The following is a 57,671-nucleotide window of genomic DNA, read 5'->3' as shown; positions in this document are numbered from 1 at the left end:
AAATCCCTCGCTCGAAAGGGCGTGCCGGTTCAAGTCCGGCCCCGGGCACCATTTATTAAAAGTCTTTATCCTTAAATTCGTTGGGCTTATCAACCAAGTTGACTAAATGAGTATAGCGATGGATTTCTTGCCCACCGCTATGTGAAGAGCATGAGTCAGAAAGTGACCCAAGACGCAAAACTCTAGAAAGTAAATTTAGTATGTCCTAAGCATTTCAGATTTTGGCTAACAGCTCTTTCCCATAACGACGAGATGAGCTTCATGTATGAACTACAGAGTGACTGGTTTCATAAACTCCAGTCACATATGATCTAAGCCGTGACCTGACGACTGAGTATATTTAATAAGTCCGTGTCGAACCATACACCAGTCAGGGCGCTCTCTTCGCATATTTTCTTAAAAACGCCAGTTATGAAAAGTGCTTTATAGCCTTCTAGAGCAGACTTAAATATAACTTTACCAGCCACGTCATTTTCATCAAACACTAAGCTTTTAAGTCCATTTGGAAAGCCTTCTTCGTATTTAATCAAACTCAGTCCAGGGACTTCAGTGCTTGACTGTGTGCAGTTAAACAAGATTACTGAATGGCCTTCAACGTCAATCGGCAAAAACTCGCCATCGTTTTTGATATGAGGTGCAAGTGCCTCGAAGGCTCTAGGGTTGAGTGCCAGAAAATTACTCCAAAAAGTAATATCTGGTGCTGCCACATCCTTAAAAGATGGGTGTGCTGAACAACTTGGCTTTACCCATCGATCTGATATTGGCATACAACTGTTAAAAATACGCTTAGTAAAACGTAAATCGGTGTCATCAAGCAGTTTTGCCAATTCAATTATTCTAAGCTGTACGAGCTCATGGATATTTTCTTGTCGTTTTAAACGATAAATCATGCAGTACTCTCTGTTTTACTAGTCCCTTCCTGCGCGATATAGTTGGGATGTTCGCATTTTTTAAGTTTAATTTTTGTAGCGCTTAATCGATTGAAAAATATTTCCTCTGGCAGATCATCATTCCTGCACTGACCTGAAATCGCTCTTGAGCGTTGCACTCTCACCTTAATCGAATATATTAAGCAACTGGCTGTCTAACCTAATGCCGGTCAAATTACGTTTTTCAATTAACAGCTTGAAGCGCTCTGTTGCATACAGAATCGTACAACCTTGCATCTTCGATCTAAATACGTATCTACTGTTATTCGCCAAATCAGCTTCATCAAAGACCAGTGATACAACACCATCAGGCTCACCATCTAAATATTTTCGTTCTGTTAGTGAGATATCTTCTTGCCCAAATACCTGGCAGTTGAAGAGGTACGCAGGTTCACCGTCTACCTTAATCGACAAGAACTCTCCGTCACTTTTTAGTGCGTCACCTAACGCGTCGTAGGCTTTGCTAGAAAGATATAAACCCTGGCTATCCCACAGAGAGATATCCGGTATCTTGTTTCCACTTTTAGACAAACTTTGCAGTGATGTTTCTACACATTTCCATTTACTTGCCAACGACTCACCAGTTAACGGTGCGTTCATCAATGTCGTTATCAAGCTGAAATCGCCTAACTGCTCCGTTATTGTCATAACGTCAAGCTGCAATGCTTTATAATTTTTCGGATCGTGCTTAAGTTGGTATACCATTTTATTCACCTGCCCACTGAGCATCTCTCTTTTCTACAATCTGCGATGGATATCCACCATAAGTGAGCAGATGTTTTATATCTCTTAAACTGTTTCGCACAGAACTCTCCGGCAGCAGACACTGCCGCTACTATTAAAGACAACTGAAACCTGAGCGCCAAGTAATAGTCACTTCGCCGGGCAATATCACGAATATCAGGGCCAGGGACCATTGCCGTTCTGGCAAACCACTTCGACAGAATTGCCATTGCATAAACACCCACCCTGATACCTATTCCGTCCCATTCAGGTCGACCAGCACCTCTGCGATCTAGCTTGTTGTCTATGTAATTTACTGAATATCTAATAAAAAGCACCGCAGGTAACAGCCAATTGATAACACATACACCAAAGGACCGCGTTGCAATATTAAGCATCTGGGACAAAATAAAAACTAAGTGCGCAGATAAAAAAGAGCCAAGCGGAAATATTGTAAAACAATGCTAAATACCCATCTTTACGCCTGGCAACCTGCCTTATAGCTTCACCTGGTATCAAAGGTGACTTAGCGAACCAACTGGAAATTAAAGCAAACGAGTACAAGTTAAGTCGTATACCAATACCATCCCAGAGTGGAGGCGCAATACCCTGTTTGGCCAAAGCGCTATCTAGATATTTAAGCGAAATTCTGCCGAATAATAAGGTGGCCAAACCCCAACTGACGAGAAATAAGGCAGTTAGAATAGCCAGAGCATCTTTCAGATCCAAACTAACCACAGCCTACTTAGGCCGGGATAAGCAGGTATAACAACACAGCAGACACTACCGCTGTTATTAAAGACAGCTGAAACCATAGTGCCCGGTAATAATCACTGCGCCGGGCAATATCCCGGACCTCAGCACCTGGAATCATTGGCGTCCTGGCAAACCACGTTGAAAGAATCGCCAACGCATAAATACCAACCCTAATACCAATTCCGTCCCATTCAGGTCGACCAGCACCTCTACGATCTAGCTCGTTGTCTATGTAATTTACTGAATATCTAATAAAAAACACAGCAGATAACAGCCAATTAATAACACATACACCAAAAGACAATGTTGCAATATCAAGCATTTTCTCAGGCATTAATGTGACCCCTTGGCAGAATTAATGTGCCATAAATAATCTGCCAGCTGTTTACCACCAGCATCAAACAATTTTGCTGCAGCTATACCCGCTATAACTCCACCAACAATTGCTATGGCCCAGCCATAGGGTGTCGCAATTAATGCGATAGTCAGCGCTGCTGCAATCTCACCACCGATAATAGAACCTGCGATTACTCCGAGCCCAAGCCCTGCCATTTCTCTTGCTAACTCTTTCTGCCAGTCACCTTCATTTTGTTTTACACCATACACATGCAAAATGCGCGTACCGGCATCAAGCGCAATCAAATTCTTGCCAACAACATTGGCAACGCGCTGGAACTGCTGTACCCGTTTAAAATTGTGGCTACTTTGTAACTTTATCGCCGCATCTGTTTTCCTGCCACGCGCCAAGCCCATGGCGCGTTCCGGGTTACTCCATACTGTACCCCGACCTCTGCTTTTGGCAGTATTCGTTGCCAGTATGCGTTTAATTTCGCCTTGAAAATAGCGATTAACATTGGCTTGTGCTTTGCCAACCTGTTTTGCCAATGCTTTACGCTGTGCAGCCGGTGCTTTGGTTAAATATGCAGCCCGATATTGCTCTAATGCCAGCTGATAACTAGCTATTTTGGCAGAGAAACCTTGTAAGCGCTTCTCAAGTACTGTGGCCATAGCGCCAATAGCCCCTGGCGTCTCTTTTAGCAACAATTTGCCGCTTGGTGTGTTCAAAAAACGGTTTGCTGTCAGTAGCGCAGGTTTTAACTGCAGCTGATAAAAATCAGCCAGTGCATCGACGACACCAGTGCCAAAATCTTTGTTTAAACGCGCAATATTTCTGCGTTCAGATGGCGACACTTGTTTTAACATTTCAAATAAACGCAGGGCGTCAGCATCATCACCCACGCTTTTATCCGTCCTGGTAATGTACGGCGTTCCAGCGGGAAGGGTGGCTTTTTCAGTTATAGATGTTTCATCTAACAGGCTACCAGCGGGGCATGGGATCCACTCTTTTGAAACGGGGTCGGTTGTGATACAAATTTCAATTGCCATCATTCGTCCTTGAAATAAATTGTTAAATTTGAGTGAATGTTAGTTGGCTGTAGCCCTGTTTGCAACACCAATTATCGGTGATGAAGGCGAGATAGAATTTTTAGGAATGTTGAGGATAAAATTGTCACTAGCCCCATCAATCAAGCAGCATCAGTTCAAACAACAGCTTTTGCAGGTTCTGCCGGCTGTCCATTAGCAGAAATAACTCGCCACGCGTTTTTGCGTTATCAATGCGGTAAAACAGGGGAACACTGAGGGTCAGATCCAAATCTTGGCCGAAAATAACGTTTTGCTCCAATTTTGGCTTTAATCAGGGGGGAACAACGCTTGCGGCTGCCGCCTTGGGTGTTGAATTTCAGCCAACAAAAAAGGCTAGCGCGATGGCGTAGCCTTTTTGGTGGTTAACCTAAACGCAGCACAGCTGCTGTTTCAGGTTATGTAATGCAAGATTACATTACTGAGATTTGTGACGCTTGCGGGCCTTTTTGACCGGCGCTAACAGTAAACTGTACGCGTTGGCCTTCCTGCAGCGTTTTAAAACCTGTGCTGGCGATTTCGCTGAAATGAGCAAAAACGTCAGGGCCTGAAGCTTGTTCAATGAAACCAAAACCTTTAGCTTCGTTAAACCATTTTACTGTGCCGGTAGTTGTATTAGACATGGTATATACCTGTATTAAATAGATTAAATGTGCCTGATAGCAGGCGAGTGTGCTGCAAGAGATGTTTTAACTTATGAATACAGGAGGAGGTACTAAACGGCAGTAACATTCGAGGCGTTGCATAAATATTGAACAAGCTAATTAAGCCTGGCCAGTGTATAGGCTTTCACTGCAGTGTCAAACAATATTTCATAGAGCTATAAAAAATAAAAAATTTATTCTAAAAATAACTTACAAGCGCTTCCTCCCTCAACACTCTGCGGTGCGGCTGCCATAATTTGCTGCTGGCTATCAAGCAGGTTGCTGTCCTCTGGCGACAGTTGCAGTGCTTGGTTAATCAGGTGGCTGGCTTGCTCGTGGCAAGTCAGGCGGCTTAACAACAACGCATAGTTATTTAAATACGCTATCTGATGCTGAGCGGCAGGCAAACCTTTTTCAAACCAGTTAGCCGCCACTGTGGGCTGGGCAGTAAAATAATGATTCGCCAGTAAAAAATATGCTAGCCAGTAATCCGGCCACCGCTGTGTCGCGCTTTCAAGCGCTGTCAGGCCTGCACCTGTCTGGCCTTTGCTTAGTAAATCCTGACTGGCTTTGGTATATAAAAACGGCTCTAACTGCGCGCTACTTTTATCCGGCGGTAACATGGCCAGCATCCAGTAGTTACCGCGGCGCCAGGTGCGCTCGAAGGTGGAAAAATTAAGCCGGTGACTGGGCGTAACACCGGTGTGGAGTATTACTTCTGCCCTGTCCAGATCGTAGCCGATCACCACCGCATAATGCCACTGTGGTAGCCAGGCGATGCTGTTGTTTTGCAGTACAATTAGCGGAATATTCTCTGCAACCAGGCTTAGCAGCTGTGCCATAGTGGCACGCGGCTGCACATAAGCCAGCATACCCAGTTGCCGGGTGGCAGCGGCCATTTCAATTTGTAAGGTGCCCTGGCGGCCGGGAATAAAGGTATTAGGGGCTATCGCCTCAGGGCTGGTGTTTAGGCCATAAAAACCGGCTACTTCGGCCAGGGTTGTCGGGCCGCAAAAGTAGTCCTGTTGCGGATAAAACGGCACCTGCGCAATAAGATGCTGACGGGCGATATCGGGCGGGCTGCTCTGCAACTGCCGGGTTTGTGGTGGCGTTTGGCAAGCCGTTAACAGCACCAGCAAAAATAGCAAACCAGCCCGCAGGCTGGTCTGTTGCAGTAAGACTAACACCTATTAAGAGTTTATCGGACGGATAAACGGATACACATCAGTAATGCCCAGTACATCCAGTACCGCTATTACCACCAGTACTGTAACAATAGTGCCAACAATACCGCCGGCTGGCATCTCGTTCAGTTGGTTATTCAGTGCGTCAAGCTCCGCGGTGGTCATGGCGGCAATACGCTGCTTGGCATCATCGGCATTAACACCCAATTCAATAAGCTTTTGCTGTACTTCAGCATTATCCACCAAGGCCAGCACTTGCTGCTGACTGTACTGGTGTTGCTGCTGGGTAACGACTTCATCAGAGCCATAAAGGCCTGCTGACACCTGACAGCATGTAAATAACAGTGCGGCACAGGTACTAACAACAACGGAAGTTTTTTTCATTTAGGCCTACCTCAGGTTGGTATTTGGGCGATATAACGCTCTAAAGCCTAGTTGAAACAACAACCTATTGCAACATACCAGCAAACCTGGCCAATATTACAGGCCATACACAGGTTATGGCCGTGCACGGTATGTCACTTACAGCGCTAAGGTAAGAATTTGCCTTGCTTTGGCTAAATCAATATCGCCGTGTTCACCCAGTGCTGTCATGCCATTACGCTCGAGGTTAGCCACCAGCTTATCAATGTCAGCAGCCGTCAGGTTGTAATCCGATAAACGGGTTTTTACGCCCATATGCTCGAAAAAGTCCTGCGTGGCTTTAATAGTTTTATCAATAAGTTCATCTTCATTGCCACTGTTGATGTCGAACACGCGGCGACCAAACTGCAGCAGTTTCTGTCGTTTTTGCTCGCGCTGCACGTACATTAAGGTGGGCAACACAATCGCCAGTGTTTGCGCGTGATCTAAGCCAAACAAGGCGGTAAGTTCATGGCCAATCATATGGGTAGCCCAGTCTTGCGGCACGCCTTTACCAATTAAGCCGTTAAGCGCCATCGTCGCCGACCACATCACATTGGCGCGTACGTCATAATCTTCTGGTGTCGCCAGTGCTTTGGGCCCTTCGCTAATCAGGGTTTGTAAAATGCCCTCGGCAAAGCGGTCTTGCAGCGGCGCATTTACCGGGTAGGTCAGGTACTGCTCGATAACATGCACAAAGGCATCTACCACGCCATTACCCACTTGCTTCGCTGGCAATGAATAGGTGTATACCGGGTCGAGTACGGCAAATACCGGCTGCACTAAATCTGAGCCAAAAGCACGTTTTTGCGAAGTAGCTTTATTAGTCACCACCGAATTGCCGTTACTTTCAGAGCCGGTGGCAGGCAAGGTTAACACCGCACCAATCGGCAGCGCCGAACTAAAGGCCGCGCCTTTGGCCAGAATATCCCACGGCTCGCCGTCAAAGTTTGCGGCAGCGGCGATAAACTTAGCACCGTCAATAACGCTACCGCCACCGACCGCCAGAATAAAATTTAGCTGTTTACTGCGTACCAGCTCCACCGCCTGCATCAGAGTTTCCAGCGTTGGGTTGGGCTCTACGCCGGCAAATTCCTCAAACTGCACACCGTCAAGCAGGTTAAGCACATCTGTGTACACGCCGTTGCGCTTGATGGAGCCGCCGCCATATAAAAACAGCACTTTGGCATCTTGTGGCAAGCGGCTTTTCGCCTCTTTGATTTGGCCTTTACCAAATAAGATTTCAGTTTGATTTTTAAAGTTAAAATTTAACATCGATACTCCTGCTGTGTCGCTTAATGCGCCGCTTGCTCAAGTTGTTTTAACATGGCTGCGGCCAGGGCTTTATCTGAAAACGGGTTTTGTCCGGTGATCAATTCACGGTCTACCACTACATTCGGTGTCCAGGCTTCACTGTATTGCATGTTGCCACCGGCTTGCTGCATCGCCTTGCCCGGGTAATACTGCAGCGTGTCGCCGTTTAACGAGGCTTCAAATACCGTCTCTTCTGCATCAGAGAAAATTGTCATCTTGTAACCGGCATAAATCCAATTATTAGCACTTGCCGGTTGTTGCTGCACCAGTGCTTGCTGAAAGGCTTGCGGGTTTTGCTGTGCTGATAACAACGCTATCGGGCCATGACAAATGGCGGCTGTGGGTTTTGCGGCTGCATTAAAATGCGCCAAAATCGTGCCTACTTCAGGGTTATTGGCCAGGTCAATCAGCGGTGCATGCCCGCCCGGAATAAACACCCCCTCGTATTGCTCTAAGCCGTCAGCAATCACCTCCTGTAACGATAGGGTGTCATCAATGCCCTCAATTGAAGCAATAACCTTTTGAATACGCTGCATTTCAGCCTCACTACCACCGAAATACTGTACGGTAACCGACTTTTCATCGACTACCGGTGCGTTGCCTTTTGGTGTGGCGAGCACCAGCTCGTAGCCAGCCTGTATAAAAGCATCGGCCGGTACGCCAAACTCATTCAGGTAATAGCCGGTACTCAGCGTTTTACCATCCTGTAACGCCATCTGACTTTCACTGGATAACAACACCAAAATTTGACCTTTACTGTCTTGTGCCAACACCGCCTGCGTCAGGCTGCCGCTTAACACTATCGCGAAAAGGGTTTGTTTAAACATCATTAGCCTCATTTGTGTTTCTGTAAGCCCTTTAGGGCAGGGTGTGACGCTAAGTGTAGAAGAATTAGCTTGCAGGTAGAATTCAGCGCTTTTATGATCAGCCATCATATATCTGATGGCTGATGCGATGTCTTACTTTGTGCAGTTACGCACCTTTGTCGAGGTTTACCGCTGCGGCACTATTACCCGGGCGGCCGCTAATCTGGGTTTGTCGCAACCGGCCGCAACCGCGCATATTCAAAGCATTGAGTCATTAGTGGGCTTTGCCTTATTTGAACGCAAAGCCCGAGGTGTAGAGCCGACGGCGGCGGCACATGATTTGGCACTGCAGGTATCAGCCCATTTAGATGCGGTAGAACAAAAGCTGGCGTCGGTGCGTAATCGCAATAATGCAGTCTATGGTACGCTGAACATTGCTGGGCCAGCGGAATATATCAGCCAGATCGCCGGTGCACAGTTTGCTAACCTGTTGCAGGCGGGCGAAGTTAATTTAGTCGTGCATTTAGGCAATAAAGAGCGTATTTATCAGCTACTGGCCGAAGGTACAGCGGAACTGGCCATTACCGCGTCCGCGCCCGATCCGGCGCTGTATGATTATCAGATTATTGATAGCGAACGGCTAATGCTGGTAGCCAACCGCTTTACGGGTTCACATTTGCTGCAACAAAGCGTGGATGCTGAGCGGCTGAGGTTGTATCCGGTGATCAGTTACGACCCGACACTGCCGTTAATCCGGCATTATTTTAATGCTGTGTTTAATGCGCCCTGTCAGTCGCCAATAGCCGCTATTTGCCCGGATATCCGCGCTATTGCCGGCATTGTTAAAGCAGGCGTTGGTTACAGCGTACTGCCGGATTATCTGTGCCGTGATGCAGTCAAACAGGGCCAGCTGGTGTACCTTGGTGAGCCCGGGCCGGAAAATTTTATTTATCTGGTATGGCGCAAAGGGGCGTTAAAGCACCCCAGAGTAAGTTATGCCAAAGACATCTTGCTGGCGTTTGCCAATATTAACAAATACGCCTCTGCCACCTCAGCCTGAGGTGCAGCAAAATATTGCTAGCGGATCAGATGCCACTGCGTTTGCCGGCCAGCCAGGTAAATCACCTGTTTGCCGTCAAAATAGGCGCTTTGCTCCAGCTTGATTTGCACCAGCTGCTGTTGCCACTCTGGCACGGCCTGTTTGATATTGCCTTCAATAGCGTAAGCGGTGTTGGCGTATAGCGGCCAGTCGCCCTGCACCGGCGTCGGCCCCTGATTATCCCACATACCTATGGTTGGCCCCGGCGCGTGGCCAACAAAGCCCAGTGCATGGGTGTAAGTGCTGTGGTTAATTTTGGCTTTAGCCGCCGCTTTATGCGTTGCCGCTAAAATCTCATTGCCACTGCGGCCGGTTTTAAACTCGCCGGTTAATAAGTCCTGCCAGCGACTACCGGTAGCCAGTGCCGCTTTTAAGCCGGCAGGCGCTTCAGTTTCGCCGTTTTGCAGCACATAGGCCATTTCCTGGGTATCGGTGCACAGCTTCAGATAACAAATACCGACATCGGTATGCAGCACATCGCCACGTTGAATAATACCGCTGGTACCACAAAACGGGTTATCCGCCTCGCAGGCAACACCCGGCCGCTGCAGGTTAACATAAGGCATAAACCAAACCGGTAAATCCAGCTGCGCAAAACGCTCGCGAATATACCAGGCCACGTCGTCAGTCGTCGTTACGCCGGGGGTAATCACTTTATTGCTAAAGGCTTCGGCAATGACGCTGCGGGCTAAACTCACCACTTGCGGGTACAGCTCAAGCTCTGCTGCGGTGCGCTGCTCTAACCAGCGCACCACTAATTTTTCGGCCGGTACCAGGCGGTTGTGATACTCCGTAGGCAACACCTTTAACAGCTGCTGATGCAAGCCTGAGGTTAAACCATCGGCCACCGGCCAGTGCTCAGACACATTAATGCCAATTTGCTCGGGGGTACGTTTAATAATTTCCGCCGCCAGCGCTTGCCATTGCTGCTCCAGATTGCCACCGGCCCAGGCGGACTCATAAGGCGCACCCAGCGGATAGCGATTAACCGACAACTTTTCAATGCTGCCGTCCGCTTTGCGATTAAACAGCAGCATAGTAGTACGCCTTGCAGCAAAAGTAGGCTGCGGCACTAAGGTAAAATACACCGGGTCTTCAGCGTATTCGCGGTTGATCACCAGCCACATATCAAGTTCTGTCTCGGCCATCAGCTGCGGTAACAGGTTTTGCAGCCGCTCGGTTAAAATGCGATTTTCCGGTGCAATACGCGCGCGAGGCGACAACACCTGATAGTCGTCAGCCGTAACCAGCTGCCGGCCCTGACTGACGTTATCGGTTTTTGCGGCCAAAGGGCTCGTTAAGCTGGCGGCCAGCGCCAGTGCAGATAGAACTAATTTCATGTGATCTCCCTGTTGTTATCTTGCTGTTGTAAGCCAGTTTTTCACCAGCTGCAACAGTTTAAGCCGGTTAGCGCCGCGTTTTCCCGACGAAAAGCGCGAAAACTGCGGTACACTTATCTGTGACTGAGTAAAGGAGCCGCTATGCCACGTTATTCTGCAGAATTTATCAAAGAAATGCCCAAATCCGACTTACACCTGCATCTGGACGGCAGCCTGCGCCTTAGCAGTCTGATTGAGATGGCCAAGCGCACCGGCACTAAACTGCCATCAGATACGGTAGAAGGCTTAAAACAACTTGTGTTTAAAGAAAAGTACAACAACTTAGCCGAGTATCTGCACTGCTTTCAGTACACCTGTGCGGTGCTGCGCGATATGGAAAATTTAGAACGTGCCGCTTATGAACTGGCCATTGATAACCAGCTCGAAGGGGTTAACTATATTGAAGTACGTTTTGCGCCGCAGCTGTTGATAGATTTACCCAATGGCATCGATTTTGACCGCGTCATGCATGCGGTAAACAACGGCTTAAAACGTGCCATGAGCGAATACAACCGCTCTGAGCCAGTGTTAAGCGGGCAGAAGCCGCCTTTTGCCTATGGCATTATCAACTGTGCAATGCGCATGTTTGGCGATAAAGGCTTTTCGCCCTATTACACCAACCTGTTTCAGCTGATGCGTGACTTTGCGCCGATGGACGTTATCAAGCTGGCAGCGATGGAGCTGGTGCGCGCCAGTGTGCGGCTGCGCGATGAAGAGGGCGTGCCGATTGTTGGGCTGGATCTGGCCGGGCAGGAAAGTGGTTACCCGGCCAGCAAGTTTAAAGAGGTGTACGAGTATGCCCATCAGCATTTTTTATTAAAAACCCTGCACGCCGGTGAAGCCTATGGCGCAGAAAGCGTATTTGAAGCCATTACCGAGTGCTACGCCGACCGTATTGGCCATGGTTATTCGATGTTTATCCCGGACATGATTAGCGATACCAACATTAGCGACAAAGCCGCCTATATCCGTAACCTTGCCTCCTACATAGCCGACAAGCGCATTGCCATTGAAGTGTGCTTAACCAGCAACCTGCAAACCAATCCGGCCATTAGCGATATTAAGCAGCACAAGTTTAAAGACATGCTGAATAACCGTATGGCTACCGTTATTTGTACCGATAACCGCCTGGTGTCTAATACCACCGTCAGCCGTGAATATCAGCTGGCGCTGGATAACTTTGATATACCGCTAAAGCGTCTGAAAGACATGGTCGCCTACGGCTTTAAAAAGAGCTTTTTCCCCGGTAGCTATGTCGAAAAACGCGAATACGCCAAGCAGTGCTTGCAGTATTTTGACCGCGTTGCCCAGCGCTATGGATTTATCTAAATAAATTCAAATAGTTAAATAGTTTGTCGCAAAAAGCATACACTCTAAGTCATTGAATTTAAACATAACGACATTTAAAGCCGTTTAACTGTAGCCAAATGGCGACAGTTAAACCGGCCTGTCACTTCCCCCCTGATAGCAATAACAAATAAGCTGTTGTTTTTATTTAATATAAAATTATTTTCACAGCTTGGCACACCTCTTGTATTAGTTAGGCCACGCGACGTTACAGGAGAATGTCGCAAGTGCAAGTTACAGCAAACTGCCTTTGCCACATTCTCCCTCAAACCGTGTTTTCGCAGCCAAATGACGTAACGGCTGCACCTAACGGAGGTGGTTATGGATTTATTCTTATTAGGTACCGTACTGTTTTTGCTGGCTAATGTGGCCGTCGTTATTACGATGCTACGCCGGGTAAACCTGCACAACGACAGCGTGCTGGCGTGGGAGCAGGCACAACTGGCAACAACACAACCGGCACTGCTACAACCGCAAGCCGCTTACCCCACGCCTTATCTGGCAGAGGCGGCTTAGGCCGTCACGATCCCATGAGTTCAGCCGCAAGGCTGAATTTTTGTCAGGCCAGCACCCCACTGGCCTTTTTTTTGTGCCGCCAATGGCTTTTTTTTTTGCCACTAAAATAAGGTATGCTTACAGGCCTTAGCATTAAGACATCATACTATGCGCTTTTCACTGCAAACTGCGTCTCTACGCCAACTGGTATTACTGAGCTTTTTCCTCGCCCTTATTCCGGTGGCGGTATTGCTATGGCAAAGCCACAAGGCACTAAGCGGGGTGAGTCAAAATGCGGTGGCCGAAGCAGAAACCTCTGTCGCCAGTGTGCGCCGCGCTGAAAATATGCAAAACCTGGTCGTCGATATAGAGCGTGCCGTGCGCCAGCATGCCGTAGTTAAAACGGCTGCTCTGGCCCGGGTGGCGCGCAGTCATCTCGACAACTACCATACCTTACTACAGCAGGTGTGCGACAACGTTGGCCAGCCGCAGCTGTGCCAGCAACAACAGTATCAGCTAACCTTGTTACTGGATAACTTCAGCGCCTTAAGCAGCACTGAATTGGAACCGGTAATGCAACAGTTCAGACTACAGCAACAGCAGTTAACCCAGCAGATCTGGTTATTGCTGGAGCAAAACCTGCAGCAACAACAGCGCTTTGTCGTCGCCAGCCAACAACAACTGGCCTGGCAAACTGTCGCCCTGGTGCTGTTAACCTTACTGTTGGTGCTATGGGCCTCGGGCCGCATAACCGCGCCGGTACGCAAACTGGATAAGATGATCCGCGCCATTGGTCAGCAGCATCAGTTTCCGGATGAAAAGCTCACCGGCCCACGCGAGTTAACAGAGCTGGGCGAGCAGCTGCGCTGGCTCAGCTCACGCTTACAGCAACTGGAAGCACTGCGGCTTATTTTACTGCGCCATGCCTCACATGAGTTAAAAACCCCGCTGTCCAGCATTCGCGAAGGCTGTTCATTGTTAAGCGAGCAACTGGTTGGCCCGCTTAATGCTCAGCAACTGGAAGTGGTAGGCCTGCTCAATGGCAGTGCCGACCGTTTAAGTGTACTAACCGAGCAGTTACTGGATTACAACCGCCTGCTACAGCAAGCCAAGCCAGAACCCGACTGGCATTCACCACAGCAATTATTTAACGACTGTTTTAACGACCATGCCCTGTCACTGCAACAGCGCGGCCAAAACATAGAATTAAGCTGCCAGCTCAGTGCTATTTATACCGACGCCACGCTATTCCGGCGTATACTGGATAACCTTATTAACAATGCCCAGGCCTATGGCAGCCAGAACAGCCCGGTATGGGTAAAGTTGTATCAACAGGAGCATCAACTGGTGCTAGATGTTGCCAATAACGGTAACCCTATTCCGACCGCACTGCGCGAGAAACTGTTTGAACCCTTTCAGCGCGGTACTACACCGCGGTTTGACGCGGTGCAAGGCTCGGGGCTGGGGTTGTCGATCGTCGCCGACTGCGCCCGCTTGCTGGGCGGCCATGCCGATATAGTAGATGTGATTTATGCCGACGTCTGTATTCGGGTGCGGCTACCACTGTTAGAGGAAAAACCCGCATGAAAACCCGTCTGATCCTTGCCAGCCTGCTACTGTTAACCGGCTGCCAGTTGCTGCCTGCCCCCGCGCCAACACAGCCGGCGCCGGTTCAACCGCTAGAGGCTGAACCGGAAGCCGTGGCATTGTCCGAGCCTGAGCCGGTGGCCACACCGCTGGCGATCCGCGACGATGCCGCAACGTTGCAAGCCTGGGTAAATTACCGCGCCGGCATGCTAAACCGCATTAACGAAGAGCGCGAGCTGCTCAATGCCGACACGGCACAGGACGACGTCTGGCAGCTAAAGCGCACCATACTGCAGTTACACCCGGACACACCTTACCTTAGCCGCTTGCGCGTGCAGATGCAGTTAGCTGAGCAGCTGGCTACGCTGCCAGCGCCGTTAGCGGCACTGCTCAGCTGGGATTTGGCGTTTAACCAAAAACTGCTGGAAGCCGAATCGGCCGTTAGTGCGCTGACCCGGCTTAATGCCCAGCAGCATGACAATATTGACCGGCTGCAAAAAACCAACAAAGAGCTGCAAAAGAAAATTGATGCGCTCACCCAGATAGAAGCCCAGTTAAACCAACCTGCCGTGGTGCAAGAGGATAACAATGGCCAACCCTAAACCGCGTTTATTGCTGGTAGACGATGATCCCAGCTTGCTGCGTTTATTAACCTTACGGCTGGAAGGCGAAGGCTATCAGGTGATCAGTGCCGACAGTGCAGAGGCCGCTTTACCGCTGTTAGCCAAGCACAGTATCGATGTCGTTCTCAGCGATTTACGCATGCCGGGGCTGGATGGCATGAGTTTGTTTGATGAAATTGCCAAACGCTACCCCGGCTTGCCGGTGGTGCTGATGACAGCACATGGCTCTATTCCTGAAGCGGTTGCCGCCACTCAGCGTGGTGTGTTCGGCTTTTTAACCAAACCGCTGAATACTGCAGAGCTGCGCGATATTTTGCAAAATGCAGTGCATCAGTCGGTACCGGAGCAAGCCGAATGGCGTGAGGACATTATTACCCGCTCGCCGCTGATGGCAGAGCTACTGGAACAAAGTTATCGTGTGGCGCAGCGCGATGTCAGCGTGCTAATCACCGGCGCCAGCGGCACCGGTAAAGAGCTGCTGGCCAAAGCCATCCATAACGCCAGCCCGCGTGCCGGCAAACCCTTTGTTGCTATTAATTGCGGCGCCCTGCCCGAGCATTTGCTGGAATCTGAGCTGTTTGGCCATACCAAGGGCGCCTTTACCGGCGCCGTCACCGAGCATGGCGGCCTGTTTCGCGAAGCGGACGGCGGCACGCTGTTTTTAGACGAAATTGGTGATATGCCGGTAGCCTTGCAGGTAAAGCTGCTACGCGCGCTGCAAGAGCGGCAAATCCGCCCGGTCGGCAGCAGTAAAACTATCCCGATCAATGTGCGGGTGTTATCGGCTACCCACCGCGACTTACAACAAGCCATGCAGGACGGCAGCTTCCGTGAAGACTTATACTACCGGCTGAATGTGGTCAACCTGCAACTGCCCACGCTGGAGCAGCGGCCGGAAGATATTCCACTGCTGGCGCGCCATGTGCTGCAGCAAAGCGTAGAGCGCCATCAGGTAGACGTAACCCGTTTTTCAGATGATGCCATGCAGCTGCTGGCCACCGCTAAATGGCCGGGCAATGTGCGCCAACTGGTGAACGTGGTAGAGCAATGTGTGGCGCTGACACACAGCCCGGTTATTGGTGCCGCCCAGGTAGAACAGGCGCTGTCGCAGGACAGCAGCTACTGGCCCAGCTTAACCGAAGCCCGCGATCAGTTTGAGCGCCAGTACTTAATTCGCGTGTTGCAAATGACCGAAGGCAACGTAACCCGCGCCGCCGAACTGGCCGGGCGCAACCGTACCGACTTTTATAAACTCCTTAAAAAACACGAGCTAAGCGCGGCACAAGTAGCCGAGCAACACGACGAGGCCGAATAAGCATGACTGCCATTACTCCACCGGACGCCCATTTAATTGATGATGAGCACAACCCCGAGCTGATTAAAGCGAAAATTATCAGCGAAACCGCCCGTATTAACTGGCTGGAACTGCAAAAGTTCTACGCTGCCGGCAGTGTTATCAGCGTCGCGCCAGAGCTGGATCTGGTCGAGGTGGCTTTTGCCTTTAGCCGTGATGATAAAGCCCGGGTAGCCGACTGGCTGGCCAGCGGCAGCGTGGGGCGCACCAGCGAGCAGCAGGCGCAGCAGTGGTATCAGCAAAAAGCCGAACTGTGGGCCGTGGTGATTTCACCCTGGATCCTGGTGCAGGACAAACCACTGACGCAACAGCTGAATTAAGCTGCTACACTGGCACAAACAGCTCAAGCCCAAACCTAAGCCCGACAGCCCATGACAGAATTGTATAAAAAAAGCAGCAGCTCGCGTGTCACCTTGTCGCAGCTGATGTTGCCATCACATTCTAACTTCAGCGGTAAAATCCACGGTGGCTATTTACTGTCGCTGATGGACCAAATCGCTTTTGCCAGTGGCTCTAAATTCAGCGGTCAATACTGCGTTACCGCCTCGGTCGACCGGGTTGATTTTCTCAACCCGATTGAAGTCGGTGAGCTGGTGACGTTAAAAGCGTCAGTTATTTTTGTTGGCAACAGCTCGATGGTGGTCGGCATTCGGGTGGAAGCGCAAAACATTCAAACCGGTAAAGTAAAGCACTGTAATTCCTCGTACTTTACCATGATTGCCAAAGACGCAGCAGGCAATAACGCCCGGGTACCACGGCTTATTTTAACCAGCAAAGAAGAAGTGCTGCGCTTTGTTAAAACCACTCAGCGGCTAAAACTGCGCCACAGCTACGCTGAACTGTGCGCCGACTTTGACGGTGATATGCAGCAGGCGATTACGCAAATTACCGCCAATTATCAGGTACAGGTGCAGCTGAGCTAAACCGTAACGTCCATTCCAGCCTTCACTATCTCAGCGCCTTACCGGCGCCCCAAACATCTATTTACTTTTTATTAATAGCATCGTTTAATTTGCAACTTTTATAATCCTGCTGCAACTTTTTATACCGCTATAAGCTGTCGGGCTGAATTTTCTCAGGGATAGACACTATGTTACTAAGGCTTTTAGTTGTGTTACTCATAACGGCAACTGGCTTAGCCGCTTCAGCCGCGTTTGCACAAGGGCAGTGCCCTGATGGCAGTACTTTTTTAGAAGCGGATGGCAAGCATTACTGTGCAACTGCTGCCAATACTGAAGTAGGCTATGTCGTTGGTTATAGAGGAACAAGCTCTGGTGTACATGCGTCCATAGAGGCAGCAGCTACCGAATATGCCAATCTTATATCCCGTTCGTTAACTTATAGGGGGTGCCGAACTACCAGAACATATTCTTATGCCTCCCACAATGAATATGGCTCTGTTGGCTTGGCATACTCGATGCCATGGTCTGTAAATATTATCAATCAGGGTTGCCATTTTATGGGGGTGTCCACCGGCATTGAAGTGGCAATGTGGCGAAAGATAGATGAGCCATGCCCGCCCAGAGACAGGCCTGACGACGGATTCACCCTGCCCTATGATATTGGCTCAACGAAAGTTTGCCTGAAGCAAATTCCTAAACCAGATCCACAAGTTTGTATCGGCAACCCGGTATCTGTTGGCAGTGGCATTAAATTACATTCCGAAACGCTGTATACCGGGCAGGGTCAACACCCGCTGACATTAGAACTGCATTATTCCAGCGAATACAAAGGATGGGGCGGCAGATATCATCAGTTTTTTGATACTGAAGCCAAGGCACTCAGAAAGCGAAACGGATTTTTTACTCCATACCAGTATGCCGGCGTTGTTTATCTGCATGGTGAGATGCGTGACATCTGGAAACCAAACGATGACTCTCAAGATATTCTCATTCAAGAGGCGCATGGCTACTGGCAGTTACAGCGGGCAAGTGGCCAATTTGAAATTTATAATGAGCGAGGTTTCCTGGTACAAGTATCATTTGGTGACAAGCCAACGATAATTCAACACGCAGAAAACGGTGTTGAATTAATCGCTTCGGGTATTACACACTCGTTACACTATAGCGGTAACAAAGTCATAAAAGAAATGCATTCTAATGGTGATACCCTTTCCTACCAGTGGGTAGGTGACTTTATCATTAATGCTATTGATAAAGCGGGTAATGTTTATAATTTCCGTAGAGACATGCATGGCAATCTGGCCACAGTAACCTGGCCTGACTTGCAAACTAAGACATTTCATTATGAAGACAGCAGTAATGCTGGTGCCCTAACCGGTATTTCGTTAAAAGGCGTGCGCTATGCCTGGTACAGCTATAACGAACAGGGCCGGGCGATAGAAAGCCGCCACTTTGAAGGAACCGATAAACACAGCTTTGCGTACTCGGCCGCCCAAACCACAGTAACTAACCCGCTGGACAAACTGACTACCTATCACTACACCGATTTGCAAAGCGACAAACTGGCGCGGATTGAACGGCAACAAAGCAGTTACTGCAGTGGCGGCGCACAACACTACACTTATGACAGCAAAGGGCGTAAACAAACTGTCACTGATTGGAATGGCAACACCACCCGTTACGAGTACTACGACGATGACAAAATTAAAAGCATTACTGAAGCCGATGGCACTAGTTTAGCGCGCCAGACCAAGTACGAATGGCAGCCAGAGGGCAATAAGCTTATCGCTATAGAACGTGATGACATGCGCCAAAGTTTTAGTTATGACACCAGAGGTAACCTTACCGCGGAAACCCTAACCAGCAATGGCTTAAGCCGCACCACCCGCTATAGCTATGAATATTACGATAACCATATTGTCCGGGCTCTGACAGTTACCGATGCCAATAATCATAGTACTGAGTACAGTTTCGATACTCAGGGCAACCTGCTAACCCAAACCAGTGCAACCGGCGAGTTAACAACTTATGCTGAGTATGATGCACTGGGCAAGGCGGGCAAAATCAATTACGCCGATGGCAGGGTACTGCTGCTTACTTATGATAAGCGCGGTAAAGTACTAACCGAGCAATACTACACTGCTGAGATGACAGACACGCCTTATCAAAGTAATCAATACAGCTATAACCGCTTCGGTGAGATTAATACGCTGATAACAACCCCCGGCAACACCACACACTACTTTTATGATCTTAATGGCCGCTTAGCGGCAGAACGCAGTTTAATTAGCGGCACCAATACTGCGCTGGCTGCCATAATCTATCAACGCGACAAGCTGGGCAATATAGTGCAGCAAAGCCAGTATCAGAATATTCAGCTCGGCTCCGGCTCCTGTTCAGAACGCACTAACCCAACAAGTTTACTGGTAACCACAGAGCCATTAACCGGTACTGGCCATGTGCGCTGCGCAACAATAAGCGGCATATCTGAACACTTCCGCCAGCACTATGCTTATACCGAAATGGGTAAACTGCGTGAAATCAGTGATGCTGACGGCAATGTTACCGCCAGCTACAGCTACGACGCCAATGGCAATATGACAGCCATGACCGACGCCTTAGGCAATACTACCAACTATCAATACGATGCACTTAACCGGCTGATTAGCGAGCAAGCACCGGATGCAAGCATTACCGAATACAACTGGCAGGGTGATGCGTTAAATAAAGTCACCGACAGCCGCGACAACGCAACCGAGTACCAGCTGTCGGTTTTGCAGGATGTGGATACGCAAATTAGCCCGGACAGCGGCACTACCGGCTATGAATACGATATGGCGGGTAATGTTATTGCCGCTACAGATGCGCGTGGTATTCGTACCAGCTTTAGTTGGGATGGCGAGGGCCGTTTGCTAAGCAAAGCCAACAGCAGCGTGCATAACTGGCAGTATAACAACGCTACCGGCCAGTTAACCGGCATTAGCGATGATAGCGGCAGCACCAGCTGGCAGTACAATAGCGCCGGCCAGCTTAGCAGCCAGACGGCGATTATTAATGGCAACAGCTACACGCTGAATTGGGCCTATGACAGTTACCAGCGGCCCGGCAGCTTAACCTACCCTGGCGGTAATCAGGTAAGCTACGAGTACAACACAGCCAATCAGCTAAGCGCAGTAATAGTAACTATTGATGGCCAACAGCTAAACCTGCTGAGCAATATCAGCACCCTGCCCTATGGCCCAATTGCCGGCTGGCAGTATGGTAATGGCTTAAACCGTAGCTACAGTTACGACTTAAACTACCGCCTTACCGGCATTAGCACGCCGGGTGTGCAGCAACTGGCTTACAGCTACGCTAATAGCCAAATCAGCGGCATTAGTAACCTGTTAAATACTGCGCAAAACCAAAGCTTTAGTTACGACAGTCTAAGCCGCTTAACCTCAGCCAGTAGCACAGCCAACGGCCAGGATAATTACAGCTACGACAACTTAGGCAACCGCCTAAGCCGCAGCGGCAATGTAAGCGAAACGTATGATATCGACCCGTTATCTAACCGCTTGTTAAGCGTAAACCGGGGCGAACAGCAGCGCAGCTTTAGCTATGACGCTATTGGTAATGTACTTAGCGACACCCGTTTTGACGGTAGCGTGGTTAACTACGTGTATAACAACGATAACCGTATGGTGCAGGCTGGCAACAGTACCTACCAATACAATGCCTTAGGCCAACGGGTCGCCAAAACGGTGAACGGCGTAAGCACACACTTTATCTTCAGCCCTGATGGCCAGCTGTTGGCCGAAGGCACAATGAAGCAATATATCTATGTGTATGGCCAACTGGTGGGCTATATCCACAACAACCAGCTGTACTATGTACACAACGACCACCTAGGCCGGCCGGAAGTAATTACCGACCAAAGCCAGGCGGTAGTCTGGCAAGCGAAGTTAGAGGCGTTTGACCGTTCAGTCCTGAGCACCTCAATCGGCGATTTCAATATCGGCTTCCCCGGCCAATATTGGGACGAAGAAAAACAAAGCTGGTATAACTATTTCAGAGATTATGATGCCACCACTGGACGGTACTTGCAGAGTGACCCGCTGGGGTTATTTGATGGCCCGAATACTTATGGTTATGTATACGGCAACCCGGTGAACTATGTTGACCCGACAGGTGAATTTGCTTGGGGAATACTATTGGGAGCAGGCAATCTCGCCTGGCAACTGTACCAAAATGGTGGAGACATCCGCTGTGTCAAATGGAAAAACGTTGCCATGTGGGGGTTAAGAGGCTTGGGTGCTGGTCTTGGTGCAAAAATTGGCTGGCAAGCAGGTGGGAAGTATGTAAAAGGTTCTGGAATGAACTTCAGCCATATGATTCCTGCAAGAGCAGGTAATAGCCGACTGTTTAACAATAAGTTTGGTAAGTGGTTTTTACAAACTGGTAATAAATGGAATGGTAGATATGTAACCAGAGAGCGACATTACAAACACGATTCATATTATTATGGAAACATGCGTGGAGATAGGCAAAGACGGTTAAATGAGTGGGGGCAGCGATACCCTCAGTCTTTACATGCGCTTGACCGCGTTCCTTATCAGTATCCTGGCGCGCTGGTTGGCGGAGGTACAGGTATCGGAGCCGGTAGTCTTGTACCGAATACTTCTTCTGGAGATTGTGGATGTCAATAGCATCAGAAATGTTAAGAGCGTTGAAGCGACTGATATATTCAGACTGCGAGTGGCTTAGATCTTATGAAATCGAGGCCCTGACAGCATTCTATCTTCACCTAGAAAAGGCTGACAGAAGTAAACTTATCCGCCAATTTGAACATCTTGACATGATTCAACGCTCTCCCAATGGAAAGCTTTTACAGTTTTTCGATGGGTTAGACTCTCTTCGAAAGAACTGGGCCCATGATATAAAAATAATGCCGGATCAATCTGTAATTGGATTCCAGTTCTCGGTGAAAAAAGAACATAGTCTTTATTTGCGCTTTGTTATTTTTCTCGGAAAAGGTGGTTTTGGAGAAATACAATTCATTAGAAAACCGGAGCTCTATCAACCACGGGCACGGAAAACGAAAGAAGTGGCAGATTTATTGAAAGCAGCGTCCGTAGTTGATGGCTTACACACAGTGATATTTGAGAAAATTATTTCCGAAAATGAAGAGTACGACCTTGAGCGAGAACTGGACCTAAAGCCCTAAGTGGCGGGTCACGCACTCCAAGGGTCAGCTCCAAGGGTCAGGTCAGCTCCAAGGGTCAATGCATACGGGGTCACAATGCATACGGGGTCAGGCCTTGAATTTTCAACATACGGGGTCAGTCAACATACGGGGTCAGGCCTTGAATTTTGACTTCGCAGAACGCATACGGGGTCAGGCCTTGAATTTTGACTTCGCAGCGAGAATGGCTATGTTCAGTTATCAGCGCAAAAAATTGCAAGGCGAAGAGCATGGCCAGACCGTTACGGCTGCAATGCATACGGGGTCAGGAACGCATACGGGGTCAGGCCTTGAATTTTGACTTCGCAGCGAGAATGGCTATGTTCAGTTATCAGCGCAAAAAATTGTAAGGTGAAAAGCATGGCCAGACCGTTACGGCTGGAATTCGATGGCGCGTTTTATCACGTTACCGCGCGGGGTAATAGCAGACAGAATATTTACTTCGAACAGGCTGACTATCAGCGGTTTTTAGATACCCTGGAACAAGTATGTCAGCGGCATAATTGGCGTATTCATACGTACTGCCTAATGACTAACCATTACCATCTGTTAGTGGAAACACCAGAAGGCAACCTGTCGGCGGGCATGCAACAGTTAAATGGTGTTTATACCCAATACGTGAATCGACACTATCATCGTTGCGGGCATGTGTTTCAAGGCAGGTTTAAAAGCATTCTGGTTGATACTGATGTTTACTACAAAACACTGGTGCGATACGTGTTACAAAATCCGCTACGCGCTAGCATGGTTACGCAGCTTGTTGAATATGGCTGGTCAAGCTACCGCGCAACAACAGGCAACTGTACTGCTCCGGATTGGCTGGTTGTTGATGACGTATTAGCGTACTTTGATGCTGACAGAGCCAAAGCCGTTGTAGCTTTCGAAGCGTTTTGTGACCACATCGAAGAAACCGGTATTTGGGATAACCTGACTAATCAGATATTTCTGGGTGATGAGACGTTTACCAAAGCTCAGCTGTCGAAATTGACAAGTACTGGTGTAATGAGTGATATCCCCAAAGTTCAACGCAGACCTCCCCCCTTACCCTTGCCTAACTATGAGCAGCAATATAGCAACCGGAACGAGGCTATTTTGGCGGCATACCGCTCGGGAGCGTACAGCATGACCCAGTTGGCAACATATTTTCAGCTGCATGTGTCAACGGTTAGTAAACTTGTGGCAAAATTCAAGGCCTGACCCTGAGGTTAACTATGAGCAGCAATATAGCAACCGGAACGAGGCTATTTTGGCGGCATACCGCTCGGGAGCGTACAGCATGACCCAGTTGGCAACATATTTTCAGCTGCATGTGTCAACGGTTAGTAAACTTGTGGCAAAATTCAAGGCCTGACCCTGAGGTGAAATTCAAGGCCTGCCCCTGAGGTGTGCCCTGAGGTGAAATTCAAGGCCTGACCCTGAGGTGTGCCACTGAGGTGTGCCAAAATTCAAGGCCTGACCCTGAGGTGTGCCTAATGAGACAGAGCGCAGTTTAGAAGAAAAGCTGCTTGCTGCCAGAACAATGAGCGAATTAATCAGTATGATATCCATTTATCCGTAGGAGCCTACGGGGTCAAAGATCTTACGGGGTCAGGGCATACGGGGTCACAGGCATACGGGGTCCGGCCTTGAATTTTTACTTCACCATAAACCAAGGGGCCAAGCTTTAAATCTTGCAAGGCATCCAACGGGCTACATTATTTCAGCTGCGCTGCCAGCCAGCGGTTAATGCCCTGTGCCAGTTGCGGTGTCATCTCGCCTAAAATGCCTTTGGCTGACGCCGGCAGGTGGGCGCCGGGGTCGCCGTTTTCGGCCAGCAGGTAATGCCGCAGCAGCTGCTGCCAGGCTTGCTGCTGTGGGGCAGGCATATGCTTTAAACTGAGCAGGCCGTGTAGCAACATTGGAAACGGCAGAGCGCCAGCGACATAGGTGTCGCTCCACCAGTAGTTAATCAAAGCGTTAAAGCCAGATAACGACTGCACATGGTGCCACCAGGGCGTAGGAATATAGATAGCATCGCCCGGCTCTAGCTCAACCGACAAGGCGCTAGCATAGGCCTGGGCGTATTTAGGGTGAGCGGTTAGATCCGGCTGCGCCATGTTTACCAGGCTAACCGGCTGGCCGGCGGGGGTGAAATCCAGCGGGCCTATATATAAATTGGCCACCTGCTCTGGCGGAAATAACGTAAAGCGCCGCTTACCGGCCACCACTACGGCAATGTTATGCGCTTCATCAAAATGCGCTGGCACGGTTACCGCGTTACCCAGCCAGATAAACGCCTTGGTATCATCTGGCAGCAGCGGGTTATCCAGCACCAGCCCTGGAAAATGCTGTTGCACCGGCACACATTGCACGCAATAACGCTCGCCGTCCGCCCGCTGGTTTAGCATCTGGTTTATTGCCTCGCGCATGCCAAGGCGCTGCGCTCGGTAATTCATGCCGCTGAGGCTATCATTGTAAAACAACCTGCCCTGCGCACTGGCAGGCAGGCTGAGCAGCGCCTGCGGCTGGTCGGCCGTGTGTTGCTGTAGCAGCCGGGCGGCAGCCTGATCAGATTGCCGCGCGGCCTGCACCAGCGGCCAGTGGCGGGCGAAACCACGCAGCACCACTGGCTGGTACGGCTCGATAACACGCTGTGTAAAGTTGTCGGCGTTTACACCTGTAAGCTCGGCCGGCGTGGGCAGTTGCTCTAATGGCAGCGTCATTAATACCCCGCCGCCTGACCGTCTTTGCGCGATTCGGAGGCACCGACCCAAACGCCATTGGCATGATCGCGCATAATGGCCTGATAACCGCCATAGCCACCTAAGCCGTACCGTACGTCGTGGCCTTTTTTCATCAGCTCACGCACCGTGCTATAAGGCACGCCACGCTCTACTTCGATATAGCCGCCGTTTTGCAGATACATATCACTGCCGTCGGTTGGCTCAGTGCTGCCTAAATGCTGCCAACGCGCGGCATCACCGGCTTCCTGCAGGTTCATGCCATAATCCACCATATTCACCAGCACCTGCACATGGCCTTGCGGCTGCATGGCGCCACCCATTACGCCATAGCTCATCAGTGGCTTACCGTCTTTGGTAATAAAGGCCGGAATAATGGTATTAAAGGGCCGTTTGCCTGGCGCATAAACGTTGGCGTGCTTTTTATCCATCGAAAACAGCTGGCCACGGTCCTGAAACACAAAGCCCAGGCCCGGTACCACAACGCCGGAGCCCATGCCACGGTAGTTGCTTTGAATAAGCGACACCATATTGCCGTCTTTGTCGGCGGTGGTCATATAGATAGTATCGCCTTCGTACAAATGCGGGTTACCGGCATCAACCCGCTTTGCCGCTTTATCGCCAATCAGCTTGGCACGCTCGCGGCCATAAGCCTCGGAGATCAAGCCTTGAACAGGCTGCTTGCCAAAGTCGCTGTCGGCATAAAATTTGGCCCTGTCTTCAAACGCCAGTTTTTTCGCTTCCACCAGAATGTGTAAACTTTCAGCCGTGTTAAAACCGCTGGCTTTTAAATCAAAGTTTTTCAGAATTTGCAGCATTTGCAGCGCTGCTATGCCCTGGCCGTTTGGCGGCAGCTCCCACAGCGTATAGCCTTTGTAGTCTACACCTAATGGCTCTACCCAGTCTGAGCGGTGGTTGGCAAAATCGGCAAAGCGTAAATAGCCGCCGTTGGCGCGCATAAAACGGTCTATCGCTACCGCTATCTCACCTTTATAAAACGCATCGCGGCCATCTTTGGCCAGGGCTTTATAGGTATTGGCCAGCGCCGGGTTTTTAAACAGCTGGCCTTTGGCCGGTGCTTTGCCATTTATAGTAAAAGTGCCGGCAAAATCGCCCGGCTGCGGGCTGAGTACCGGCACGCTACGGTCCCAGTAGTAGGCAATTAACTCGCTGACCGGAAAACCGTTGTCGGCATAGCGAATAGCGGGTTGTAAAATATCGGCCATTGGCAGGCGGCCAAACTTTTTATGCAGTTCAAACCAGCCATCAACCGCGCCGGGCACGCTGATCGGCAACATGCCATGCGGTGGTAAATCCTTGCGGCCAAGTTTGTCCAGCTCGTGCGCCAGCATGTCGTAACTTAAACTCAGTGGCGAGCGGCCAGAGGCATTTAAGCCATGTAATTTCTGCGTTTTCGCATCCCAGACAATAGCGTATAAGTCGCCGCCAATGCCGTTACCGGTTGGCTCCATTAACCCCAGTGCGGCATTGGCTGCAATGGCGGCGTCTATCGCATTGCCGCCCTGCTTCATCACATCCAGTGCAATTTGGGTCGCCAATGGCTGGCTGGTCGCGGCCATGGCGCTTTGTGCTATCACCTCAGAACGGCTGGCAAAGCCTTCACCGGTTATGCGATCATAACTGTGCGCGCCGCCACTAAGCGCAAGCGCAACACCGACTCCTAAGCCAAGTAACAGACGTTTCATAACACACTCTCTTTGGTTGTTGTGGCTAAACCCTAACCAGCTGCGCCTTACCATACCAGCCGTTTACGACCAGACCAACGCAGGCTGCGATGTTTATCCTGGGCGCTGGTGAGCCACTAGCTGCTGTTGCTGTGCGCTGCTGATCGCCTTAGCCTTGTTGGCCGCGTAATCAAATTGCACCATTACCGCAGTGCCCGACACCGTTTTAACGCCATTTTGCCAGGCCTCCTGATACACATCGAACGAACTACTGCCAATACGGCTGATATAAGTGCGCAGCTCAACATCGGCCTGAAAATGGGTTTGCGCATGATAATCCAGCTTAATGCTGGCGATAATTAACGGCCATTGCTGTAAATTAAGCTCTGGTGTAAAAATTTTGAAAACATCGCGTCTGGCGCCTTCAAACCAGACCGCAAACACAGTATTGTTGATATGCCCCAGCGCATCCGTGTCAGAGAAACGCGGAGTAATAATTTGTTGCCACATAAGGGACCCCGATGACTGATTTTATTGAAGTGTACGATAATGCGTTAAGCCCGGACTTTTGCCAACAGCTGATCCGGGTATTTGAACAAAGCCCGCATACTGTGCCCGGGCGCACGGGTGGCGGTGTCGATACCAGCAAAAAAGTCAGTACCGACCTTTACCTGTACCAGCATGCGGAGTATCAGAACTTACTAAAAGTGATCTGGCAGGCCAGCACCCACTACGCCTGCGAGTACTTTAAAAAATACCATTTTGCGCTGATAGGCCCGGTTGGCTTAACCATAGCGCACCCCGATACCGGTAAGCCGGTCGCCATTACTGATGATAATTTTGCTGAACTTGGCGCGCCAAAAGCGATGGACTTTATTCGCGCCATCTATCGGCTGGGGCCTATTCAGGCGCAAAAATATCAGGCGGGCGTCGGTAACTATGGTTACTGGCACAGCGAAGTCTACCCGCAGCAAGGCAGCACTGAGCCGCTGCACCGAGCGCTGCTGTTTATGTTTTATTTAAATGATGTGGCAGAGGGCGGCCAGACTGAATTTTACTACCAGAATAAAAGCATTCAGCCCAAAGCCGGCCGCATGGTGATAGCCCCGGCCTATTTTACCCATACCCACCGTGGCTGCATTCCGGTGTCGAATGACAAATACATTTTAACCAGCTGGATTTTATTTAACCCGGCCGAACAAATTTATGGCCCGCCGCAGCGCTAAAAAAATGGGGGCATAAAAAAGGGTCAGAGAACTCTGACCCTTTTTAGTGTAAGGCTACATTAGAACTGGTAACGCACACCCAGCTCGAAAGAGCGCTCTGGCCCAACGTAAATCCCCTGGCGTAAGCCGGTGATATAACGCTTGTCGGTCAGGTTTTTCACTGCGCCAAACACACTGATGTTATCCGCCAGGTTATATTGCGCGGTTAAATCCAGCACAGTGTAAGACGGCATTAAACCGCCCCAGATACCGCCGGCAGCATTGGCCGGAATATCAGTGCGATTGGTCGGGTCGCCGTATTGCTCGCCGCGGTGATGCGCGCTGATCGCCGCTGTTAACTGCTCCAGCTGATAATTCAGTGCCAGGTTAGCAATAAACTTCGGCGCATACGGCAGGCGGTTGCCGGCGTTGTCACCGCTTTTAAATTCAGACGTTGGTACCCAGGTAGCGTTAGTATCCAGGCTGAAACCACCGCCTAACTCATAACCCAGCATAAATTCCATACCACGGTGTTCGGTTTTACCCGCGTTTGATTGTGACAGGTTAGGGTCGCTGTTACCGGTAACCACCTGATTGCTGAAGTTCATCACAAAAGCGGCAACTTCATAGCTTAGCGCACCGTCTTTACCACGCAGGCCCAATTCAAAGTTAGTTGAACGCTCACCGTCTAACTGCTGATCGGTTAAGCCGTCCAGCGCGACACCGTTAGACGCCGGAGAGAAGGCACGATACACGCCACCGTATAACTGGGCAGAGTCGGTTAAGTCGAAGGTTGCGCCGACACCGGGTAACCATTCGGTATTACTGGTTGTGGCGGTGGCATTATCGTCGCTTAACACCACCCGGGTCTGCTCGTAGGTTTCTACCCGCAGGCCCGGCGTTAGCGCCAGGCGCTCGGTCAATTCAATACGGCTTTGCGCATAAGCGGCAACGCTGTCTGCCGAATCAACAATATGGCGGTCATTGACGCCGGTGCGCTCTGCGCTGCGTACTGCCCGAATGCGGGTGTCGTTGGCTTCTTCCTGCATATAGCGGGCGCCAAATTCACTGCTGGCTACCAGGCCGAACAGGTCATGCTCGACGCTTAAACGGGTTTCAATGCCAACACGGTCAAAAGCGCGGTTATTACCGGTTAAATCATCGGTATAAACCCAGCGGCCGGCGTCATTTGAGGCGGCGGTGTCGACCGCATAACGCCAGTAATCGCGCGTCATTTCGCTCCAGTACAGCAGGGTCTTTAGCGTCGTGCTGCTGGATAAGGTCCATTCATGGTTGATATCAATAGCCGTACGGTCGGTTAAAAAGTAGTCATCCGGTGCCGGGTTATAGTCGGCGCCGGCCTGATAATCGGCCAGCAGCAGGCCACGGTAAGAAATATTGGCATCGTTTTCATGCCGCGACGCTTTAATCCCCAGCTTATGGCTGTCGCTGAACACCACACCGGCTTTGGCCATCACGTCGGTCATTTCATAATCTTTGTCCATAAAGCCATCACTGGTGGCATGGGTAGCAACGACACCGGCGAAGGCATCACCCGACTGGCTCTTGCCACCGGCCTCAACGCCAACTTCACGCAGGTTAAACGAACCGGCCCGGGCAGATAATTTTACGCCGTCGTCCGGGGTTTTGGTCTGGTAGTTCACCACACCGCCAATGGTAGAAGGGCCATAGCGCAGTGAGGCAGAGCCTTTTAACACTTCTACCTGCTCAACGCGCTGAATACGCGGGTTGAAGTAACGATCGTTGCCGATAAACAGCCCTGGCGCTACCGGCACACCGTCTTCTAACATTAGTGACTTGGACTCGCTGGCCGACAAACCACGCATGCCAAAGTTAGACACTATTGAAGTTTCTTCTTCACTTTTAATATTAATGCCCGGAATACGGCGCAAGATATCTTCAGTCGACAGCGGCTGAATTTGTTCAATCTGGGTGCGATCAATCACCACCACAGTACCGGTTTGCTCTAACAGTACCGGCGCGGCTTCACCAACAACGCGGATCACTTCCAGCGTTGGCATAATGCTTTTGCGCTCTACCGCGGCCTCAGCGTTAGGTGCTTGCTGCTGGGCTGCAACACTTACCGAGGCAGTGGCTAATGCCAACGCCAGGCTCAGACGGGATAATTTAACCTGCATAAAAACTCCGTTTATTAACTAGTAAGCTTGAATGCGCGCAATTAGAACACAGCAAAAAATACGAATCAATCTCATTTGATCTACGACTACGAAGATTATCTTTAACTACCACCAAAGACATAAACCTTGTTGCCAAGTGGCGGCAGGCAATTAACCTGTGCAAAATTCCAGTTGATCTTGATAATGATAATAATTATCATTCGCTACATTGATTACATAAATGTCACTGTCATCAGGCACGTCTGCCTGCATCTCACCCTTAAAGGAGTTAACAATGTTGTTTCGCCCCACTGCGCTGGCCTGCGCCGTTGCTGCTATATTTACCCTGCCAGCCGCACATGCCAGGCTGGCTGCCGCTGCACCTGATTACAATATGGAAGTCATCGTGGTGACAGCCTCAGGCTTTGAGCAAAAGCTGATAGACGCACCGGCCAGTATTTCGGTTATTACGCAGGAAGATCTGGTTAAACGGCCTTACATCACTCTGCTGGACGCGGTTCGTGATCTGGAAGGTGTCGATATCGGCGAAACCCGCGATAAAACCGGCCAGGGCACTATTAGCATGCGCGGTATGGGTTCAGACTACACACTGATACTGGTGGACGGTAAACGACAGAACAACCACGGTAATATTTATCCGAATAACTTTGGTGGTAACCAGTTTGGCCATATTCCGCCTCTGGACGCCATTGACCGGGTTGAGGTGATCCGTGGCCCGGCATCGACACTCTATGGTGCCGATGCCCTGGGTGGCGTGATCAACATTATTACCAAAAAAGTGACAGATACATGGCAGGGCTCCGTCAGCCACAGCCGTACCAAACAAACCGACGATGCCTTTGGTGAAGATATCACGACCGATTTTAACCTGATGGGGCCATTAATCCCCGGCATTTTGGGTATGTCAATTCGCGGCAGCGTATACAACCGCATGGCCTCGACGCCGGAATATGCGCCTATTCAATACCCAAACGGTGAAGTGCGTCAGCGTTCACTCGGCTTTGGCAGTGGCGGCAAAACGGTCGATAACGACAATGAGGCATTGGGTGGCCGCTTAAGCTGGACTCCCGCCACCAACCAGACAGTGTGGTTTGATGTTGAGACCTCAACCCAGGATTACGACAATACGCCGTTGATTAACGACGACGGTGTGCGCCAGTACCCGCTGGGCACCGTCGATAATATCGACAGTGTCTGGTTATCCGGCAACTTCTGCCGGGGTGGCAGCGGCAACCGGCAAGCCGCCTGTGAAGAGAGTGGCGGCGAATGGGCGCGACGGGCCAACCCGCGGGTAGGCTACAGTGCCACGCAGCAATTTACCCGTGACACCTGGTCACTGACCCATGAAGGTCAATGGGATTTTGCCAACAGCTTTGTGTCGTTATCTTATGTCGATACGCAAAACCATGGCCGTACCCTGCCATTTACCACCAGCGAGCGTGAATTGTTGCTAACGATGATCGACGCCAGCGGCGACTATGCCGGCCTGCCGGAAGACGAGCGGCGCGATATTGCGGCGGCCACCTTCCTGCCCCGGCCAAAGCGCGTAATGGCCAGCAGCCAATACACGCTGGACATTAAACTGGATATCCCGTTTGCCGCCGCAGGCCAGCATGTACTGGTAACCGGGGTACAGATGATCCGCGGCGAGCTGGAAGACAGTGTCTTTGGCATGGAGCAAGGTACACCGGGTGGCGTGCAGGACAATAATATGTGGTCGGTATTTGCTGAGGACAGCTGGGATGTGCTGCAGGACTTTACCTTAACGGCGGGTTTACGCCATGACGATCATCAGGTATTTGGCAATCAGCTTAGCCCACGCTTATATGGTGTTTACAGGTTAAACAGTGAATGGACCCTTAAAGGCGGTATCAGCACCGGCTTTAAAACACCACAAACCACCCAGCTGTACAACGGCGTAGTGGGTTTTGGTGGTCAGGGCACGTCGCCGCAATACGGCAACCCGGATCTGGCCGCGGAAACCAGCGTGTCCACTGAGCTGGCGGTATACTGGAACCATGCCGACGGCCACAACGTCAACCTTACCGTGTTTCAAAACGATTTTGACGATAAAATTGCCTCGCAGCCCTGCGGTGCCACAACCAACATCGCATGCGTCAGTACCGGCGACTATGCTGATTTAGGCTACGCCACCAGCAGCAAAACAGTGAATATTGATAAAGTGACAATTCAGGGGGCCGAGCTGGCCGGCCGCTGGCTGATTAGCGACAGCCTGGCCTTGCGCGCCAACTATACCTATACCGACAGCGAGCAAAAAAGTGGCGCCAACAAAGGCCAGCCACTGGGCAACAGCGCCAAACATATGGCTAACCTGACGCTAAACTGGCAAGCCAGCGAGGTACTGGATATATTTCTGACGTCTGAATACCGTACTAAGCGTTTCCGCTCCTGGGATAGCATTGCCGACAAAGCGCTGTATTACAAAGGCTATAACGTATTCCATCTGGGGGCGTCGTATCAGGCCAGCGAATCCGTGACCTTTAACGCGCGCATTAATAACCTGTTCGATCAGGATTTCACCTCATACGACCTGGCCTTTAGCGCATGTGACGACACATCCGCCAACTGTGTGGTCGATGCCAATGGTGCCAACGGCTATGTCGCCACCTATCTGGATGACTACAACAATAAAGATAAAGCCCGTAACTTATGGCTGGGCGTGAACGTCCGTTTCTAACCCTGGAAGTGGGGGCAGAGGGCTCTGCCCCCTTTTTAATTGAGTACTGGCTTAATCATTTTTAAATGCGGAATATCATCTTCCAGATAAGGCTCGCTGGCCGGTTTAAAGCCAAGCTCCTGATAAAACTGCTGCAGATAGCACTGAGCAGAAATATGAATATCCGTATCTGGCCACAGCTCTGCCGCGACGCTTAAGGTTTTTTCGACCAACACCTGGCCCAAGCCTAAACGCCTTGCTGTTTGCGCCACACAGACCCGGCCAATCCCCGGGAAGTCGGCAAAGCTGACATCCGGCGCCAGCACCCGCGAGTAAGCGATGACCTTATCGCCTTTCTTTAACAGTACATGCCGGGTGTCGGGGTGTAAGTCTTTATCGTCCAGCTCCGGGTAAGGGCAGTTTTGCTCGACGACAAATACATCTACCCGCAGTTGTAACAGGCTATATAGCGTTACAGTGTCTAATTGGGCAAAAGTAAGAACCTGCCACTGCATGTTGTTGTGCTCCCTGACCATATAAAGCTGCCACTATAGCAGACGAAAAAGCCCGCTGCCCATAGCCAAAACGCCCTTCGCCTTAAAGCTGTCACAGTATCATCATATAAATGCTATTTTTTTGTAACCAGACTGACATTTATTCCGGCTGTAATACTGCCAGCATAAAACGCGCTTTAGCCCGGAGAATAACAATGTCAAAACCAACAACCGATGTCAGTATCGACAACTCAGGTGTCGATCCGCAAACTAATTTTTCACTAAACCCCACCTTTGCTGCCATTGTCGACAGCCGGATGGCGCGGCGTAAATTTCTTAAGGGCAGTATGGGTGCAGCCGTAGCCGCTTTTATCGGTGGCAGCCTGGCCGGTTGCAGCAGCAATAATGACGGCGAGCCTGCGCCAGTGGTAACGCCCGTTGCCACGCCCGCCTTATTAGGCTTTACCGCTGTGGCGGCCGGCAGGGCCGACGCCATAGTGGTACCACAAGGATACAGTGCCAAAGCCTTTTTACCCTGGGGCACCCCTCTGACCGGCAGCTACCCGCCGTTTCTGGCCGATGCCAGCAACAGCGGTAGTGAGCAGGAGCAACAGGTTGGCATGCACCATGACGGTATGCATTTTTTCCCGATCGATAGCCGCAGCGGCGGCACCAGTTCAACAGAGGGCTTACTGGTATTTAACCACGAATATATCGACCATAACCTGATCCATAGCAACGGCATTGATACTGTGCCCCGTATTGCCGACCAGGTGCGTAAAGAAATCGCTGCCCACGGCGTGACGGTGGCGCATATTCAGCGTCAGGCCAACGGTGACTGGGGCCTGGTCGCCAATAGCCCGTTCAACCGCCGTATTACCGGCGCCACACCAATGCAGCTGGCAGGCCCGGTGCGCGGCAGTAGCAAGGTGGTGACAAAATACAGCCCGGATGGCAGCGCGACCCGCGGCACTTTAAACAACTGTGGTAATGGTTTTACGCCCTGGGGTACCTATTTAACCTGTGAAGAAAACTGGGCCGGCTACTTTGTCAACACCGATGCCGAGCAACCGCGTGAGCATAGCCGCTATGGCGTTTCAGACAACAATGGCCGCTACTTCTGGGAAACGGCGACGCCACAGGCTGATGTTTACCAGCGTTTTAATGCCAGCAGCACTGGTGCCACAGCCGCAGACGATTACCGCAACGAGCCCAATACCTTTGGCTGGATAGTCGAAATAGACCCCTTTAACCCCGACAGCGTGCCACAAAAACGCACTGCGCTGGGCCGCTTTGGCCACGAAGGCATTATTTTTGGCAAGCTGGAAGAGGGCAAACCGGTGGTGTTGTATTCTGGTGACGACTCGCGCTTTGAGTACATTTACAAGTTTGTCTCCCGCGCACCTTATTATAAAAACACCGCCGGTGGCCATTTACTGAATGAAGGCACCCTGTATGTCGCACGCTTTAACGACGATGGCAGCGGCGACTGGCTGGCGCTGGACATTAACAATGCCGACTTTATCGCCAAAGCGGCCGCAGCCGGTGTCAGTTTTGCCGATCAGGCCGATGTGCTGCTAAACACCCGCTTAGCCGCCGATGTGGCCGGTGCTACCAAGATGGACAGGCCGGAATGGGGTGCGGTACACCCTGAAACCGGCGAAGTGTACTTTACGCTAACCAACAACAGCCGCCGCACAGCCGAGCAGGTCGATGCGGCTAACCCCCGTGCCGATAATACCGAAGGCCATATTATCCGCTGGCATGAGCGTGATACGCAGGCGGCGACCACTTTTGACTGGGATATCTTTTTGCTGGCCGGTGATGTCGGTACTGAAACACCGGGTACAGACCTCACGCTAAGCGCAGAGAACCACCTGGCCAGCCCGGACGGCCTGTGGTTTGATAAAAATGGTCTGTTGTGGATCCAAACCGATATGAGTGGCTCGCAACAAGGTGAAGGCCCCTATGGCAATAACCAAATGTTAGTGGCCGACCCGGTTACACGGCAAATAAAACGCTTTTTAGTCGGGCCAACCGACTGCGAAGTCACCGGCATTAGTGCCACCCCGGATATGAAAACGCTGTTTGTGAATATTCAGCACCCGGGTGACCGCTCCACACCGGGGAACTTCACCAGCCACTGGCCAGACGGCGGTACAAACCGGCCGCGCTCGGCTACTGTGATCATTACCAAAGATGACGGCGGTGTCATCGGCAGCTAATAGTGTTTGGCCGGCAGAGCGTTAAGCAACGCCGCCGGCCAGTGTTGTAGCTGCACCTGCTGCACTACAAAAGCGGTTAGCTGTTGCTGTGGCAGCGGCCGGGAAAAATAATAGCCCTGCACTAAATCACAGTGGTGTTGCAACAGCAGCTGCAGCTGCTGTTGTGATTCCACCCCTTCAGCGACCACCTTTAAGCCCAGCTTATGCACCATGGCAATGGTCGATGCCACTATCTGATAATCCGAGTGGTTGTCCAGCATACCCAACACAAAGCTCTTATCAATTTTAATGGTACTGACCGGCATTTGCTTCAGGTAGTTTAATGAGGAGTAACCGGTGCCAAAATCGTCAATGGCAAAGGTAAAGCCCTGCGCTTTTAATTGGTGCATCACTTCCAGCGTCTGGCTCACCTGACTTACCAGGGTGCTTTCAGTCAGTTCCAGTTCAAACATATCGGCGCTGACAGCATACTGCTGCAACAAAGCGGCAAAACGCTGCGGCAACTCCGGCTGTAAAAACTGCGCTGCCGATAAATTTACGGCGATAACGCAGTCACTAAGCCCTTGCTGCTGCAGGGCGGCAGCCTGCTGGCAACAACGCTCGAACACCCAGTAACCGACGTCAATAATCAGCTGGGTCTGCTCCAGCACACTGATAAAATCGTCCGGTGCGACGATACCGCGCTGCGGGTGCTGCCAGCGCAGCAAGGCTTCAAAACCCGACAAACGGCCACTAAGCAAATTAACCTGTGGCTGAAAGCTGAGGCAAAATTGCTGCTGCGCCAGCGCCTGGCGCAATTCAGCTTCCAATTGCAGCCGGTTGGCTAAATCGGCCGACATTTGCTCGTTAAACCAGAAGATCGCATTGCGGCCATTGTTTTTCGCCTGATACATAGCCAAATCGGCGCGGCGTACCAGTTCTTCCGCGCTGACGCTGCTATCGGCAGTAATGCTGACGCCAATACTGGCTGTTAGCGTGATACTACCCTGATCCAGCACAAATGGCTGGCTAAACAGCGCTAATACACGTTCAGCCATCCGTTCAGCCTGTTGCTGCTGTGACACATGCGGCAACACTATGGCGAACTCATCGCCACCAAAGCGGCATAGCACTTCAGCAGCTGACACCACAGTGCGTAAGCGCAATGCGGTCTCGACCAGTAATTGATCGCCCACGGCATGGCTGCGGCTGTTATTAATATTTTTAAACTTATCCAAATCCAGAAACACCAGCGCGACCGAGCCGCTTTGCTGGGCCAGCATCGCCAGCGCCAGCTGCAACTGATATTGCAGCATATTACGATTACCCAGGCCGGTAAGCTGGTCAAACATCGCCATCCGTTCCAGACTGCCGGTTTTCTCTGCTAACTGCAAATCCAGCGTTTCCAGATCATCACTCAGCCGCTGCACGGCGCTGCTAAACTGGCTTAACTCGTCGGCAATTAACTCGGTGCTTTGGCCGCTGCGCTGACGAAACTCGGCATAACGCCGCTGGGCCAGCAACGGCAGCGCCTGTGCCAGCAACAAAATGCGCCGGCTGATGCGACGGGTAAGCAGAGAAATCAGCAACAACATGGCAATAAAGCAGCCGGCGGCCAGCCATAACACTTTGTGCTGATAACGGCGGTTTTCTTCAATAATGTCGCTGACATCTTCCAGCATCAACAGCAGATAGTGCTGCTCGGCTTGCTGGTTCAGCGCCAGCAAATGCAGGTAATAATGTTGCTGCCCCAGCGTGACCACCTTGCCTTGCTGGCGCAATGCCTGTAGCGACGTGCCTGGCGCCAGTTGCTGGTAGGCCGCGCGGATCAGCATAGCGTCCGATGCCTGCAACAGGCCGGGCGCCGGCTCGACCTTAGTGTTTAACACCGCAACGTCAGTGGCCAGTGTTTGGTGCAGGCTGAATAATACGTCAGTGATATCCGTATTCAGCAGCAATACTGCTATATCACCATGGCCATTTAGCAGCGGCAAACTCAGCAGCTTATAACAACTTTGTTCATCACAACGAATTTGCGATTGTGGCCGTTGTTGCGCCAGTGTGCTTTGCAGCAGCGACATACCGCCCGGGGCAATAGCGCCGCCGCTTTGCAGCAATAGCTGTTGATCGGCGCTGAACATGCTAAGCTGGCTGACCGCAAAATGGCTGTGTAGCAGATCTGCCTGCTGCACTAACTCAAAAGCAAATTCTGTGAAGCTGTCAGCCTGATCTAACCGCTGTAAATCGGCATAACTTTGCAACCAGGTCAGTAGCTGTTGTTCTACCGCTCGGTTATACACCGCAAAATACTGCTGGCCCTGTGCCTTACGCTGCGCCTGCTGCCGCACAAACTGTTCATTCATATGCAGCAAGGACAAACTGGTAAAACCAAATAGCAGCAACAGCAGCATACTTAGCAGCAGCAACAGCATTTTCCAGGACAAACTCAGGTAACGCGGCATCGTCAGAACCTGTACATCAATTGCATAGCATACAACTGCCAGTATTCACGGCGGTTGGTCAGCACATCGGGTTGGATCACCGGTGTCAGGCGGGCGGTGCCACGGTTCCAGTGTATTTCTGCCTGCAACCTTATCCTTGCGGTTAAATCGACACTCACTCCGCTGGCCAGCGTATGCTGGTAGGCAAAATAGGCTGGCACTGCGCCACCGGTTTGGGCACTAAAAGCCCGGCCCCAGCGGTCGTCTTTTTCCAGCACCATATAATCCAGCCAGCTAAACCAGCGCCAGGCTGGCGAAACACGATACTGCGCCAGCAAGTAGCCGCCCTGGCCCAGCTGCTGCCGGGCAAACTGCGGGCTAAAAAAGCCATTGGTCTGCAGCCGCTCCTGTTGCAGCTCGGACGCCAGTTCCCAATGCTCGCCCTGATAACGCATATTCAGCATCACCCGCTGCACCTGAAAATCAGCCGCGCTGATAAGCTCTGTCGCGGCCGGCGTATAGGTAAAGGCGGCATCCTGCAACACCAGCCCAACACTAAAGGCACTCAGCTGTGGCTGCCAATACAGACTGGCTTTATGATCGCGGGTTAAATCGGTGCTGCCAGTGGTGTTATGCCCCAGTAATAAACGGCTCTGGCGCGACGATATCGGCACTGTGCCCAGGCTCCAGTTAAACGTCAGGTCGCCATGATCGGCCGAATGCCGCAGTTGCAGCGCCATGCCGTCAGAGCCGACGGCAACATCACGAAAGCCATCAAAATATACCGATTGTGGCAACACTATCGACGGCCGGGTAAAGGGCACGTCACGGGTACTGGAATAGAGCCAATGCTGATTTTTCACCCGCCCCAGATACAGGTTGGCCTGCCAGGCGTCGCTGTTATAAAACGCCCAGTCGAGAAATAAATAATCCAGCCGGGCGCCGGTCGGGTAACGGTTGCCGCCGTTCAGATACACCAGTTGGCCGGCAAGATGCCATGAGGGCGATAAACTGTAGCGGCCATTTAGCCCGACTTCTGTCAGTTCGGCCGACAGCCCGCCGTCGTTGTTGACAAAGCCACTGTCAGGCGCGCTGATCAGCCCCTGGGCCACAAAACCCTGCCAGGCCAGATCATGCGCCAGCACGCTACTGCCCAGCAAGCTGCTAACTAAACATATCAGGGCGGAACAAGCATTAGTTTTCAACACGTAGCTCCTTCAACGCTGGGTGAGGCAGATTAGCCTCGGCATAGCCTATCGCGCCGGGCGTGCTGCGCAGTAACTGCAACATGGCCGCCATAGATTCAGCCTGCTGCGGCCGGACACCGGTGCCGGAGAAGCTGTGTTTATCCCAGATGGTATTTAACTGATAGGGAAACAACTTTAGCCGCTGCCGGCTAAAACGCTGATGTAGTTCAGACTGCTCTGGCAGCACTATAACCCGCACGGCAGTACCGTTGGGCCACTGCGTCTGGCGCAGGGTAAAAATATTTCGCAGTTGGCTCTGGCTGATACTGTCCAGCGGCACCTCAGGGTGCACCAGCACTGTCGTGGCGCTAAGCGTAAGGTGCCAGCATAAGCACAGCAGCAGCAACCAACGCATCAGACTACAGCCCTATAAATTAACACCGATAGCAGTAACGTTTTATTCACGGTTTTATCTTTACTGTGATAAAGCCCGCTGTGTCAGCGGGCGAAGACGATAAAAATCAGTCTAGCAGAGGAGTTCTAATTCTGCTGTCTTTACCTGAATGAAACCTGGTGTTAGCTGTTTGTTTTTGTTGTGACTTTTCCGGCAGGCGAACGTTGCCCGTCGCGGTGTTCGCTACGTGGTGCTTTTGGCTTCTTGGGTTTATAGGGTTTAGTATTCAGTTTCGATACCGACAATGGATTAACCGGTTCAAACCCCGGCAATGTCTGGCGCGGCAATTCTTGCTTAATCAGCCGCTCTATACCCGCCAGCTCTTTGGTTTCATCGGCACACACCAGCGACACCGCGTGGCCGGCAGCGCCAGCGCGGCCGGTACGGCCAATACGGTGCACATAGTCTTCGGCCACATTCGGCAGTTCAAAATTAACCACCTGTGGCAACTGGTCGATATCCAGACCGCGGGCGGCGATGTCGGTAGCGACCAGGGCGCGAATCGTTCCGGCTTTAAAATCAGCCAGCGCTTTAGTGCGTGCGTTCTGGCTTTTATTGCCATGGATCGGTGCGGCTTTAATACCAGCGCCTTCCAGATGCAGGCTCAGCTTATTCGCCATATGCTTGGTTTTGGTGAAAATAAGCACCTGCTGCCAATTGTTGTCTTTTATCAACTTGGTCACCAGCGCCGCTTTGCGGTTTTTATCTACCGGGTAAATCAGTTGCTCTACCCGCTCGGCCGTGGTGTTGGCCGGGCTGACAGACACTTCCAGCGGATCATTAACCAGGCCCTTGGCCAGTTTGCGAATGTCATCAGAAAAGGTGGCGGAGAACAGCAGGTTCTGGCGTTTTTTCGGCAATAGCGCCAGCACTTTTTTAATGTCGTTAATAAAGCCCATATCCAGCATGCGGTCGGCTTCGTCCAGCACCAGTACTTCCAACTGGCCAAACTTCACCGCATTTTGCTGATATAAATCCAGTAACCGGCCCGGCGTAGCAACCAGAATATCAACGCCGCGGCGCAGCGCCATCATCTGCGGGTTAATTTTCACGCCGCCAAACACCACGCTGCTGCGCAGCGGTAAATACTTGCCATACACAGCCACGCTTTCAGCCACCTGCGCCGCCAGCTCGCGGGTTGGCGTTAAAATAAGCGCCCGAATATGGTTAGACTGCACCTTACGGCCACTGGCCTGGCTGTCGCTGAGTAATTGCAGCAACGGCAAAGTAAAACCGGCCGTTTTGCCGGTACCGGTTTGTGCCGCCGCCATTAAATCGCGGCCGCCCAGCACCGCAGGGATCGCCTGCAGCTGAATAGGTGAAGGGGTGGTATAGCCTTTGTCAGTAATGGCTTTAAGTAAGGCTGGTGATAAGTTTAACTCAGTAAATTGCATGCGATATCCCGCAGGTAAGGCTGCGAAACATAACTGCCGCAGCTGCAGTGGTCTTCAAAACGAAGGGCGCGCAGCATACAGCAAAAGCCCGGGCAGTACTATTAAACCGTGTCATTAAAGCTGAAAAAAGCCGCAATAAATGCGGCTAAAGGTGTCCAGGAAGGCCCGGCTCTCACCGGGCATAAGGTGGAAATTTACTGCTTGCTTATGGTTAAAGACGGTGCATCTTTGTTGGTCGCATCCAGCAAGAAGTTGTACGTTGCCGCTTCTGTCGTGGTTAGCTTCAGGTTCCCCCCCGTCTCAGCCAGCTGCTTAGCCTGGCCTAACGTAAAGGTATCGCCGTCCGCGCCGGCACCAAAATCAACGGTGCTCCAATCCGATGACGCCACTTTAAATTCATAATCGGTGGCACCCAGCGCTATATCGACGCTGTAAATATTGCCACCAATATAATCAAAGGCATCTGTTTCACCCCAGCCATTCATAACACCACGTAAAAACACCGTGGTTTCGCCATAGGTCGGCTTTTCAATTACAGTCAGGGTTGGTGTATCTTTATTGGTCGCATCCAGTGTAAAAATATACACCGCTGTTGCCGGGAAGGTAGCATTTAAGTTACCGCCACCTGACGCCAGTACTTTGGCGGCGCCCAGATTAACCGCATTACCGTCGGCACCGGCACCTTTGTCTACTGTCGACCAATCTGATGAGGCAACTTTAAACTCATAGCTGCCTGCTGTGATCTCAAGTTCGGCCTTGTAAATACCATCTCCGTCATAGGTAAAGGCATCAACCTCACCCCAACCATTCATACCACCGCGTACAAATACGGTAGTGGCTTCGTACGGTGGAATATCCGGTGCACCGCTGGTGGCATCTGCTGCCAGGCCCGCTCCCTGCGTGGCTCCCTGGGCTTTGACAAATACCGCTATTGTTTGCGCTGGCACGGTAAAGCTACCTTCATCGACACCGGCACTAAAGCTGGCGGTGGTAACATTGCTATCAACCGAAGCCTGCTGGATCGGGTGTAAATCAAAGCCCGCTGCTGTCGGAATGGTGTGCGACTGCTCCTGGCCGGTGCCGTTAATCATTACCACTAACGCATCGTGCTGCGGGTCCAGATCTGTCAGCCCTGTACCGTCATCAATGCTCATCACAATCAGGCCCGGGGTTTGGTTTTTACCGATATTATGAAAGCCAACGCGGTCAAAAACGTCCTGCGCTGTGGCTAAACGGAACAACGGGCTGCCGGCGCGGATGCTTAAAAACTCTTTAAACACGCTACTAGCAAACTGAATATCCTCAGGCTCGGGTTTAGCATTCGGGTTGGTCAGAATGTTAGCAATTAGCTCCCAGCTAGCGGCATTTTTCTCTGCCAGCGGCAGGCCAACGCCAAAGTTATTGCTTTGCATAGTAAAGTCGACAAAGTTAAACCAGTCGCCGGCGTCGTAGCTGTCGCGGTCCATCGATTTAGAGCGCAGGAAGTCACCGCCCATTTGTAAAAACGGGATGCCCTGGCTCATCAGCGGAATAGCAATAGCCACATTCTGCGCCCTTACCCGCTCGGCGAGTGTCATGCTGGCAGTTAAGCCATACTGCAGTTTATCCCACAGCGTTTCATTATCGTGCTTCGACACATAGTTAATAATATCGGCCGGATCTGCAGCGTAACCGGCGCCACCAAAGCTGGACGCCGGGCCGGCAACCCCCTGATAATTTTCCAGCACATAGTCTTTTAGCGTGCCCGCCAGACCAATGCGGATTAAATCCTGCTTGCGCAGCGTGTCATCCGACGCATCAGCGCTGAACAACACCGCCTCACGGATAGGGTCACGCGGCCGGTCGTTAAAGGTGCCCACTTCGGTGCCGGCCATATCAATTTGCTTGGCCTGCACAAATAAGCGGTTATTGGTTACTTCACCAAAGTTCCAGCCTTCGCCATAGAAGTACACATTAGGATCGAAGCTACGCACAACTTCACGCGCTGCTAATATGCTGGCTTTGGGTGAGTGACCCATAATGTCAAAACGGAAGTCGTTAAAGCCGAAATCCCGTGCCAGAATAAGCAAGGAGTCCTGCATAAACTTATCGAACATCCGATGCTCGGTAGCGGTGTTTTCACAGCAGGTCGATTGCGCAATGCCGCCGGTGGTTTCGTTATAGCGGTGGTAGTAACCGGGCACAATTTTGTCAAACACTGAGGTTGTATTCAGCCCGGATGCGCTGGTGTGGTTGTATACCACATCCAGCACGGTACGCAGGCCTATATCGTTCAGCGCTTTGTTCATCGCCCGCACTTCTATAATGCGTGCCACGCCATCCGGGTTAGAGGCATAGCTGCCTTCGGGTGCAATAAAATGCTGCGGGTCGTAGCCCCAGTTAAAGCCATCAAGGCTGCGCATCGCTTGCACCAGCTCCTGCGCTTTTTCACCAAAGGCAGAATAGCTTTCCAGCACCGATAACAAGGTAGCGTTAGCGTCGGTGTTACCGCACACCGGTGCATCTGCTTTTAACTGACACAACTTGGCCACAGTGTCAGTCAGTGCAATACGCTTGCTGGCGTCTTCATTGATATTGGCCTGATCATTCAGCGGCAGCAGGTGAAAATGGGTTAGACCGTTATCTGCCAGCGACTTTAGGTGCTTAACCGGTAACGAGTCTGTTTCGGTAAAGGCCAGATATTTGCCACGATTCGCCGCTGTTACACTTTGGTCACGAATAGAGAAATCCCGCACATGGCCTTCGTAAATCACAATATCTTCCGGCTTGGCGACAGTGGGCACAGTGCGCTCGCTCCAGCCTTCCGGGGCTAAGTCGGCATCATTCAGGTTAACAAACTGGCTGTAACTGCCGTTGGTAGACAGGCTTAGCGAGTAAGGGTCGGTGCTTTCAATGGTTTCTACCTTACGGGTTAACGGATGGTATACCGTCACTTCGTAGCGGTAAAACTGGCGGTCCAGCGCACTGCTGCCGTCATAGCGCCAGATGCCGGTGGCGCTATCCAGCGTCATATCATGGGTTGCGGCTAAGCTTTTAGCTGCGTCATACACTTTTAGTTTAACGCTGCGCGCTGTTGGTGCCCAAACACTGGCACTAATGCCACCCTCCTGATACTGAATGCCTAATGTGGCTTCGTCGGCATCGGCATCGCCCTTGGTGTATAAGTCATCCAGCACCTTAGCGGCCTGCACATAGGTAGCGGCCAGCAGTTCGCCATCGGCATCTGTCGCGGCCAGCACCAGCTGGTTTTTCAGCATCGCTTTGGCTTCATCGGCAGTAAAGTTAGCGCTAAAGGCCGGCTTGTCGGCTAAATGTGGCACCAGAGCTTGTTGCGCCTCGGTTAAATCCACTGGCAGCAGCTCAACCGTAGCACCGTTTAAGTTACCGTCACGGTCAATATCCAGGCTGGCATCTTCAGCATAGTGCAGTCTGACTATGCTTGAAGGCGCCACACTGCCATTCCAGATAAAGGTGTTTTGATCCAACCAGTGCGCCGCCGCGCCCTGAATAGATACGCCCAAAGACTCAACCGGGAATTCAAATACGCCGTTTACACCGGAGAAAATCCAGTTCATGCGGGCAAATTCCGGATCGTCCTGCGACAATGGCATTTGCATGTCCGGGCCCGGATCTTTACCGGCGTCATCGGTACCTATATGCACAATAAAGTTACCACATGCACCTTCGGTACCGGCATAACCGGGTTTTAAATCTAGAATCCAGTAGGCGCCGTAGTTGGGGTCAACCCCATCATGTACCAGGCCGTTATCCCAGGACGGTGCTATTGACGAGGGCGCATAAGCATCGCAGGTTTCGTTATTCCAGGTATGCAGACGGTAGCCGTCGTAAGCACCATCCTGTGGCCTTTTATAAAACAGCACCGCTTCATTTGCGCCGGCCATCACCGTAGGCCTGGGCGCATCAGGGTTTTTACCAATGATACAGCTTTCGTTGGCCGCATCCGGCACTGTCGGTGCCGGGCAGTAAATGGGGGGCGGGTCAACACATTCTACGCCTGCCGCATCCGGAATTTGCGGTACATTACAGGTTAACAGTACGTCGCCGGGCTCGGTGGAATCACCGGCACCACAAGCGGCCAGCATTTGCGCCGCCAGCAGCAGTGAACCGAACTTAAGCATTTTAATGGTAATAGACATTGCTTTGTTGCTCCAAAATCCGCTTAAAAGGTGTAAACAGCGCCAAAATAGAACTGACGACCAAAGAACTGAATGGTGCCGGTTTGCGCTTTGTCACCGAAATAACTTTTGGTGGGCTCGTCGGTCAGGTTGTTTACCTGGAACAACACCTTAAAGTTGTCGTTAATGTCGTACGAGGTTTGCATATCAATCACCGTTTCACTGTCGAAGTTAGTGATTTGCTCATCTATACCGACCTGAGACGACACAAAAGGCGAGCGATAGCGAGCGCTGACACGCGCATCAAAGCCCTGATAGTTCCAGAATAGGGTGCCGGTAAACACATCCTGTGACAGCCCTTCAAAAGTCGTTTCAATCGGTTCGCCGCCTAAGCTGTTGACCAGGCTGACTTCGCTCTCGGTATAGGAGTAGCTGCCCTGCAACCCCAGGCCAGACCAAATTTCCGGCAGGAAATCGAATACCTTGGTAAAAGCCAGTTCGGCGCCACGGATATAGCCGCCATTTTGGTTGTTTACTGCAGTATTTAAGTTGCCATTTGTTGTTGAAACCGGGCGACCTGAGTTGTCAGGGTAGTAAACATCAGGCACTGGAAATCCAGCGGCTTTAAAGTCGAAGTTTTCAATGACATCATCCTGGATAAAGCTCTTTATATCCTTGTAAAACAAGGCAAATGAAATTGCACCGGACGGAATATAGTACTCATACGACAGGTCATATTGCATAGCTTCAAATGGACGTAAAAACGGACTATTGGCACTATCGCCGTTAATTTCACCGTCATCGCTGATGGTAAACGATGTAGATGAGGCTAAACGGTTAATTGGCGCACGGGATAGAACTTTGGCCGCAGCAAAACGCAGTTGCGACGACTCAGTGATACCGAAATTAAGATTCAGTTGAGGTAAAACATCGGTATATTTAACTCCGACGATACTGGCAGCATAGCGGGTATTTACTAAACCGGCATCGTCAGTAATATTTTGTGCGCCTTTTAGCGGGTCTCCCCCTACATCGGCCAAATCAGTAGCACGCTGATCTGTTTCAACGACTCTAACACCGACATTACCTGTCAGCGGAACGCCAAATACCTCAGCATCTAAATTTGCCATCAGGTATGCGGCTAGTACATCTTCATATACATCGCCGCTTTGCTGCACAGACCATGCAGTGTTAGGGCCTAAACCTGGAGTTGGGCTATTAATCACGTCCGGATTACCAATGCCCCAGGTTTGCACAGGCTGTGGAATGCCCTGTGGGAACCAGGAGTTCAGCGCCTTGTCCAGATCAATCGCCAGGTAACTGGGGTAATTAGCAAAGTCACCGGCAAAATCTACCACCTCAACCATATCAGCCGTTAAACGCAATGGCGGCTGCGAGTTTAAAAAGGCGCCGTCACTGCCGTATTCAAATACAGAACGGTCATTTTTATAGGTACGTTCAGAGTAACGCACGCCGGCTTCCAATGAAGCCACAACCGGCATATCGAGCACCCAGCTGACATCAAAGCGATAAGCGTTCACTTCATCTTCGTTAACAAAGGGATAGATGCCGTACTTACTGACCATCACTTTATCAATATCTGAGAAGGCTTCAGCCTGGTTAAAACCAACACTAGGCAGGTTTAAGCCATTTAACAGATAGGAGATAGACACATTGGTATCCAGTACCGGCGCATCGGCATTGGCATCTTCTGCCACTAAAGCCCACAGCAAGCCGTTACGGAAATCACTCTTGGCGCTGGAATGCGACACATCAAAACTCAGGTTCACTGTGTCAGTAACATCCCAGTCGGCATTGATGCCAAAACTGCTTACTTCGTCATAGTCGCGGTTATCGTCATTAACAATTTCTACCCGGGTAAAGCTGCTGCTGGTGCGGTTAAAGGTACCGCCAATCACGGAGCGACCGTTCAGCGTTGGGTTGCCCAGTGCTGCCGTAGGGCCGCCAAACTTAACCCGAAAACCACGGGCAAACGCCTCTTTGTCAAACTTAGATAAAAACGCATCGGCCTTTAACGTAAAAGCATCATGCGGCGTCCACTCCAGCGCAGCCATATAGCCATCACGGGTTTCTTCACCACCTTTGTGCTGAATTTCAAAGCCTTCGCTGATAAATTCGTTTACGCCATCATCATTGGTATCTTTTTGGCCGTTGTAGGCCAAACCGACAAACTGCGTCGCTACACTGGGCTGATACAAGCGGGCATAACCGGCGGCAAAGCCTAAGGTGTCATCCAGAAATTTGCCCTGATATGACATACTGAAGCGATGGCCAAACTCAACACCGTCCGGTACCTCATTGGCGCGATCGTTATACATGCCACGGGCATTAACGGTAAAAGTATGCTGTTTTTCGTTGCGCAGCGGGCTGGCGGTTTGCAGCTCGACGGTACCGGCCACGCCACCTTCAATCAGTGAGGCTTTGGGCGACTTGTACACCGCGGCTGAGTTAATCAGTTCAGACGGATACTGGTCAAATTCGATATTGCGCTTGCCACTGGTCGATACCTGCTCGCGGCCATTCAGTGTCGAGAATACAAAGCCACCCGACATACCACGAATGTTAATTTCGGCGGCCTGGCCACCGGTGCGCACCGCTGAAATGCCCGGCAAGCGCGTTAACGCATCGGCCATCGACACATCCGGCAAGGCGCCTAAGTCATCGGCTGAAATGGTTTCGGATACCGTGTCGCCAAAACGTTTGGCATCTAAAGAACGAAACAGGCTGCTGGCGAAGCCGCGCACCTGTATTACCTCAACACTGTCCAGCGCTTGCGCTGTTGCGTTACTGTCGTTTGTGCTTTGCTGATTTGCTACTTGTGGCGCCTGCTCTGCCGTTTGCGCAACAGCAGAACACGCCAGACTACCCACCCCTGCCATAGCAAGCGTGAGCAGACTAAGCCTGAACTTATTCATGCCCTGTTTCCCCGTATGTTTTTATTATCGGTGCTGCTTTCCATGCCGCCAGCATGAACCGCTGCCCCTTAGCTTGTTCGCTGTACAGTTATTAACCTTATTGGGGCAGGTCGCAATATGAATACGTATTCAGCCGCGCCAAAATGGCGCATTTGGCCATAAGGCTGTGACAAAAAAGTGCAGCGCAGCACCACTTTCTTCAGCTGACAGATTCGGGTAAGGTGGAGCCATTGATACCGCAGAGGAAACTGCTTGCGTAACCCAGCCCCTAAGTTAGCTGCAGACAGCAGCTTTATGCGTGAGCTTAAGCGTATACTGGCCCGGCTTAGTTCGGTCGCTGACGCTGAAAGCCTGGTAAGCTTACTCAGTGATAGCTTACGTTTTAGCGGCTTTGCCAAAGCACAGCCGGGTGCAACGGCGATAACAACGCCACCGGCGCTGACAGCGCAGCTCTGGTTTTTGGCCGAAAAGATCCTCGGTCTGACTGAGGGAAGCAGCAGTAGCGAAACTCTGACCCGCTCGGCACGGATTTTAGGCTGCCTGCAACTGACGGCACCAACATCGCCACGGCGCTGGCGCGAATTGCAATTTGGTTACAAGGTGCTGTACCGCGCCTGCTTAAGCTTGCGCCTGCTGGAGCATGGCTTACAACGTGGTTTATTTACAGAGCCGGTGCTACAGCAACACTTTACCCAGCGCGACAGCAGCAACCCGGACTGTCCCTACCGGCTTAATGTGCAGCTACCGCTGGTCGTCGCAGTAATGCTGCTCGACGCCGGTCAGCTCGATGCCTCGGCGCAGCGGTTGTTAACTGGCTACAGTGGCGAGCTGGACAGCAGCCGGGCACTGACTGACAACGAGCGGGCAGAATACCTGCAGCTCACCCAGGCGGCCAGCCGGCAATTGCACCAGGCGCTGCAGGTACTGCCGTATCGCGGCAATGACAAACACCAGCGCCAACAGCATCAGCACATTGAGCAACAACGCCTGGCACTGCTGCGGCATTTGTTGCAGCAACACGCCGATAGCGCCAGCCTGTTGGGTAACCTGCTGAAAATCCCCCAGGTGTACAGCTCTATGGTGTTACCCGGCCGCCAGCGCTATGTCTATGAAGCCTTGCCCAAAGCCAGCTTGCTACTAAAAGACAGCGCCCGCCGTGGTCAGTTACAGCCGCTGCTGGTCGAGCACTTTTTAACAATAACCGGCGTGTTTCCACAGGGCTTTGGCATTGCCTTTACGCCGCAGCAGCAAGACGGCAGCCAGCAGGAGAAGTACGAGCTGGCCATTGTTAACCAGCTGTACCCAGCGAATATTGCCGAGCCGCTATGCCGGGTGGTAAGCCGCAACCTGCAGTACCGCAGGGGCGGCCATAATTGTCAGATTAGCATTGCGCATAATCTGTACTTTAAACCGGCGCGTCAGCGTTTGGCGGTAATACCGAAACAACGATTACAGGAAATCCTCAGCCAGCTTAGTGCCGACTGGCAACCGGGCCAAATCCGGCGCTATATTCCACGCTGCTGGCACCCGGAGCAGTTTTTTGAAAAGTCCGAGCACCAAAATTTGTGGAATAACGCGCAGTTAAAGCACAACTAAGTGCTTGGCTTCAGGTTTAGCCAGCACAGACTTTGCGCAAAAACTCATCATGTGACGGCAATTTATCCAGCGGGTCGCGTTTTATTGCCAGCATGGTTTGCAGCATTTGTTTTAGCTGGGTTTCAGAGTAACTATTGGCCAGCGGATGATAATCTTTTGGCACTATGCCCTGGCCCAGCATGACCTGCAACCAGGAGCTTTCGAGGAATAAGTCATTTTGCTCGCGGAACAGGCTGCCATTTTCAGCAAATAACTGAATTTTACGCTTCAGGGTATCAGGCACCTGCATATCACGCACATCACGCCAAAACGGGCTGTCGCTGCGCTCGTTAACGTGGTAGTGCAGAATAATAAAGTCGCGCACCTGCTCAAATTCAATTTGTGACTGGCGGTTATATTCATCGACCAGAGCCTCGGTAACCCCCTGATGCGGAAACAACTGCAACAGCCGCACGACGGCCGATTGGATCAGGTGAATACTGGTTGACTCCAGCGGTTCTAAAAAGCCACTGGCCAGCCCCACCGACACCACATTACGCTGCCACTGTTTACGGCGTCGACCGGTTTTAAACTGAATAAACTTCGGCTCGGCCAGCGCCTTACTATCAAGGTTGGACAGCAGTAAATCCGCTGCCTGCTGCTCGGTATAATGCGCGCTGCTATACACCAGGCCATTGCCATTGCGATGCTGCAACGGTATGCGCCATTGCCAGCCGGCACTGTGGGCAATTGAGCGGGTATAAGGCAGAGTATGCTCAAAGCGCTCAGACGGCACCGCCACTGCTCTGTCGCACGGCAACCAATGGCTCCAGTCTTCATAACCGGTGTTCAGTTGTTGCTGAATAAGCAGACCACGAAAACCCGAACAATCAATAAATAGATCGCCGGCCAGCACCCGGCCATCGTCCAGCACCAGATGTTGGATGTCGCCATTGTTATGCCGGGTAACGCTGCTAACTTTACCTTCATGGCGCACTACGCCCATTTGCTCGCTGAATTTGCGTAAAAAGCGCGCATACAGGCCGGCGTCAAAGTGATAAGCGTAAGGCAGTTCCAGCACCGGATCTTTGCTGTTAATACTGGCAAATTTACCGGCCTCTGCACACAGGTAGTTTAAATCGTACTGCCATAACGAGGTGGTATCGCCAAGCTGCTGTGCCCGGCGCCACAAATGATGAAAATGGCAGAACGCCAGGCTTTTACCCGGCGCGCCAAAGGTATGAAAGTAGCTCTCGCCCGGTACGCGCCAGTTCTCAAATTTTATTGCCAGCTTAATGGTGGCTTTAGTCTCGCGCAGAAACTCGGCTTCATTAATGCCCAGCACATTGTTTAATAAGCGGATTGGCGGAATGGTGGCTTCCCCTACACCAACGGTGCCAATATCTTCAGACTCGACAAGCTCTATATCGACCACCGGTCCTAATACTTTTTTCAGTAAGGCCGCGGCGATCCAACCGGAGGTGCCGCCGCCTAACACTACAACCTTGCGAACGCTTTGCATTATTGCCCCTTGCATACAACACAGCCCAACCAGGCTAAGCTTGGTTGGGCTGCGGTTAGTGTATTAGTGGTAACAGCGTTACCACTTAAGCTGCCAAACTTAGAACTTGTAGTTCAACCCTAGCATAAAGTTACGGCCGAAGCTTTGGTATGTCACCACCTGACGGGTATCATCGCCATTAGTGCTGACATCTTTTTCGTCCGTCAGGTTTTGCGCTTGCAGCGTTACACGCAAACCATCCAGCGCATCGATGCCTGACTCGCTAAAGTCATAACCAATTTGTGCATCCCACAGCTCAGAGCCTTTGCGGTTAACCGGCGTTAAGCTCAGGCTTAAACCACGCTCTTCGGTCTGGAATTCATCACGCTTGGTGCCCGAGATCCTAAACTCAAAGCCTTTGTACTCGTAGTACGCCGTCAGAGTATAAATTTCCTCTGACAGACCCGGCACCCGGCCACCGTCATCCAATTTGCCATCCATAAAGGTGGCGCTGGCAACAATACCAAAGCCATCTAACGCCTCATGGATAATGTCAAATGGCACACTGGCCTGGAACTCATAACCGCGGACAAAGCCGGTTAAACCATCCTGACGGATATCAAAACGGCCAAGTTGGGTTGCTGGCGGTAAATTACCGGTATCATCTGACGATTGGTGGAAGCCCTCAATATAATATGGGCTGAAATCAGTGATCACGGTGACATTGCGATGCCAGTTTTTCAGATCTTTAAAGAAGAAGCTGGCAGCAAAGAAGCCATTGTCATGAAAATAGTTTTCATATGACAGATCAAACTGATCGGCTTCTAATGGCTTCAGCTCTGTATTGCCTGAGTTTGCCGTCCAGGCACTATTGGTTGGCTCAGCACTGAGGATATTATTGTCATTAAACTGGAAACTAATTTGGCTATTCGGCCGCATATCGTCCATCCGCGGCCGGCTCATGACCTTAGATAAGCCGGTGCGCACATACTGACGGTCAGCCACTTCAAAGCTCAGGTTCAGGCTTGGCAATACATCAGTGTAGTCTGCACTGCCGCTGACATTGGTAATATCAGTAAAGAAGTCTGCGCCGGTAGAGGTTTCAAAGCCAGTACCGTCTTGTTTACTGTTAATAATTTGCACACCGACATTACCGGTAACCATTACACTGCCGATTTCAGTACTGATATCCAGTTTACCGTACAGGGTGGTCAGCTTCTCATCGATGGTATAGGTATCACCAAAACGCCCATTTTCCAGCAGTGCGGCATCAGTTTCGGTGTAAAAACCGCTGCGGTATAAACCTAAGCTGTCATAGGCCAACACGCCATTAATACCGATAAAGCTTAAATCGGCCACGCCCAGTACATTAGGAATAGCACCATCATTTGGCCAGGTGTTGGCGGTTAAGAAAGCACCATTATTAATCTTGGTTTTTGAGCGCTCTTTGTAAACGACGCCCAGCTCCAATTCATTAAAGATACCCCACTCAACATAGCCATTGGCCTGTAAACGTACGCTGTCCAGCGTTTCTTCAAATTCCGGGTTGTTAACAAAACCGTCCTGTGCGGTATCCGGGCCAAAGCCTGGCACGCCACGGAACTGCTGGATAGGTGCTAATGAGCCACCCCAAGCCTGAGGGCCAGCTAAACGAATTAAGCTTGGGTCCGTTAAGTCAACCGGGGCTATGGTTGGATGTGCCGAGTAAAACGCACCGTTCGATGTCATTTCCCAGGAACGGGCTGTAATAGGCCGGTTTGGCGTGTTTGCCCGGCCAACACCAGAGTAACTCTCGATATCGGTAATAGACTTAGTCACTTTACCGCTGGAAATATCCAGTTCGCCTACCCAGTTATCATTAATCTGATATTCCAGGTTCAGGCCGAAGGTTTTCAGCTCTGCATCCTGTTCACGCACGTCGTTACGCACCACAGAATAGAAGCCGTCATAGTAGCCAGAGGTGACCAGGCCATTGTCTACACCGGTAATGGTATAAGCGCCGGTACCCCACTCAGCACCGCCTTCTTCTAAGCCGCGGCGGGCATCTTGCTCGTTAAAATCGATATACAGCGCATCAAAGGTCGCTTTTAGCTGATCATTAACAGCATATTCCAGTACCAGCGCCACTGAATCACGCTCTAACATAGCAGAACGGGTGAATGAATCATGACCACCCAGAATCACAGTGCCGGCAGGGACGTCAACTTCATCCGTTGCCCGGCGTGGGTTTTGTAATTCACCTTCGTCATTTAAGCCTAAGTTGACGCCGGCATAACCCCAACCACGGAACTGTTGTTCCTGCCGCGGCGTCTCCAACGTGGCTACAACCAGGGCAACACCCAGCTTATCGTCGAGGAATTTATCAATATAGTTAAACGACAGGCGGTGGCCGTTATTGTCAAAATCCGGGTTGCCCGATTCCTGGTCGTTTTTCTCATAGCTGCCGTTAAAAGCAATGATGCGCTCGGCTGACAGTGGCTTCACGGTTTGTAAATCAACAGTACCGCCGATGCCCTGCGCCATCAGGCTGGCATCCGGTGTTTTATAAACCAAAGCGGTTGACACAATTTCAGAGGGGTATAAGTCGTATTCTACGCCACGGTTGTCGCCCATACCTAACAGCTCACGGCCGTTTAATGAGGTACCAACATAGTTTTCATTAAAGCCACGCACCGACAAACCGCTGGTACGGCCGTTACGGCGCTCACCCGCCAGACCCGGCAAACGCGCTAATGATTCGGCCACACTGGTATCGGGCAGCTTACCGATATCTTCAGCTGACAATACTTCAACAATGGAGTTCTCACTCATCTTAATCGCCTGCGCCTTTTGCAGGCTGCCGCGATAACCTGTTACTGATATTACTTCAATTTGCTCGTCAGCCTTGGCTTGCTCTGTACTTTGCGCATAGGCCATTGAACCTGAACCCGCCGCCGCCAGCGCCAGTGTCAGCATACTGAGTTTAAATTTAGTCATGTCCTTCATCCCCGGTGTGTTGTTTGTGTTGCCTGCCGCTGTAAGCGCAGCGTTGCAGTACAACCAGACTTTTGTCTAAGGCTATTTATTAAACTTATTAGGTCAACAGCTCAATATGAATACGTATTCATAATTACTAATTTTCCCCAAAGCAGAGCAAGCTCTCAGTACTTTGCACCACAGGAGTGCACTGCGCCACATCAGGCCCAGCCGCCTTTTCGACACTGCGTAGTGGCTTTAGGTATAGCAGATCTACGTCGGCACTGAGCCGGCTGGATTAATGATATTTTTATTGCATACGTATGCAGCAGGTTTAATAAACCTACAAGGCTGATTTATGCTTGCACCGGTAAATGGCAGAACGTAGCAAACATTTGGACTTGCTGTGCTGCCAGGCGGGAGCACACTATGACCACGATTAGCCACAAACCGGGCACTGCACAACCACTTAGCCAGGGGCAGTTAAACCTGACACAACAGGTGCTGACGCAGTTACGGCATTATATTTTGCAGCAATTACCTCAGGCACCCAGATTGTCTGATGCTGCCAGGGCCTTGCATATGAGTAGCCGCACGCTGCAGCGGCTGTTGCAACAAACAGACAGCAGTTTTCGCGAGCTGGTATGTCAGTGCCGGCATCAGTTAGCGCAGCAGTATTTGCAACACAGTACGTTGAGTTTGCAACAAATTGCCTTTCAGCTTGGTTTTGAAGAGCAAAGCAGTTTTCAAAAAGCCTTTAAGTGCTGGCAAGGCTGCTCTCCGGGTGTGTTTCGCCAGCGCAAGTCGCCCACGGCGGCACGGAGTCAATATCTTAGTGCGCCTGGCGCGCTGTTACAGGTGAATTATGGAATTAATTAAGCAACTCGCTACCCTGGCGGGTCTGCAAGACAGCTATGTACATGCGCAGGGCCATACTGAAGTGATCAGCCTGGATAAACAACAGGCGATTTTACAGGCCATGGGCTTCGACTTAAGCTCTGAGCCAGCCATACAACAGCAAATCAACCAGCTTAATGAACAACCCTGGCTGGAAGTGATAGCACCGGTAACAGTGTGTCAGCAAGGCCAAACACTGCGCATCCGGCTGCAACAACTGCAGCATAACGCGCTGAGCGACTGGCAGTGGCAAATCACCACTGAAGAGCAGCAGCAATTCAGTGGCCAACTAACCCTTAGCGCCAGCGATATCTGTGCCCGCCAGCTTACCAGCCAGGGCGAAGTACTGGCCGCCGAGCTAAGTTTAGATATCAGCCTGCCGTTGGGTTACCACCAGCTACGCCTTAGCAACGCCAGCGCGCACTATCATCAGCAACTGATCATCACACCGCAGCGCTGCTTTCAGCTGCACGACAAAGCCGTATTACACAAAACCTTTGGTCCGGCTTTGCAGCTGTACGCGGTGCGGTCAGAGCGCAACTGGGGCCTGGGTGACTTTATCGACTTGCAACAGATGATAATGCCGCTTGCAGCACAAGGTGTTGATTTTATTGGTTTAAACCCACTGCATGCGTTGTATCCCGAATTACCGCAAGATTGTAGCCCTTACAGCCCGAATAGCCGGTTGTGGCTGAATACGCAATATGTTGCCCTGGAGCACACCGCTGACTATGCCGAGTGTGCTGCCGCCCAAACTGAAGTCAGCAGCGCGGCGTTTCAACAGCGGCTGACTGAATTGCGTGCCAGCTCAGATGTCGATTACCCCGGCGTAGCGGCGGTTAAAAAACACATTGCAACCTTGTTGTTTCAGCACTTTAAACAGCAACATCTGGCCAAAAACACCGCCCGGGCACAACAATTCCATACTTTTGTCGAACAAGGCGGCCTAAGCCTGACGCAGTTGGCCATTCATCAGGTACTGCAAGGTAAGCTGTTTGCGCAGGACTGGGGCATGGCTGCCTGGCAAAACTTCCCTGAGCAACTGCGTAAGCCAGACAGTGCTGCTGTCGCTGAATTTGCCGCTGCACACCGCGACGAAGTAGAGCAACAACTGTACTTGCAATGGCAGGCGCAATTACAACTGGCTGACGTGAAACGCTTATGCCAGCAAGCGGGCATGGCCATTGGCTTGTATTGCGATGTGGCGGTAGGCACCAGTCGCAGCAGCGCCGAAAGCTGGGGCGCACCAGAAGACTATTACATGGATTTAAGTGTCGGTGCACCGGCCGATATCATGGCCCCCAAAGGCCAAAACTGGGGCCTGCTGGCATTTAACCCGAAAACCTTGCGGCAAAAAGCCTATAAACCTTTTATTGAGCTTATTCAGGCCAATATGCGCTACGCCGGCGCACTGCGACTGGACCATGTGATGGCGCTACTACGGTTATGGTGCTGCCCTATTGGCAGCGATGCCACTGCCGGCGCCTATCTGCGTTTTCCGGCAGCCGACCTGTTCGCCATTCTGGCACTGGAAAGCCAGCGCAACAGCTGTGTGGTCATAGGTGAAGACTTAGGCACGGTACCGGTGGAGATCAGCCATTTAATGGCACAGTATCAGGTGCTGTCGTACCGGGTATTTATGCTGGAACAAAAAGCCGGCAGTTATGACCATGCCGCACAAACTTACCCCGAGTTGGCGCTGGCCACGGTAACCACCCATGATATGCCAACACTGGTTGGCTACTGGCAGGAACACGATTTGGCGTTGCGCCACCAGCTGGATTTATTCCCCAGCCCACAGGTCGCCGACAGCCTGTATCAGCTGCGCGCCGATGAAAAACGCCTGATGTGCGCCCGTTTGCAACTGCCGGACACTGACTACAGCCAGGCCGATTACGCTAAGCTTATTCGTGCCAGCCATTTATTCACCGCCCGCCAACCCGCCAAGTTGCTGGCGTTTCAGCTGGAAGACTTATTGCTGATGGCTACGCCGGTGAATATCCCGGGCACCAGTACCGAATACCCAAACTGGCGGCGTAAACTGGTGGAGAATATCGACCAAATTCTACAGCGTGACGATGTGTTGCAACTAATCGCCGAGATTAAAGCGGCGCGGCAGTAACGCATCGTCTGAAATAAAAAACCGCCGAAGTGGCGGTTTTTTATTTCAATAACATTAAGTTACCAGATTTTCACCCGCACTTTTTCGTCGCGATACATACCATCGCCCGGCTTAACGTCAAACGCCTGATAAAACTCTGGCATATTCGACAAGGTGCCCAGCACGCGGTACATGCCCGGTGAGTGTGGCCCGGTGATCACTTGCTGACGCAGGGCTTCGTCACGGAATTTAATCCGCCATACCTGGCCCCAGCCCATAAAGAAGCGCTGTTCAGCCGTAAAGCCATCGATCACCGCACCGCTCTGGCCTTGCAGCGAGTTTTGGTATGCCTTATACGATACTGTTAAGCCGCCTAAGTCAGCGATATTTTCGCCCAACCCCAGCGCGCCCTGCAGGTGTAAATCGTCAATCGGGTTAAAGGCACTGTATTGGTCGACCATGAGCTGGGCACGTTGCTGGAATTGCGCCGCGTCCTGCTCGGTCCACCAGTCACGCAGGTTACCATCACCGTCTGAGCGGCGGCCCTGATCGTCAAAACCGTGGGTAAATTCATGGCCAATGACACCACCAATAGCACCGTAATTTACTGCATCGTCCGCCTCTACGTTGAAAAACGGCGGCTGTAAAATCGCGGCCGGAAACACAATTTCGTTCATCGTTGAGCTGTAGTAAGCGTTAACCGTCTGCGGTGTCATGCCCCATTCTGTGCGATCGACAGGCTTGCCTAAACGACCAATGG

Annotated in this window: 41 protein-coding genes and 1 tRNA gene (2 of these 42 only partly in view); 18 read left to right on the top strand and 24 right to left on the bottom strand. The window is 51.3% G+C overall.

The window, feature by feature from the left end; translation table 11 throughout:
* Positions 1-51, top strand: a tRNA-Leu gene (locus tag EYB30_RS08560); it begins 36 nt to the left of the window's first position.
* Between the two features lie 260 nt (positions 52-311).
* Here the strand turns inward: EYB30_RS08560 and EYB30_RS08555 are convergent.
* The 9 genes from EYB30_RS08555 to EYB30_RS08515 all read right to left on the bottom strand — a co-directional run bounded on the left by EYB30_RS08555 (position 312) and on the right by EYB30_RS08515 (position 8,204).
* Complete coding sequence (locus EYB30_RS08555; protein WP_166838497.1) at positions 312-890, bottom strand: hypothetical protein; 579 nt, start codon at positions 888-890, stop codon at positions 312-314.
* 165 nt (positions 891-1,055) lie between these two features.
* Positions 1,056-1,634, bottom strand: a complete 579-nt coding sequence (locus tag EYB30_RS08550) for a hypothetical protein (RefSeq protein WP_166838496.1) — start codon at positions 1,632-1,634, stop codon at positions 1,056-1,058.
* A 763-nt stretch (positions 1,635-2,397) separates the two neighbouring features.
* Positions 2,398-2,742: a hypothetical protein gene (locus EYB30_RS08545; protein ID WP_166838495.1), complete on the bottom strand. Its 345-nt coding sequence runs from the start codon at positions 2,740-2,742 to the stop codon at positions 2,398-2,400.
* A complete protein-coding gene (locus EYB30_RS08540) occupies positions 2,742-3,647 on the bottom strand; it encodes a hypothetical protein (protein ID WP_166838494.1) in 906 nt (301 codons plus the stop codon). Before EYB30_RS08540 ends, EYB30_RS08545 begins: the two co-directional genes overlap by 1 nt.
* Before the next feature lie 596 nt (positions 3,648-4,243).
* The gene (locus EYB30_RS08535) at positions 4,244-4,453 is read right to left on the bottom strand and encodes a cold-shock protein (RefSeq protein WP_068236331.1); all 210 of its coding nucleotides are present in this window, start codon (positions 4,451-4,453) and stop codon (positions 4,244-4,246) included.
* A 215-nt stretch (positions 4,454-4,668) separates the two neighbouring features.
* Entirely contained in the window at positions 4,669-5,661 is a 993-nt protein-coding gene (locus EYB30_RS08530; RefSeq protein ID WP_166838493.1) for a PA2778 family cysteine peptidase, read from the bottom strand.
* A 3-nt stretch (positions 5,662-5,664) separates the two neighbouring features.
* Positions 5,665-6,042 (bottom strand): PA2779 family protein, encoded by a 378-nt coding sequence (locus tag EYB30_RS08525; RefSeq protein ID WP_166838492.1) that lies wholly within the window; start codon positions 6,040-6,042, stop codon positions 5,665-5,667.
* Between the two features lie 138 nt (positions 6,043-6,180).
* Entirely contained in the window at positions 6,181-7,335 is a 1,155-nt protein-coding gene (locus EYB30_RS08520) for an iron-containing alcohol dehydrogenase (RefSeq protein ID WP_166838491.1), read from the bottom strand.
* Positions 7,336-7,355: 20 nt separating this feature from the next.
* Complete coding sequence (locus EYB30_RS08515) at positions 7,356-8,204, bottom strand: type 1 glutamine amidotransferase domain-containing protein (protein ID WP_206674598.1); 849 nt, start codon at positions 8,202-8,204, stop codon at positions 7,356-7,358.
* A gap of 124 nt (positions 8,205-8,328) precedes the next feature.
* Between EYB30_RS08515 and EYB30_RS08510 the strand changes: the two genes are divergently transcribed.
* Entirely contained in the window at positions 8,329-9,240 is a 912-nt protein-coding gene (locus tag EYB30_RS08510) for a LysR family transcriptional regulator (protein WP_166838490.1), read from the top strand.
* 17 nt (positions 9,241-9,257) lie between these two features.
* On the opposite strand, the gene EYB30_RS08505 is transcribed toward EYB30_RS08510, so the two are convergent.
* Positions 9,258-10,619 carry a M24 family metallopeptidase gene (locus EYB30_RS08505; protein ID WP_166838489.1) on the bottom strand — a complete coding sequence of 454 codons (1,362 nt, stop codon included), beginning with the start codon at positions 10,617-10,619 and terminating at the stop codon, positions 9,258-9,260.
* Positions 10,620-10,760: 141 nt separating this feature from the next.
* On the opposite strand from EYB30_RS08505, the gene EYB30_RS08500 reads away from it, so the two are divergent.
* The 10 genes from EYB30_RS08500 (at position 10,761) to EYB30_RS08455 (ending at position 23,387) form a co-directional block, all read left to right on the top strand.
* Positions 10,761-11,987, top strand: coding sequence for an adenosine deaminase family protein (locus EYB30_RS08500; RefSeq protein ID WP_166838488.1), 1,227 nt, complete (start codon positions 10,761-10,763; stop codon positions 11,985-11,987).
* A gap of 339 nt (positions 11,988-12,326) precedes the next feature.
* The gene (locus tag EYB30_RS08495; protein WP_166838219.1) at positions 12,327-12,521 is read left to right on the top strand and encodes a hypothetical protein; all 195 of its coding nucleotides are present in this window, start codon (positions 12,327-12,329) and stop codon (positions 12,519-12,521) included.
* A gap of 147 nt (positions 12,522-12,668) precedes the next feature.
* Entirely contained in the window at positions 12,669-14,087 is a 1,419-nt protein-coding gene (locus EYB30_RS08490) for a sensor histidine kinase (RefSeq protein ID WP_166838487.1), read from the top strand.
* Positions 14,084-14,689, top strand: coding sequence for a hypothetical protein (locus EYB30_RS08485; protein ID WP_166838486.1), 606 nt, complete (start codon positions 14,084-14,086; stop codon positions 14,687-14,689). The genes EYB30_RS08490 and EYB30_RS08485 overlap by 4 nt, the downstream gene beginning before the upstream one ends.
* Positions 14,676-16,025 (top strand): sigma 54-interacting transcriptional regulator, encoded by a 1,350-nt coding sequence (locus EYB30_RS08480; RefSeq protein WP_166838485.1) that lies wholly within the window; start codon positions 14,676-14,678, stop codon positions 16,023-16,025. The genes EYB30_RS08485 and EYB30_RS08480 overlap by 14 nt, the downstream gene beginning before the upstream one ends.
* Positions 16,026-16,027: 2 nt before the next feature.
* Entirely contained in the window at positions 16,028-16,384 is a 357-nt protein-coding gene (locus tag EYB30_RS08475) for a DUF2288 domain-containing protein (protein WP_166838484.1), read from the top strand.
* A 51-nt stretch (positions 16,385-16,435) separates the two neighbouring features.
* Positions 16,436-16,987: an acyl-CoA thioesterase gene (locus EYB30_RS08470; protein ID WP_166838483.1), complete on the top strand. Its 552-nt coding sequence runs from the start codon at positions 16,436-16,438 to the stop codon at positions 16,985-16,987.
* Between the two features lie 494 nt (positions 16,988-17,481).
* The gene (locus EYB30_RS08465; RefSeq protein WP_166838482.1) at positions 17,482-21,654 is read left to right on the top strand and encodes an RHS repeat-associated core domain-containing protein; all 4,173 of its coding nucleotides are present in this window, start codon (positions 17,482-17,484) and stop codon (positions 21,652-21,654) included.
* The gene (locus EYB30_RS08460) at positions 21,645-22,172 is read left to right on the top strand and encodes a hypothetical protein (protein ID WP_166838481.1); all 528 of its coding nucleotides are present in this window, start codon (positions 21,645-21,647) and stop codon (positions 22,170-22,172) included. Before EYB30_RS08465 ends, EYB30_RS08460 begins: the two co-directional genes overlap by 10 nt.
* 378 nt (positions 22,173-22,550) lie before the next feature.
* Entirely contained in the window at positions 22,551-23,387 is an 837-nt protein-coding gene (locus tag EYB30_RS08455) for a transposase (protein ID WP_166838480.1), read from the top strand.
* 497 nt (positions 23,388-23,884) lie between these two features.
* Here EYB30_RS08455 and EYB30_RS08450 read toward each other — a convergent pair whose 3' ends face one another.
* The 3 genes from EYB30_RS08450 to EYB30_RS08440 form a co-directional block, all read right to left on the bottom strand.
* The gene (locus tag EYB30_RS08450) at positions 23,885-24,892 is read right to left on the bottom strand and encodes a cupin-like domain-containing protein (RefSeq protein ID WP_166838479.1); all 1,008 of its coding nucleotides are present in this window, start codon (positions 24,890-24,892) and stop codon (positions 23,885-23,887) included.
* Complete coding sequence (gene ggt, locus EYB30_RS08445; protein WP_166838478.1) at positions 24,892-26,616, bottom strand: gamma-glutamyltransferase; 1,725 nt, start codon at positions 26,614-26,616, stop codon at positions 24,892-24,894. The genes EYB30_RS08450 and ggt overlap by 1 nt, the downstream gene beginning before the upstream one ends.
* A gap of 93 nt (positions 26,617-26,709) precedes the next feature.
* Entirely contained in the window at positions 26,710-27,105 is a 396-nt protein-coding gene (locus tag EYB30_RS08440) for an acyl-CoA thioesterase (protein ID WP_166838477.1), read from the bottom strand.
* 11 nt (positions 27,106-27,116) lie between these two features.
* On the opposite strand from EYB30_RS08440, the gene EYB30_RS08435 reads away from it, so the two are divergent.
* Positions 27,117-27,821: a 2OG-Fe(II) oxygenase gene (locus EYB30_RS08435; RefSeq protein ID WP_166838476.1), complete on the top strand. Its 705-nt coding sequence runs from the start codon at positions 27,117-27,119 to the stop codon at positions 27,819-27,821.
* Positions 27,822-27,880: 59 nt separating this feature from the next.
* Here EYB30_RS08435 and EYB30_RS08430 read toward each other — a convergent pair whose 3' ends face one another.
* Entirely contained in the window at positions 27,881-29,959 is a 2,079-nt protein-coding gene (locus EYB30_RS08430) for a TonB-dependent receptor family protein (RefSeq protein ID WP_166838475.1), read from the bottom strand.
* A 274-nt stretch (positions 29,960-30,233) separates the two neighbouring features.
* Here EYB30_RS08430 and EYB30_RS08425 point away from each other — a divergent pair, with 274 nt between their 5' ends.
* Complete coding sequence (locus tag EYB30_RS08425) at positions 30,234-32,657, top strand: TonB-dependent receptor domain-containing protein (RefSeq protein ID WP_166838474.1); 2,424 nt, start codon at positions 30,234-30,236, stop codon at positions 32,655-32,657.
* 35 nt (positions 32,658-32,692) lie between these two features.
* Here EYB30_RS08425 and EYB30_RS08420 read toward each other — a convergent pair whose 3' ends face one another.
* A complete protein-coding gene (locus tag EYB30_RS08420; protein WP_166838473.1) occupies positions 32,693-33,151 on the bottom strand; it encodes a GNAT family N-acetyltransferase in 459 nt (152 codons plus the stop codon).
* A gap of 194 nt (positions 33,152-33,345) precedes the next feature.
* Here EYB30_RS08420 and EYB30_RS08415 point away from each other — a divergent pair, with 194 nt between their 5' ends.
* On the top strand, positions 33,346-35,355 hold the full coding sequence (locus tag EYB30_RS08415) for a PhoX family protein (RefSeq protein WP_166838472.1): 2,010 nt from the start codon (positions 33,346-33,348) through the stop codon (positions 35,353-35,355).
* On the opposite strand, the gene EYB30_RS08410 is transcribed toward EYB30_RS08415, so the two are convergent.
* From EYB30_RS08410 to EYB30_RS08385, 6 genes are all read right to left on the bottom strand, one after another.
* Positions 35,352-37,796 carry a putative bifunctional diguanylate cyclase/phosphodiesterase gene (locus EYB30_RS08410; RefSeq protein ID WP_166838471.1) on the bottom strand — a complete coding sequence of 815 codons (2,445 nt, stop codon included), beginning with the start codon at positions 37,794-37,796 and terminating at the stop codon, positions 35,352-35,354. The two genes, EYB30_RS08415 and EYB30_RS08410, sit on opposite strands and share 4 nt — an antisense overlap.
* Positions 37,797-37,798: 2 nt before the next feature.
* Positions 37,799-38,983: a hypothetical protein gene (locus EYB30_RS08405; RefSeq protein WP_206674597.1), complete on the bottom strand. Its 1,185-nt coding sequence runs from the start codon at positions 38,981-38,983 to the stop codon at positions 37,799-37,801.
* The gene (locus EYB30_RS08400) at positions 38,970-39,377 is read right to left on the bottom strand and encodes a type 2 periplasmic-binding domain-containing protein (RefSeq protein ID WP_166838469.1); all 408 of its coding nucleotides are present in this window, start codon (positions 39,375-39,377) and stop codon (positions 38,970-38,972) included. Before EYB30_RS08400 ends, EYB30_RS08405 begins: the two co-directional genes overlap by 14 nt.
* A 161-nt stretch (positions 39,378-39,538) precedes the next feature.
* A complete protein-coding gene (locus EYB30_RS08395) occupies positions 39,539-40,810 on the bottom strand; it encodes a DEAD/DEAH box helicase (RefSeq protein ID WP_166838468.1) in 1,272 nt (423 codons plus the stop codon).
* A 194-nt stretch (positions 40,811-41,004) separates the two neighbouring features.
* A complete protein-coding gene (gene pulA / locus EYB30_RS08390; RefSeq protein WP_166838467.1) occupies positions 41,005-44,967 on the bottom strand; it encodes a pullulanase-type alpha-1,6-glucosidase in 3,963 nt (1,320 codons plus the stop codon).
* 23 nt (positions 44,968-44,990) lie between these two features.
* Positions 44,991-47,882 (bottom strand): TonB-dependent receptor, encoded by a 2,892-nt coding sequence (locus EYB30_RS08385; RefSeq protein WP_166838466.1) that lies wholly within the window; start codon positions 47,880-47,882, stop codon positions 44,991-44,993.
* A 252-nt stretch (positions 47,883-48,134) separates the two neighbouring features.
* Here EYB30_RS08385 and EYB30_RS08380 point away from each other — a divergent pair, with 252 nt between their 5' ends.
* Positions 48,135-49,478 (top strand): hypothetical protein, encoded by a 1,344-nt coding sequence (locus EYB30_RS08380; RefSeq protein ID WP_166838465.1) that lies wholly within the window; start codon positions 48,135-48,137, stop codon positions 49,476-49,478.
* 16 nt (positions 49,479-49,494) lie between these two features.
* On the opposite strand, the gene EYB30_RS08375 is transcribed toward EYB30_RS08380, so the two are convergent.
* Both EYB30_RS08375 and EYB30_RS08370 read right to left on the bottom strand, forming a co-directional pair.
* Entirely contained in the window at positions 49,495-50,979 is a 1,485-nt protein-coding gene (locus tag EYB30_RS08375; protein WP_174978737.1) for a tryptophan halogenase family protein, read from the bottom strand.
* A gap of 99 nt (positions 50,980-51,078) precedes the next feature.
* Positions 51,079-53,934 carry a TonB-dependent receptor gene (locus tag EYB30_RS08370; RefSeq protein ID WP_166838464.1) on the bottom strand — a complete coding sequence of 952 codons (2,856 nt, stop codon included), beginning with the start codon at positions 53,932-53,934 and terminating at the stop codon, positions 51,079-51,081.
* A 408-nt stretch (positions 53,935-54,342) separates the two neighbouring features.
* Between EYB30_RS08370 and EYB30_RS08365 the strand changes: the two genes are divergently transcribed.
* Positions 54,343-54,792: a helix-turn-helix transcriptional regulator gene (locus EYB30_RS08365; RefSeq protein WP_166838463.1), complete on the top strand. Its 450-nt coding sequence runs from the start codon at positions 54,343-54,345 to the stop codon at positions 54,790-54,792.
* Positions 54,779-56,932, top strand: coding sequence for a 4-alpha-glucanotransferase (malQ, locus tag EYB30_RS08360; protein ID WP_166838462.1), 2,154 nt, complete (start codon positions 54,779-54,781; stop codon positions 56,930-56,932). Before EYB30_RS08365 ends, malQ begins: the two co-directional genes overlap by 14 nt.
* Positions 56,933-56,991: 59 nt before the next feature.
* Here malQ and EYB30_RS08355 read toward each other — a convergent pair whose 3' ends face one another.
* A protein-coding gene (locus tag EYB30_RS08355; protein ID WP_323601817.1) for a M13 family metallopeptidase crosses the window boundary here: on the bottom strand, positions 56,992-57,671 show its 3' end. Its footprint extends 1,396 nt past the window's final position; 680 of the gene's 2,076 nt are visible here — the last part of the coding sequence; the start codon falls outside the window, past its right edge; its stop codon occupies positions 56,992-56,994.

The sequence above is a fragment of the Rheinheimera pleomorphica genome, assembly GCF_011634895.1.
Lineage (GTDB): Bacteria > Pseudomonadota > Gammaproteobacteria > Enterobacterales > Alteromonadaceae > Alishewanella > Alishewanella pleomorphica.
This window is presented reverse-complemented; position numbering and strand designations above follow the sequence as displayed.

Coding starts and splice junctions, on each gene's coding strand:
- EYB30_RS08475 (WP_166838484.1), top strand. CDS start 16,028: ATGACTGCCATTACTCCACCGGACGCCCATTTAATTGATGATGAGCAC.
- EYB30_RS08375 (WP_174978737.1), bottom strand. CDS start 50,979: ATGCAAAGCGTTCGCAAGGTTGTAGTGTTAGGCGGCGGCACCTCCGGT.
- EYB30_RS08385 (WP_166838466.1), bottom strand. CDS start 47,882: ATGAATAAGTTCAGGCTTAGTCTGCTCACGCTTGCTATGGCAGGGGTG.
- EYB30_RS08485 (WP_166838486.1), top strand. CDS start 14,084: ATGAAAACCCGTCTGATCCTTGCCAGCCTGCTACTGTTAACCGGCTGC.
- EYB30_RS08520 (WP_166838491.1), bottom strand. CDS start 7,335: ATGTTAAATTTTAACTTTAAAAATCAAACTGAAATCTTATTTGGTAAA.
- EYB30_RS08425 (WP_166838474.1), top strand. CDS start 30,234: ATGTTGTTTCGCCCCACTGCGCTGGCCTGCGCCGTTGCTGCTATATTT.
- EYB30_RS08510 (WP_166838490.1), top strand. CDS start 8,329: ATGTCTTACTTTGTGCAGTTACGCACCTTTGTCGAGGTTTACCGCTGC.
- EYB30_RS08395 (WP_166838468.1), bottom strand. CDS start 40,810: ATGCAATTTACTGAGTTAAACTTATCACCAGCCTTACTTAAAGCCATT.
- EYB30_RS08535 (WP_068236331.1), bottom strand. CDS start 4,453: ATGTCTAATACAACTACCGGCACAGTAAAATGGTTTAACGAAGCTAAA.
- EYB30_RS08500 (WP_166838488.1), top strand. CDS start 10,761: ATGCCACGTTATTCTGCAGAATTTATCAAAGAAATGCCCAAATCCGAC.
- EYB30_RS08410 (WP_166838471.1), bottom strand. CDS start 37,796: ATGCCGCGTTACCTGAGTTTGTCCTGGAAAATGCTGTTGCTGCTGCTA.
- EYB30_RS08460 (WP_166838481.1), top strand. CDS start 21,645: ATGTCAATAGCATCAGAAATGTTAAGAGCGTTGAAGCGACTGATATAT.
- EYB30_RS08545 (WP_166838495.1), bottom strand. CDS start 2,742: ATGCCTGAGAAAATGCTTGATATTGCAACATTGTCTTTTGGTGTATGT.
- EYB30_RS08400 (WP_166838469.1), bottom strand. CDS start 39,377: ATGCGTTGGTTGCTGCTGCTGTGCTTATGCTGGCACCTTACGCTTAGC.
- EYB30_RS08455 (WP_166838480.1), top strand. CDS start 22,551: ATGGCCAGACCGTTACGGCTGGAATTCGATGGCGCGTTTTATCACGTT.
- EYB30_RS08480 (WP_166838485.1), top strand. CDS start 14,676: ATGGCCAACCCTAAACCGCGTTTATTGCTGGTAGACGATGATCCCAGC.
- EYB30_RS08505 (WP_166838489.1), bottom strand. CDS start 10,619: ATGAAATTAGTTCTATCTGCACTGGCGCTGGCCGCCAGCTTAACGAGC.
- EYB30_RS08550 (WP_166838496.1), bottom strand. CDS start 1,634: ATGGTATACCAACTTAAGCACGATCCGAAAAATTATAAAGCATTGCAG.
- EYB30_RS08435 (WP_166838476.1), top strand. CDS start 27,117: ATGACTGATTTTATTGAAGTGTACGATAATGCGTTAAGCCCGGACTTT.
- malQ (WP_166838462.1), top strand. CDS start 54,779: ATGGAATTAATTAAGCAACTCGCTACCCTGGCGGGTCTGCAAGACAGC.
- EYB30_RS08420 (WP_166838473.1), bottom strand. CDS start 33,151: ATGCAGTGGCAGGTTCTTACTTTTGCCCAATTAGACACTGTAACGCTA.
- EYB30_RS08450 (WP_166838479.1), bottom strand. CDS start 24,892: ATGACGCTGCCATTAGAGCAACTGCCCACGCCGGCCGAGCTTACAGGT.
- EYB30_RS08365 (WP_166838463.1), top strand. CDS start 54,343: ATGACCACGATTAGCCACAAACCGGGCACTGCACAACCACTTAGCCAG.
- EYB30_RS08415 (WP_166838472.1), top strand. CDS start 33,346: ATGTCAAAACCAACAACCGATGTCAGTATCGACAACTCAGGTGTCGAT.
- EYB30_RS08470 (WP_166838483.1), top strand. CDS start 16,436: ATGACAGAATTGTATAAAAAAAGCAGCAGCTCGCGTGTCACCTTGTCG.
- EYB30_RS08495 (WP_166838219.1), top strand. CDS start 12,327: ATGGATTTATTCTTATTAGGTACCGTACTGTTTTTGCTGGCTAATGTG.
- EYB30_RS08370 (WP_166838464.1), bottom strand. CDS start 53,934: ATGACTAAATTTAAACTCAGTATGCTGACACTGGCGCTGGCGGCGGCG.
- EYB30_RS08490 (WP_166838487.1), top strand. CDS start 12,669: ATGCGCTTTTCACTGCAAACTGCGTCTCTACGCCAACTGGTATTACTG.
- ggt (WP_166838478.1), bottom strand. CDS start 26,616: ATGAAACGTCTGTTACTTGGCTTAGGAGTCGGTGTTGCGCTTGCGCTT.
- EYB30_RS08465 (WP_166838482.1), top strand. CDS start 17,482: ATGCCATGGTCTGTAAATATTATCAATCAGGGTTGCCATTTTATGGGG.
- EYB30_RS08440 (WP_166838477.1), bottom strand. CDS start 27,105: ATGTGGCAACAAATTATTACTCCGCGTTTCTCTGACACGGATGCGCTG.
- EYB30_RS08555 (WP_166838497.1), bottom strand. CDS start 890: ATGATTTATCGTTTAAAACGACAAGAAAATATCCATGAGCTCGTACAG.
- EYB30_RS08430 (WP_166838475.1), bottom strand. CDS start 29,959: ATGCAGGTTAAATTATCCCGTCTGAGCCTGGCGTTGGCATTAGCCACT.
- EYB30_RS08525 (WP_166838492.1), bottom strand. CDS start 6,042: ATGAAAAAAACTTCCGTTGTTGTTAGTACCTGTGCCGCACTGTTATTT.
- EYB30_RS08515 (WP_206674598.1), bottom strand. CDS start 8,204: ATGATGTTTAAACAAACCCTTTTCGCGATAGTGTTAAGCGGCAGCCTG.
- pulA (WP_166838467.1), bottom strand. CDS start 44,967: ATGTCTATTACCATTAAAATGCTTAAGTTCGGTTCACTGCTGCTGGCG.